This is a genomic window from Streptomyces sp. MS19 (assembly GCF_047200595.1).
GTDB lineage: Bacteria > Actinomycetota > Actinomycetes > Streptomycetales > Streptomycetaceae > Streptomyces.
In genome coordinates this window covers 57,672-103,640 of the sequence record NZ_JBJZOH010000021.1, presented here as the reverse complement: position 1 = coordinate 103,640, position 45,969 = coordinate 57,672, and the positions used below count along the sequence as shown (strand labels likewise).

The following is a 45,969-nucleotide window of genomic DNA, read 5'->3' as shown; positions in this document are numbered from 1 at the left end:
GACGACCGTCAGCTCCACGCCGTTCCCGCCGCTCATGCCCCTCATGCGGCATCCTCCCCGGCGAGCCGGACGAACTCCGCCGCCCGCTCCCGCAGCGCCCCGAGCGGGCCGCCCGCCAGCGCGTCCCCCAGCAGCGGCGAGCCGACGCCGACCGCGACGGCGCCCGCCGCCCGGTACGCCGCGACGTCCGCCGTCGTCACCCCGCCGGTCGGCACCAGCGGCACGTCCGGCAGCGGCGCCCGCACCTCCGCCACGTACGAGGGCCCGAGCCGTGTCGCCGGGAACAGCTTCACCGCCGTCGCCCCCGCCCGCCAGGCCGCCAGGATCTCCGTCGGCGTCATCGCGCCGGGGAACGCCCCGAGGCCCGCCTCGCGCGCCGCGCCGATCACCTCCGGGTCGGTGTGCGGCGAGACGACGAACCGCCCGCCCGCCTCCGCCGTCGCCCGCACCTCGTCCACCGTCGTGACCGTCCCGGTGCCGATCCACAGCCGGTCGCCGAACTCCCCGGCCAGCGCGCGGACCGCCGCCAGGCTGCCCGGCGTCGGCACGGTGATCTCGACCAGGCGCACGCCGCCCTCCGCCAGCGCCCGTACGGCATCGACGAGCGGAGCGTCCGCGCGGGCGCGCAGGATGGCTATCAGTCCGTGGCGGCGCAGCGCCTCGCCGAGTGACTGTCCGTCATAAGTGGTGCTCACGGGGTCTTCCTTCCCAGTGGTGCGTTCGCGCGGGGCAGGACACGGGGGAAACGGGGGAAAACCGCGATCCGTTCCCCGCCGCACCACGCTTATCGACAACGAGATGCGTTTTCGCTCCATCGGGTGATGTTCACGACCGGGTCTCGTACGGTCCGCCGACCCGGCACACCCTGAAGGGACAAGGCACGCCCGCGCTCCCCCACGGAAGGGCACCACCGCCATGTCCGAGCAGAACGAACCCCTCTCCTTCCCGTTCGAGGAGACCGGCGGCATCGCCATCCACCCGCGCTACGCCGAGCTGTACGACAAGCCCCTCGTCCGCGTCCGCATGCCGTACGGCGACGACGCCTGGCTCGCGACCCGGCACGCCGACATCCGGCAGGTGCTCTCCGACCCGCGCTTCGGCATCGTGGCGACGCGCGGCCAGGACCAGCCGCGCGCCCGCCCGGGGGCGCGCGTCGGCGACGGCCTGTTCTCCATGGACCCGCCGGACCACACCCGCGTACGCCACGCCGCCGCCCGGCACTTCACCGCCCGCCGCATCCACCTCCTGCGCGAACGCGTCCGCGAGATGGCCGAGGGGCTCCTCGACGCCATGGCCGCCGCGGGACCGCCCGCCGACTTCATGACGGCCTACACGATCCCCCTGCCCACCATGGTGATCTGCGACCTGCTCGGCATGCCGCCCGAGGACCACGAACGGGTCTGGGCCTGGGGCCACAGCATCATGTCCAACACCGCGACGGCCGAGGAGGTCGGCGCGCACTTCGCCGCGTTCATGGCCTACATGAAGGACGGCGTCGAACAGCGCAGGCGGTCGCCCGGCGACGACCTGCTCACCACCCTCGTCCAGGCCTGCGACGAGGACGGGCAGATCACCGAGCGCGAACTGCTCGGCCTCACCGCCGACCTGCTCGGCGCCGGGTTCATCACCACGACGAGCGAGCTGACCGACTTCCTCTACGTCCTCCTCACCCACCCCGACCAGCTCGGCCTGCTGCGGGACAAGCCCGAACTCGTCCCCGGCGCCGTCGAGGAGCTGATGCGCTTCGTCCCCGCCCTCACCGCCACCTCCCTGCCGCGCTACGCGACCGAGGACGTCGAACTCGGCGGCGTCACCGTGGCGGCCGGCGACCCGGTGCTGGTCGCCATCTCGGCGGGCAACCACGACCCGCACGCGTACGACGACCCCGGCCGCTTCGACATCCGCCGCGAAGGGCCCGCGCACCTCACGTTCGGCCACGGCGCGCACTACTGCATGGGCTCCCACCTGGCGCGCATGGAGATGCAGGTGACGCTCGAACTGCTCGTCCCCCGCTTCTCCGGCATCCGCCTCGCCGTCCCCGACGAGACCCTGCGCTGGCAGCCCTCCCGGCTCATCAACTGCCCCGAGGAACTGCCCATCGCCTGGTGAACGCCCCGCCCCCTCCGAGAGCCCAGGAGGAACGCCCCCGGTCCCCGCCGCAGCGGCGGGAACCGGGGGCGTCGCCCGTGGCGCGGCCCGTCAGGGCGTCACAGCTTCACCAGCACCTTCCCCCGGTGCGCCGCCGGATTGACGTAGATGTTCCGGTACGCCACCGGCAGGTTGTCGAACCCCTCGTAGACCGTCTCCTCGAAGGCGATCTCCCCGGACCGCACCAGGCCGCCGACCTCCTCGTGCAGCGCCGCGAGGTTCTCGTCCGTGTACCACTCCTCGGCGAACACGCCCCGGATCGTGGTCCGCGGGAACATCACGTACGGCAGCAGCCGCGGCCCGGTCCAGTCGCCGTTGACCGTCGTGGACCACTGCCAGCACACCGCCACCCTGCTGTGCACCCGCAGCATCCGGAACACCGCGTCCGTCACCGCGCCGCCCAGGTTGTCCAGGTAGCGGTCCACCCCGTCGGGCGCGGCCGCCGCCAGCGCGCGGTGCACGTCGTCCACCGCGTCCCCGTGGCGGTAGACCACCACCTCGTCGAAGCCCAGGCGCTTCAGGTACGCCGCCTTGCCCTCCGAACTGGTCGTCCCGATCAGCCGCGCCGCCCCCGCGCGCTTCGCCAGCTGCCCGGCCACGGTGCCGACGATCCCCGTGGCGCCGCTGATGACCACCGTGTCGCCCGGCCGCACGTCGAGGAAGTGCCGCATCGTGCCCCACGCGGTGATCCCCGGGCTGCCCATGATGCCCAGCGCCGTGGACAGCGGCAGCCGGTCGTCGTAGCACGCCGGGTCCAGCTTCCGCAGCGGGGGCAGCCGCAGCGGGAACTCGCCGCCGTCCCACGTCCACGACTTCCCGTCGCTCACCAGGTGCGTACGCCAGCCGCCGAAGCCGCGCACCAGGTCCCCGGGCCGGAACACCGCGTCGGGACCGGCCGTCACGACCTCCATGATCGAGTCGCCCACCGCGTGGGAGCCGATCGGCAGCTCGTGTGAGAGGCCCACCAGGTACGGGTCGATGGACACGTACCGCGTCGCGAGCAGCATCTCGTCCGCCGCGAGGGACGACGTGTCGAGGTCCTCGGTGACCTTCGCGTACAGCCGGTCGACGTCCGGCACGCCCGGGACGCGTTCCCGGATGGCCCACTTCTGGATCTTCATGGTCACGCGCTCCTCGATGTGGTGCCGACGGTGGCAGGGCTCGTGGGGGACGGGCCGTCGGCGGACGGGGCGCCGCCCGGCACCCGGGTGGCGTCCTCGGACGGCGGCTTGGGACCGACGGCGATGATCCGCTGTGTGGGGAGCGGCAGGCTCTCGTCGATCTCCGCCCGGAACTCCTTGCCGTCGTCGCGGCAGACGAACTGCATCACCTGCCGCCCCGCGGCCACGGCCCGGATGAGGCCGCCCACCGTGACCCACACGCCCGACATGTAGAAGTCGGACAGGCCCGGCAGCACCGGCCCGTTCTTCTTGATCTGGACCTCCAGGGTCTCGCCGCCGTCCATGAACGGCTGCCAGCCCGGGAACGCGCCGTTGTACACGCCCGTGTAGCGCACCTGCGTCAGCGGCGTGGACACGTCCCGCACCGCGATCGCGTCGCGCATCCCGGGATAGCGCTCGTCGAGGAACTTCTCGACGGTCATGCGGACCTGCCGCTTCGCCAGCGTGTACCCCTTGCCGTGCCGCACCGGCAGCGTGTGCAGCGTCCCGCCGCGCCGCTGCCGGCTGGCCCGCTCGGGGCCCTCCCGCAGCTCCCGCCACGGCGCGGCCTCCGAGAAGTACGTCGCGTAGACGACCGCGGTCTCCTCCGGCGACAGCTCCGGGTAGTGGATGCTGCGGAACTGCACGTTCATGCTCGGGTGCCGCATCCCGACCATCTTCGCGGCCGTCTCCTCGTCGAGGAGGTGCGTGGTGCACGGATCGCCCTCGGGGAACGGGCGCCGCAGCCCCAGGAAGACGCTGACGTACCCGGGCGACAGCATGCCCGGCTCGTCGATCGTCTCCGTGTACAGGCGGCGGTACGTGTCGTCGAGGTAGCGCCCGTCCAGCATCTCCAGCACGGTGGCGCGCCCGTCCGCCGCCGAGACGACGATGTCGGCCCGCAGTTCGCGCCCGTCGCTCAGCCGCACCCCGACCGCGTGGTCGTCCTCGACGAGGATCTTCTCGACCAGCGCGTTGTACGTGATCTCCCCGCCGAGGTCCCGGTAGCGGCGCTCGATGGACCGCGCCAGACCCATCGACCCGCCCTCGGGCACCCCGGCGGAGCCGCACGCGTGCGACGCCAGCTGGAAGTAGAACGGCAGGACCGGGAAGTCGGCGTGCCGCTCGTACAGCATGTAGTTGAACGCCTCGCGCAGCAGCGGGTGTTCGAACTTCGCCGACCAGTCCGTCATCAGCTCGGTGAGGGACTTGCGGATGGTGTTGAAGTACGGCGCGAACGACGCCATCATCCGCCACCGCTCCCGGCGCCCCATCAGCCCCACCGGCTTCAGGAACGGGTAGACGGCCAGCGCCCGTTTGAAGGTCCGCAGACCGTCGCAGAACTGCTTGATCCGCCGCCCGTCGCGGGGCGAGATCTCCCGCAGGTGGGCCTCCAGACGGTCCGGGTCGGAGTAGAAGTACACCGACTCCCCGCTCCGCGACCGGACGACGTTGAACACGTCGAACTGCCGCATCTCCTTCCCCTGGAGGGCGCCGAGCTCCAGCCAGATCTGGTGCATCTCGTTGCCTGGGCCGCTGCCGAGCAGCCAGCTCACGCACCAGTCGAACGTGAAGTCGCCCCGGTCCCAGGAGGTGCAGGACCCGCCGGGGATCTCGTGCATCTCCAGCACATGGGTGCGGTAGCCGTTCATCCGGGCGTAGCAGCCCGTGGCGAGGCCGCCCAGGCCGCCACCGATGATCAGCATCGTCTCGCGCGGGCGCCGCGCGGCGCCCCCGGTCTTCTCAGTCGTCATGCGCACCGTCCGTCAGGATGTCCAGGGTCAGCCGGGCGTTGGCCGCGGCGTGGTCGGCGTCGAGCAGTTCGGCGTGGGTGCCCGAGCCGCGCAGCACCGCGGTGCCGCCGGTGGCGCTGCCGTGCCAGCCGCGTTCGAGGCCGGGCGCGTACAGGTCCGCCTTGTCCTCGTCGGCGATCACCGTCAGGGCCGCCGCGACCGTGCCGGTGTTGGGCGTGGCGGCGGCGAACTCCAGGTACTCGCGGGCCTGTTCCATCGTCTCGGCGGCCAGCTCGGCACTGCCGGTGTGCCGCCGAAGGTGGTCCCGCAGCTCCTCCTCGAACGCCGCGACGTGCTCCGGCCCGAGGTCGTACGCCTCCGGGGTGCGGAACGTGTCCAGGATGACCAGGTGCCGCACCTCGCGGCCCCGCCGCTCCAGCTCCCGCGCGACCTCGAACGCCAGGTTGCCGCCGAGCGAGTAGCCGAGCAGGTCGCACGGCCCCTCGGGCTGGAGCGTGCCGACGAGGTCCGCGTACGCCGCGACCTTCCCCGGGCCCGCGACGTAGTTGAACGCCACGACCTGCCGCCCCGCGAGCCCCTGTGCGAAGCGCCGGTAGACCAGCCCGTGCCCGCCCGCCGGCGGGAAGGCGAACAGCAGCCGCTCGCGGTCCTGGTGGAAGCGCAGGAACGGCTCCGCGCCGTCGAGCCGCCCGGTGATGACGTGTTCGAGGGTCCGCGCCATGCCGTGCAGCGTGGTCACCTTGAAGAGCTCGCTCACCGGCACCGAAACGTTGAACTCGCCCCGCAGCCGGTGGATCAGCTCGATCAGCCGGATCGAACTGCCGCCCGCGGCGAAGAAGTCGTGCCGCAGCCCGGCCCGTTCGAGGCCGAGCAGCGCGCACCAGTGCGCGGCCATCCGCTCCTCGTACAGCGTCACCGGCTCCTCGAACTCCGTGCCGCCGCTGTCCGGGTCCGGCTCGGGCAGCGCCGCCACGTCCACCTTGCCGCTCGGCGACAGGGGCAGGCGCGGCAGCGCCACGAAGCGCGCCGGGATCATGAAGGTGGGCAGCTCCTCCTCCAGGTGGTGCCGCAGCGCGCGGCTGTCGAGCGTGGTCCCGGCGGCCGGGACGCAGTACGCGACGAGCGCCCGCTCCCCGCCCGCGTCCTCGCGCACGGTCACCACCGCCTGGTCGAGGCCGGGCCAGCCGGCGAGCCGGGTCTCGATCTCGCCGATCTCGATCCGGTGCCCGCGCACCTTCACCTGGTTGTCCGCCCGGCCGATGAGGTGCACGCAGCCCTCGTCGTCCCAGTGCGCCAGGTCACCGGTGCGGTACAGCCGCACGGGCGCGGCGTCCTCGCCCCGGCCGAGCGTGCGCGTGACGAAGCGCTCGGCGGTCAGCGCGGGGTCGGCCGCGTACCCGAGCGCCACACCCGCGCCGCCGATCCACAGCTCGCCGGTCACACCGGGCGGCACGGGCACGCCGTGCGCGTCCAGCACGTACAGCTCGCTCCCGGGGAACGGCCGCCCGATCGGCACCATGCGGCTCGGCTCCAGGTGCCCGGCCGGGCCCTCGAACCAGGCGCTGTCGATCGCCGCCTCGGTGAGCCCGTAGCTGTTCACCACACGCGTGTCAGGACCGGCCAGGGCGCGCAGCCGCTCGTACTCGGCGACCTTCCACGCGTCCGAGCCGACGACCAGCAGCCGCAGGAAGCCGAGCCCGGTGCCCTCCTGTTCGCAGTGCGCCATCAGGGCCCGCGCCACGGCGGGCACGAACTCGCCGCAGTCCACGCGCTCGTCGCGCAGCGCCGCGTACAGCCCGGCCGTGTCGAAGAGCAGGTCGCGCCCGATCAGCACCAGCCGGCCGCCCGAGCACAGCGCGCGCACCAGGTCGCCGGTGAACACGTCGAACGGGAACGCCGCCAGCTGCGCGTGGCACCGCACCTCGGTGCCGAGCCGGTACTCGCGTCGCCATCCCTCGTACACCGACGCCAGGTTGCGGTGCGCGACCCGCACGCCCTTCGGCCGCCCCGTGGACCCCGACGTGAACACGACGTACGCGGGGGAGTCCATGCCGGGGAAGCCGTCCGGCTCGCCCGGGTCGGCGCCGCGCGGCGTGTCCAGCCTGGCGGGCGGGATCGCCGGGCCCGACAGCCACGCCGGGTAGTCGCCGTCCACGACGGTCAGCACCGCGCCCGCCGTCTCCACCATGTACGCCAGGCGGTCCGCCGGATGGCCCGGGTCGAGCGGCAGGTAGGCGCCGCCCGCCTTGAGGACCGCGAGCAGCGTCACGATCAGCTCGGGCGACTTCTCCAGGCACAGCGCGACGACCGCGCCGTTCCCGATGCCGTGCTCCCGCAGCCGGTGGGCCATCGCGTTGGCCCGCGCGTCCAGTTCGCCGTAGGTGAGGTGTCTGGCCGCGCCGCGTCCTGTCGCCGGGACCGTCACGGCGACCGCGTCCGGCCGCCCGGCGGCGGCCACGGCGATCAGCCGGTGCACCGGCTCGTCCGCCGCCACCGGCCGCCCGGCGCCGCTGAACTCCCTGAGCAGCCGGTCGTACTCGGCCCCGCCCAGCATGTCGAGCGCGGCGACGGGCCGGCTCGCCGCGGACCGCGTCAGCGAGTCGAGCAGCCGCCTGTAGTGCTCCGCCATGCGCCGCATCGTCGCGGCGGCGAACAGGTCGGTGTTGTACTTGAACACGCAGTGGAACCGGCCGTCGGCCGCCTCCTCGTACGCCGACAGCGTCAGGTCGAACTGACCCTCCTCTTCCGGAAGTTCGATGTACTCCAGCCGGTAGCCGTACTTCTCGGTGGCCACCTTGTGGTGCAGCAGGATGAACATCGCCTGGAACACCGCCGACCGGCTCGGGTCGTGCTGGAGCCCCAGCTTCTCCACCAGCAGCGTGAACGGGTACTCCTGGTTGTCGAGACCACCGAGCACCACCGTGCGCACCTGGTCGAGCAGCTCCGCGACCGTCGGCCCGCCGGACAGGTCCACGCGCAGCGGCAGCGGGTTGACGAAGTAGCCGTAGACGGAGGCGAACTCCTCCTGCGTCCGGCCCGTCACCGGGCTGCCGACGACGATGTCGTCCTGCCCCGACCAGCGGTGCAGCAGCAGGTAGTAGGCCGACAGCAGCACCATGAACACCGTCGTGTTGTGCTCGCGCGCCAGCGCGTGCACCCGCGCGCTCAGGTCGCCGTCCAGCGTGAAGAACTCCGACGCGCCGTTGTGCGTCTGCACCGCCGGACGCGGCTTGTCCGTCGGCAGCGTCAGCACCGGCACCTCGTCGGGCAGCCGCCCGCGCCAGTACTCCAGCATGCCCCGCGCCTCGGGACCGGCCAGGAACCTGTTCTGCCAGTTGAGGAAGTCCAGGTACCGCGCGGTGACGGGCGGCAGCTCGGGCGCCTCACCGGCCCGCAACCCCTCGTACAGCGCCAGCAGTTCCTCGATGAACGTGAACGTCGAGATGGCGTCCGAGACGATGTGGTGCACCGCCTTGGTGATCACCCACCGGTCCTCGCCCCGCCGGAACAGCCTGAACCTGACCAGCGGGTCGCGCTCCAGGTCGTACGGCTCGCGGTACTCCCGGATGATCATGGCGTGGATCTCCTCCCACGCCATGCCCTCCACGTCGAACACCTCGAAGTCCGGCACCGCCTCGGCGGAGATCCGCTGGACGGCCTGCCCGTCCTCCAGCGCGAAGTTCGCCCGCAGCACCGGGTGGCGTCCCAGCAGCCGCCGGAACGCCTCGGCCATCAGGTCCGGCCGGAGCGCGGTCCGCACCTCGACGGCGCCGCCGATGTTGTACGCGTACCCGTCCGGATGCAGGTGGCGCAGGAACCACAGTGCCTTCTGGTTCTGCGTCAGCGGAAAACGCGTCTCGTCGGTGTGGACCTCGACGGCCGCCTCGCCGCCGCCGTCCGCCCCGGCCGCCACCAGCGCGGCGAGCCCTTCCCCGAGCCGGTCGACCAGCTCGTCGGCGGGCGCGCCGCTCAGCAGCGTCACCACCGGCAGCGACACCCCCAGGTCACTGTGGACCCGGGCGCGCAGCTCCATCGCCAGCAGCGAGTCGAGCCCCAGCCTGCTCAGGCTGACCGCCGGGTCGAACCGCTCGGCGTCCACCCGCAGCACCGCCGCGACCAGCGCCGTGAACCGCGCGGTCAGCAGCCGCCGCCGCTCGCCCTCCGACGCCGCCCGGTACGTGTCGAGGAAGCTGTCCGCCGCCCCGGCCCCCGGCGCGTCCGCCACCACGGCCAGCTCCGCCGTCAGCGGCGGCGGCTCCGGGTACCAGGCGAGGAACGTCGGCCAGTCCACGATGGACGCCACCAGCAGCTGCGCCCTGTCCTGGCCGATGACGCGCTCCAGCACCGCCATGCCGGCCTCCGGCGTGAGCGAGCCCATGCCGCGCTGCCGCCGGTAGTGCTCGATCAGGCCCAGCTCCTCGATCATGCCGGTGGCCCAGGGCCCCCAGTCGAGGCTGAGCGCGGGCAGCCCCCGGGCGCGCCGGTGGTGCGCGAGCGCGTCGAGGAACGCGTTGCCCGCCGCGTAGTTGGTCTGCCCCGCCGTCGTCAGCACGGCCGCGACCGACGCGAACAGCACGAAGTGCTCCAGCGGTTCGTCCGCCAGCTCCCGGTGCAGCAGCCAGGCGCCGACCGTCTTCGGGTCGTGCACCGCGCCGAACGTCGCCCGGTCCATCTGTGGCACCATCGTGTCCCGCACCTGCCCGGCGAGGTGGAACACCCCGCGGACCGGCGGCCCCGCCTCGGCGCGGTACGCCGCGAGCCAGCCCCGCAGCGCCGCCTCGTCGGTGACGTCCACCGGCGCCACGATCGCCTGCGCGCCCAGCTCCTCCAGCTCGCGCACGAACGCGACCCGCCCGTCGTCCGCGTGCTCGCCGCCCCAGCCGGCGCGGGCGGGCAGCGGCGTGCGGCCCATCAGGACCAGCCGCCGCGCCCCGCGCCGCACGAGGGTGCGGCACAGCAGGCGGCCCAGCGCGCCGAACGCGCCGGTGACCAGGTAGCTGCCGTCCGCGCGCAGCCGCAGCGGAAGCGGCCGCGTCATCCCCTCGGCGGGCACCAGCCGGCTCGTCAGGCGCCGTCCGTCCCGCAGCGCGATCTCCTGCTCGTCCCCCTCCGCCAGGCAGGACATCTCCCGCAGCAGCGCCTCGGCGTCGGCGCGCGGGTCACCGGAGGCCGCCGGGCCGAGGTCCACGAGCTTGCCCCGGTGCGGCGTCAGCTCCTGCTGCCACAGCACCCGGCCGATGCCCCAGGCGCGCGCGCCGAGCGGCGCCACGTCGTCCCCGGGCGCGACCGCCTGCGTGCCACGGGTGACCAGGTGCAGCCGCGCCCCGCCCCCGCCGTCCAGCAGCGCCTGGGCGAGGGCGACGACCGAGTACGCGCCCGTGTCGGTGTGGAACGCGGTGCCGCCCGCGCCCGCCTCCGGCAGGCCGAGCCCCAGGTTCCACAGGTGCGCCACCGCGTCGAACCCGCCGCCGGTGTCCGCCAGGACGGCCCGCAGGTCGCCGGCCGAGCCCGGCACCACGGTGGACTCGCCGGCCGCCGTGTCCGTCCGGTACGCCGCGCCGGGGCGCACCAGGTGGCAGCGGCCGCCGCGTTCCCGCACCAGCGCCGCCAGCGCGTCGCCGACGCCGCCGGGCGGGTCGGCCAGCACGAGCACCGAGCCCGGCGGGTCCTGCGCCGCCTCGCCGGACTCCGGCAGCTCGCGCCACACGGGCTCCGTCAGCCAGCTGTCGACCGTCGCGAGGCCGACCGCCGTGGACGCCTGCTCGACGTCCCCCGCGCGGAAGCCCTCGACCCGGCCGAGCGGCAGGCCGTCGGCGCCGTGCAGGGCGATGTCGCCGGTCAGCGCGTCACCGGTCTCGCGGGTCACCACCGCGTGCGCCCAGATCTCCTGGTCGCCCACCGGCCCGAGCCGCACCTCCCCGATGGACAGCGGCAGCCGGATGCCGTCGCCCGCCCCGCCGTCCTTCAGCAGCGCCGGGGTCAGCAGCGCCTGGAAGCAGGAGTCGAGCAGCACGGGGTGCACGTGGTGCCCCGCCGCGTCCCCGGCCAGCACCTCGGGCGGCCGGATACGCGCCAGCGCCTCGCCGGGACCGATCCACACCTCCTCGATGCCCTGGAACGCGGGCCCGTAGTGGTAGCCGAGCCCGGCCAGCGCCGCGTAGCACTCGGGCCCCGACAGCCGCCGCGCGCACCGCGCCCGTACGGCGTCCGCGTCCAGCGGCGCGCCGCCGCCCCGGCGCTGGCCGGTGCGGACCACGCCCGTCGCGTGCACCGCGGGCTCCGGCAGCGCCGCGCCCGCCTCCCGCACGGTCGCCACGCGGAACGCGGCCGTCCCCGTCGAGAACGACAGCTGCACCGCCTTCGGCGCGTCCTCCGGCAGGAACAGGCCCTTGCGCAGCTCGACGTCGGCGAGCGCCGCCGAGGCCGCGTCGCCGGTCAGCGCGCGGACCGCCTGCGCCGCCATCTCCAGGTAACCGGCCGCGGGGAACAGCACGCTGCCCTGCATCCGGTGGTCCGTGAGGTACGGCAGCCGCTCCGGGTCGAGCGCCACCTCCCAGGCGGGCTCGGCCCCGTCGAGGCGTCTGCCCAGCAGGGGGTGGTCCACCCGGCCGAGCCGCACGCGCTCCACCGGCGCGGGCGCCGTCCAGTAGCGGTCGCGCCGCCAGGGGTAGCGCGGCAGCGCCACCGGGCGGCCCTGCGGCTGGAGCTTGTGCCAGTCCGGCTCGACGCCCAGCGAGGCCAGCGCCGCGAGCGACAGCGCGAACCGCTCCCGCTCGCCCTCCTTGCGCCGCAGCGACGGCAGCACGACGCCCTCCGCCTCCCGGCTCTCCAGGCACTCGCGCACGGAGTGGCCCAGCACCGGGTGCGGGCCGATCTCCAGGAACAGCTCGAACCCGTCGTCGGCCAGCCGGTCCACGGCCGCGCGGAACCAGACGGTCTCCCGGACGTTCTCCCACCAGTAGTCGGCGTCCAGCTCCGGCCCCAGCGCCACCGCGCCCCGCCGCGCCGTCAGGTACAGCGGCACACGCGGCTCCTGCGGCTTGAGGCCCTTCAGCGAGCTCAGCAGCTCCTCGCGGATCGGGTCCATCGCCGCGCTGTGGTAGGGCACCTCGACGGCCAGCTGCCGCGCGAACAGGCCCTCCGCCTCCAGCTCGGCCGCCAGCGCGGCGAGGTCGTCCGGGTCCCCGGCGAGGGTCAGCGAACGCGGGCCGTTCACCGCCGCGAGCGACACCCGCCCGTCGAACTCACGGACGCGCTGCGCCGCCTCGGCCTCGCTCAGGTCGACGGCGAGCATCGTGCCCGTGCCCGCCAGCCGGTGCTGGAGGCGGCTGCGGTGGACGGCGATCCGCACTGCGTCCTCGAAGCTGTACACGCCCGCCTCGTGGAACGCCGCGATCTCTCCGGTGCTGTGGCCCACGATCGCGTCGGGGACGACGCCCCGGCTGCGCCACAGGGCCGCCAGGCCGATCTGGAGCGCGAAGTTCGCGGGCTGCGCGAGCCATGTCTCGCCCATCCGGGACGCGGACTCGTCCGCCGCCAGTTCGGCGGCCAGGGACCAGCCGGTCAGCGCGGCGATCTCGCGGTCGCACCGGTCCACGACGTCGCGGTACACCGGCTCGGTCGCGTACAGCTCGCGGCCCATGCCCCACCACTGGGGGCCCATGCCGGTGAAGACCCACACGAGACGGCCGCGCAGCCCGTCGCGCCGCGTGCCCGCCAGGACGCGCGGGTGCGGCGCGCCGCGCTCGGCGGCGGCGAGTGCCTCGTCCAGCGACGCGCGGTCCGTGTAGACCACGGACAGGCGGGACTCCAGGTGCTGGCGGCGGTGCGCCAGGGTGTGGCCGAGGTCCTCCAGCGTGACGTCCGGCAGTTCGCGGCGCACCCCGGCGGCGATCTCGGGCAGCGCCTCGGGGGCGCGGGCGGTCAGCGGCAGGACGCTGTACGCGGGCCGGTCGGGCGCGTTGCCGTCCGGGGCCTCGCGGGCGGGCGGCTCCTCCAGCAGGACGTGCGCGTTGGTGCCGCCGAAGCCGAAGGAGTTGACGCCCGCGCGGGCCGGTCCCTCGTGCGCGGGCCACGGGGTCGCCTCGCGCGGGACGGCGTAGCCGAGTTCGGCGGGGTCGAGTGCCGGGTTGAGCGTCTCCAGGTTGATGTGCGGCGGGATCACGCCGTGCCGCAGGCTCAGCGCCGTCTTGATGAGGCCGGCGATCCCGGCGGCGGACTCGGTGTGCCCGATGTTCGACTTGACCGAGCCGACGTACGGCGTGCTGCCCGGTTTGCGCCCGATGGCCAGCGCGCGGCCGAGCGCCCCGGCCTCGATGGGGTCGCCGACCGGGGTGGAGGTGCTGTGCGCCTCCACGTACTGGAGCCCGCCGGGTTCGATGCCCGCCTCTGCGCAGACCTGCTCGATCAGCCGGACCTGGGCGTCCGCGCTCGGCACGGTGATGCCGTTGGTGCGGCCGTCCTGGTTGACGCCGCTGCCGATCACGACCGCGTGGATCGGGTCGCCGTCGCGCAGCGCGTCCTCCAGGCGCTTGAGGGCGACCATGCCGACGCCCTCGGCGCGCACGTACCCGTTGGCCGAGGCGTCGAGCGGGCGCGAGCGCCCGTCGGGGGAGAGGAAGCCGCCCTTGGTCTCGGCGATGGTGTACTGCGGCGTCATGTGCAGGAGCGTGCCGCCCGCGAGCGCGAGGTCCGTCTCGCCGTCGCGCAGGCTGCGGCACGCGAGGTGCACCGCCACGAGGGACGAGCTGCACGCCGTGTCCAGGGAGACGCTGGGGCCGCGGAAGTCGTAGCAGTACGAGATGCGGTTCGACACCATCGTCATCATGGTGCCGGTCGCGGTGTGCGCGGCGAGCGTCTCGAAGCTCAGGTCGGAGAACTGGAGGATCTTCCAGTCGAGGGTGAACGCGCCGACGAAGACGCCGACATCGGTCCCGGCCAGCGCGGCGGGCCGCTGCCCGCCGTCCTCCAGCGCCTCCCAGGCGACCTCAAGCAGTTTCCGCTGCTGGGGGTCCATGTGCTCGGCCTCGCGGGGGCTGATGCCGAAGAACGCGGGGTCGAACTCGTCGAACCCGTCGATGTAGCCGCCGCGTCCGCCCACCAGCCTGCCCGGCTTGGCCTTGTCACGGCTGCCGAGGGTGGCGACGTCGTAGCGGTCGGGCGGGGTCGGGGTCAGGCAGTCCCTGCCCTCGATCAGATTGCGCCAGAAGGAGCGGTGGTCGTTGGCGCCGCCGGGGAAACGGCAGCCGATACCGACGATGGCGAACTTGCCGGGTATGGGCTGGGGGACACGTGAACGGTCCGTCATCAATTACCTCGCGTGAAGGCGCTGGGAAATGCTGGGGAGAGCGGTCCCCTTCTCCGGCGTTCTCCGGTACCGGGCGGACGGCCCGGGGTGACGATGCCGGAACGGGGTACTCAGTAATTCCGATTGCCTTACCCATGCATGTCCGACGGCCGCACCGCCCCGGTTCCGCGGGGGACGGGGTGACGGGCGGCATGAATCATGCATATGTGCGACCGAATCGCCGTTGATCGGTCGTTGGGATTGTGTGCTCCCCCCGCACTTTCCATGCGCACTGGGAATGACTTTGCCCGTTGATTGACTCATGTGAGGGGCGCGTGTGCGGCTCTTCGTCTCACTGTCATACCAACGGGCGATGGTTCAGATGGCTGTGCGATTTTCTTAAGGGTGAAAAGTGAAAGGGGATGGACGGCAACTGTCGCGCCGGAAAAGGGAGAGGCCACGCCGGAAGAAAGGCGCGGCGGCGCGGTCCGGTGTGGCGCCGGACGCGCGGAGAAAGCCGGGAGACGGCCGGGGGAGGGCCGGGAAAAGGCGCGATGACGGCGCGGGTGCCACCCTGGCGGCGCTCGTTGCGCGGGCAGGGAGGAGGGCGCACGGCGTGCGCGCCATGCCGCGCGAGCGGTACGCGGACGATGCGCAGCCGCTCACACCAGGGCGCCCCGGAGTGCGCCTGCGGAAGCCTCGGCGTCCCGGGGTGTGACGGAGGGCGGGGAAGGGTGGGGGAGGAGCGCGGGCGCGGCCCCGTGGGCCGCGCCTGGCGCCCTGGTCAGCGCGTCTGGGCGCTCTGCGGCGTGATCCCGACCTCGGACATGTAGGCCGACAGCACCAGCCTGCCGATCGCCGGATAGGCGCCCAGCGGCTGCGCGGTGGGGCAGCCGGCCTCCTCGGCGGCGGCCTCCAGCAGCCCCTCGGGGATCTCGGGGCCGATCAGGCAGGGCGCGAGCGCCAGCTGCTGCGACCCGGCCTCGGTGAGCTTGCGCGCGGTCTCCGTGACCGCGCCCTCCTGGTCGAGCGCGGCGGCGAGCACCGGCACCGCCAGTCGCGCCGACAGCAGCATGCCGGTGATCCCGGCCGCCTGCACCGCCTCGTCACCGCCCGCCGTCGCGAGCACGATGCCGTCCGCCGCCGTCGCGACGGTGAACAGCCGCGCCCGGTCGGCGCGCGCGAGCCCCGCCTCGGACAGCCGCACGTGCACGGCCTCGGCCAGCAGCGGATGCGGCCCCAGCACGTCGGTCAGCACCGCTCCCGAGCCGCTGCCGAGCACCTCCTGCCGCAGCACGCGAAGCCGGGCGCCGTCCGGCCCGGCGAGCAGCGGCACGACGACCGCCGACGGCTGCTGCTCGGCGGACTCGCCGCGCTCCGCCGCCACCCGCGAGAGGACCCCGGCGAGCGTGGGGAACTCCCCCTCGCCGCCGTCCTCGCCGTCCTCGCCGTCCTCACCGCCCTGGGCGGTGGCCCCGCCCTCGGTGAAACCGAGCCTGGCGTCCAGGCCCGGCAGTTCCGACCGCGCGATGCTCAGCACCTCGTCCGCGAGGGAACGGGCCTCCGCCGACGGCCCGCCGGGCACGGCGAGCACCAGCGCGGGCGCGTCCTCGGGCGCGGACACGGGCTCCGGCCGGCGGTGGCGTCCGGACTGGCGGGGACGCGGCATGCGTACGGGAAGGCCGTGGGACGGCGCAGAGGGGGAGCTCATGCCGCCGCATGTTAATGCCTTGATGTGCTTGGCTGTTCTTCCGGGGGGACACGGGAGAGTTCTGTCCTGATATATCCCGCGCGTCGGTGTGGGCGTCCCGGCGGCGTGTTTACGCGCTCCCTGGTCACGGGCCCGCGCCGGTGACGCGGAGCAGCGCCGGGTCGCGGGGCAGCCGCAGCCGTCCCGCGGCGAGCCGCGCGGCGATCAGCAGGGCGCCCGCCAGCGGCTGCCCGGCCGCCTCCTCCACCGCCGCCTCCGGCAGGCGGCGCGCCAACTCCTCGCGCAGCGGCCCGAGAAGCGGCTCGCCGAGGCCCAGCAGCCCGCCCGTCAGGGCGACTGCACGCCCGCCACCGCCGCCGTTCACCGGCGGGCAGACGGCTGCCGCCGTACCGGCGATCTCCCGTGCGGACGCCCGCAGGATGCCGCGCGCGACGGGATCGGGCGCCGCGCCGGCGGCGCAGCGCGCCACCTCCGGCGCGAAGGAGGCGAGCACGGCGGGCCGGTCGCTCCTCGGGTACAGCCTCCCCGGCATGCCCGCCGCCGGGCCGAACACGGCCTCGGCCCGCGCCAGCAGCGGCGCCGAGCCGCCGTCCCTGCCGTCGTGCGCCCGCAGCGCCGCCTCAAGACCCGCCCGGCCGATCCACGCGCCGCCGCCGCAGTCGCCGAGGAGGTGCCCCCAGCCGTCCGCGCGCCGCCAGGCCGTGAGGTCCGTGCCCAGGGCGATGAGTCCGGTGCCCGCCGCGACGACCGCGCCGGGCCGTTCGCCGACCGCGCCCGCGTAGCCCGTCACGGCGTCGGCCGCCAGCGCGACCGCCGCCGCGCCCACGGCGTCCCGCAGCGCGCCCGGCAGGCGTTCCCGCAGCTCGCCGCCCAGCGTGGCCATCCCCGCCGCGCCCACGCACACCGCCGCCACCCGGGGCCCGGCACCGGCGGCGGCGCGCAGCGCGCCGAGCGCGGGCAGCAGCAGATCGAGCAGGTGCCCGGCGTCGATCCCCGCCTCACCGGTGCGCACCGGCGGCGCGGTCACCGGCTCACCGGCCGGGACGGGCGCGCCGTCCGGGCCGACGCGGGCGAGCGCCACCCGGAGCCCGGAGCCGCCGGAGTCCACCCCGGCGACCCAGGTGCCCGCCCCGGGCGGCGCGGCGGTCACGGCAGTTTCCAGTCCACGGCGGCCGCGCCCTGCTCCTCCAGCAGCGCGTTCGCCCGGCTGAAGGGGCGCGAGCCGAAGAAGCCGCGGTCGGCGGACATGGGGGAGGGGTGCGCGGATTCCACGCTCGGTACGGCGCCCAGCATGGGACGCAGGTTACGGGCGTCGCGCCCCCACAGGATCGCGACCAGCGGCCCGCCGCGCGCGACGAGCGCCCGGATGGCCTGCTCGGTGACCTCCTCCCAGCCCTTGCCGCGGTGCGCGCCCGGCCGCCTCGGGGCGGTGGTGAGGGCGCGGTTGAGGAGGAGGACGCCCTGCTCGGTCCAGGGCGTCAGGTCGCCCGTCGAGGGGCGGGGAAGGCCGAGGTCGCGGTGCAGTTCGAGGAAGATGTTCTCCAGGGAGCCGGGCAGGGGCCTGGTGTCGGGCGCCACCGAGAAGCTCAGCCCCACCGCGTGCCCCGGCGTGGGATACGGGTCCTGACCGACAATCAGGACCCGTACCCGTTCGAAGGGTTGCTGGAAGGCGCGCAGGACGTTCGCCCCGGCCGGGAGGTATGTGCGCCCGGCCGCGATCTCCGCGCGCAGGAAGTCCCCCATGGCGGCGATGCGGTCGGCCACCGGGGTCAGAGCCGTGGCCCAGCCAGGCTCAAGGATCTCGTTCAAGGGTCGTGCTGCCACGGTCGGTCACCCTACTGGCGCAGCACGTGCCCCGTCGTCCCGGCCGCCCGTCAGGCCGCCCTGCGATACTGGAGCGGCAGCACCTCGCCCGTGTGCCCCAGCTCGCGGGCGGCGCGCAGCGGCCAGTACGGGTCGCGCAGCAGCTGGCGGCCGAGCAGCACCGCGTCTGCCTCGCCCGCGGCGAGGATCTTCGCGGCCTGCCCCGGTTCGGTGATGAGCCCGACGGCCGCCACGGGCATGTCGGTCTCGGCCCGCACACGTGCCGCGAACGGCACCTGGTAGCCCGGGTCCGACGGGATGGCGACGCCGGGCACGTTGCCGCCCGTCGAGACGTCGAGCAGGTCCACGCCGTGCGCGAGCAGGTCGGCCGCGAACCGCACGGTGTCGTCCGGCGTCCAGCCGCCCTCCGCCAGCCACTCGGTCGCGGAGATCCGGAAGAACAGCGGCAGTTCGTCCGGCCACACCGCGCGCACGGCGTCCACGACCTCCAGCGGGAAACGGGTGCGGCCCGCGTGGTCGCCGCCGTACGCGTCGGTGCGGCGGTTGCTCACGGGGGAGAGGAACTGCGCCAGCAGGTACCCGTGCGCGCCGTGCACCTCCGCGACGCGGAAGCCCGCTTCCAGCGCGCGGCGCGCGGCGTCCGCGAACTCCTGCGCGATCTCGCCCATGCGGCCGGTGGACAGCTCCGCGGGCAGGAGGTGCCCCTCGGCGAACGGCACGGGGCTCGGCCCGACGACCGGCCAGCCGCCCTCGTCCTGCCGCAGCGGCCCGCCGCCGTCCCAGGGGCGTCCCGTGGACGCCTTTCGCCCGGCATGAGCCAGTTGGACTCCGGGAACCGCGCCGTGCTCCGCGATCGCGCGGGTGACGCGGCGCAGGGCCTCCGTCTGCCGCCCGTTCCACAGCCCCAGGTCGTACGGGCTGATCCGGCCCTCGGCGCTGACCGCCGTCGCCTCCGTCAGGACGAGGCCGCTGCCGCCGACCGCCCGGGTCGCGTAGTGGGTGTGGTGCCAGTCGGTCGCCACCCCCGCGTCCTCGCCCGACGCGGGTGACGAGTACTGGCACATGGGGGCCATCCACACGCGGTTGGGAAGGGTCAGCGAGCGCAGGGTGAGGGGCTCGAACAGCGTGGTCATGCGGCGTTCCTCCGGAAGAGGGAGCGGGAGCGCGAGCTTGTACGATATCTATCGTACTACTTGGCGGGAAGCCGCCCCGGCCCTCGTACACTTGGCCGCATGACGACCTCCCCCGGCGCCGGCACCGCGACGACCGGACGGGACCTCCCCCATCCGCCGGACGACGCCATCCGGCTCGACCAGGTGCTCCACGCCCTCGCCGACCCGGTGCGGCTCGCCATCGTCGCCGCGCTGGCGGCGGACCCCGGCGAGGCCCTGCCGTGCTCCGCGCTGCCCGTGCCGGTGACCAAGTCCACCGCCACGCACCACTTCCGCGTGCTGCGCGAGAGCGGCGTGATCCGCCAGTGCTACCGGGGCACGGCCAAGCTCAACGAGCTGCGCCGCGCCGAGCTGGCCGGCCTCTTCCCCGGCCTGCTCGACGCGGTCCTCACCGCAGCCGCCCGCGAGGGGGAACGCGGACGGCAGGGCGCCGCGACCGGCTGACCCCCGCCGCCCCGCTCAGCCGAGGCCGCGCATCCGGTCGATCTCCACCGACTGGTCGGCGACCATGTCCGTGGCCAGCTGGGCGACCTCCACGTCGTTGCCCGCCGACAGCAGGTCCGTCGCCATCACCACCGCGCCCTCGTGGTGCGCGACCATCAGGTCCAGGAAGAGCGCGTCGAACTCCGCGCCGCGCGCCGCCGCCAGCTCCGCCAGCTCCTCCTCGCCCGCCATCCCCGGCATCGCGTGGTCCGCGTGCGCCTCGTCCCCGCCGCTGCCGTCGTCCGCGCCGGTGCCCGCGTTCCGCGTCACCCAGGCGTTCATCACGTCGATCTCCGGGCCCTGCGCCGCCTCGACGCGCGCCGCGATCCGCCGCACCGCCTCGTCCTGCGCGTACTCCGCCGCGAGCGCCGCCATGTCGAGGGCCTGCCGGTGGTGGACGGGCATCATGCGCATGAACGCGAAGTCCGCCGCGTTCGGCTCGGTGCCCTCCTCGGCCTCCGACCGCGCCTCCTCGGGCGAGAGCGTCCGCGCCGGGTCGCCCGGTCCGTCCGGCGCGATGACGTCCGGGGTGCCCCCCTCGCCCGAGCCCCCGGCGGAGCCGCCGCCGTCCGGCGAGCCGCCGGAGCAGGCGGCGGTGACCGCGAGTGCCAGCGCGGCGGCGGACAGGGCGGCGATGCGGGTCCAGGTGGTGCGGCGCTGCGTCAACGGTCCTCCTGTGAACGGGGTGTTGCCGGTTCCGGCGAGCCTTTTGATATGTACATGCGATGGGCAGGTATCGGAGGATCTCTTTCTTTCCAGATCTGTTCCGATCAATTCCGCCCGGCCACCGGGCGGATGACAGGGAGGACGCGTGACCACGTTGCGCAGGCACCCCGTGCCCCGCGGACGACTCGGCGTGACGGCGGCCCTGGCCGGCCTGCTCGCCGCCCTCTGCCTCGCCGGCCCGGCCGCCGCCGTCCCCGGCCCCGGGGACACCCCGGAGCGGGCCGCGACCGAGGCCGCCGCCGGGAGCGCCGAGATCCCCGGCGTCGGCGAGATCGCGCACAGCGACAACATCACGCCGCTGGCCAACATCCCCCGGAGCGCCGCCCTCACCGGCACCAACTCCGACATCGCGTTCCAGGACGACTACGCCTTCGCCGGAAACTACGACGGCTTCGTCGTCTACGACATCCGCCGCCCCTCGACGCCGCGCATCGTCAGCCAGGTCCTGTGCCCGGGAGCCCAGAACGACATCTCCGTCTCGGGCGACCTGCTGTTCCTGTCGGTCGACTCCTCGCGCAGCGACGACTCGTGCTCCAGCACGGCCCTCCCCGCGACCGAGAAGGCCGCCTGGGAGGGCATCCGCGTCTTCGACATCAGCGACGTGCGCCACCCGGAGTACGTCGCCTCCGTCGAGACCTCCTGCGGCTCCCACACCCACACCATCGTCCCGGAGCGCCGTGACGTGTGGGTGTACGTCTCCTCCTACTCGCCCAACGCGGCGTTCCCCGACTGCCAGCCCCCGCACGACGGCATCTCCGTCGTCCGGGTCCCGCGCAGCCACCCGGAGCGCGCGGCGCTGACCAGCTTCGAGGTCGTCTTCCCCGACGGCGGCTTCCCCGGCGACTCCAACAGCTCAGCCACCACCGGCTGCCACGACATCACGGCCTACCCGGCGCTCGACCTCGCCGCCGGCGCCTGCATGGGCGACGGCGTCCTGTTCGACATCTCCGACCGGGCGCGCCCCGAGGTCCTCGACCAGGTCGAGGACGCCGAGCACTTCGCGTTCTGGCACTCCGCCACGTTCAGCCAGGACGGCCGCAAGGTCGTCTTCACCGACGAACTCGGCGGCGGTGGCGGCGCGATGTGCAACGAGGCGACGGGCGACGAGTTCGGCGCCGACGGCATCTACCACGTCACCGGGCGCGGCGACCACCGGCGCCTGGAGTTCCAGAGCTACTTCAAGATCCCCCGCAACCAGGCCGACACCGAGAACTGCGTGGCGCACAACGGGTCCCTGATCCCCGCCCGCGGGCGCGACATCATGGTCCAGGCGTGGTACCAGGGCGGCGTCTCCGTCTGGGACTTCACCAACTCGCGCCGCCCCGTGGAGATCGGCTGGTTCGAACGCGGCCCGATCACCGACGACGTCCTGTCCTTCGGCGGCTCCTGGTCCGCCTACTACTACAACGGCTACATCTACTCCAACGACCAGGCGGGCCTCGACGTCCTCCGCATCGACGACCGGCGCACCGACAGCGCCGCCCGCGTGCGGATCGACGAGCTGAACGCGCAGTCCCAGCCGCGGTACCGCTGACCCCTACCGCTGCGGCAGCAGGTACGGCTCCTGCGCCCCGCCGGACGGCTTGCCGCCCGGCGGGGCGCCCATCTCCCAGTCGAGCCCGTACCGCGTGAACAGTTCGGCCCGCAGCTGCGCCAGCGGCATCGGCGCCCCCGGCAGCAGCTGGGCGACCACCGCGCCCATCAGCAGCGCGCGCAGCAGCCGGTAGTCGGTCTCCGCGTCCGCCGACCCGTAGCGCTCCACGGTGTCCCGCAGCAGGAACGCGAGCCGCTGCTGCTCCACGCACTGGATGAAGCCCGTCTGTTGCAGCAGCCCCGCCATGTGCGCCCGCATCAGCACCGGGCGGCTCTGCGCCAGCCCCAGGATCGCGTCGACGGCGCGCGCCAGCAGTTCGCGCCCCGCGGCGGGGCCGGACGGCTCGGGCTCCCGGCCGAGCGCCTCGTCGAGCGTCAGATGCATCATCCGGTGGACGGCGGCCTGGAGCAGCTGGTGTTTACCGGAGAAGTAGTACGAGATCAGGCCGCGCGCCGAACCGGCGCGTTCGGCGATGTCACCCAAGGTCGTGGCCTCGTAGCCGCGTTCGGAGACCAGGTCGACCGTCGCCTGGAGCAGCCGCTCCCGCGAACGCCGACGCATTTCTTCATTGACCGATGCGCGTCGAGGCGACATGCTGGACTCCCGTTGACTGGCTCACAGTCAATATACTCAGCGGGCAACCGGACCTCCGCTCGACCGGCGGGGGTGTTCCGGTGTGCGGTATCGGGCGGCGCGGGGGACCGCCCGATACCGCCGTCTCCGTCCGGCCGCCGCACGGCCCGCGTCCTCACCGGCCGCCGCGCGCCGGCGACAGCACCGGCCGCAGCCCGTCCGGCCGCCGTTCCACCGGCAGATGCTCCACGAAGTGCACGGCGCACCCGAGCGCCGCGGCCCCGCCGTCGGCCTGCCTGTCGTCGCCCACCATCAGCGTCCGCACCGGCGGCACCCCCAGCGCGTCGCACGCCAACCTGAAAATCTCCGGTGCCGGTTTCTGCACGCCGTGCTCGAAGGACAGCACGTAGGCGTCCACCAGACCGTCCAGCCCATGGGAACGGAACACAGGCCGTACGTCCCACCCGATGTTGCTGACGACCGCGACCGGCACGCCCCGTTCCCGCAGCCCGCGCAGCACGTCCGCCGCATCTGGGTACGGCTGCCACGCCGCCGGTTCCATGTGCCGGTCGTACAGCACGTCGTACACGTCGGGACCGGCCTCCGGCTGCGGGAGGGGCACGCGCCGTGCGAGCGCCGTGTACAGCGCCCGGTGACTGTCCGCGTCGCGGTCCCGCACCGCCCACAGCCCGGCCAGTCCGGGCGGCACCACGTCCGGCGCCCGCCCGCCGGGCAGCGCGCCCGCCGCCTCCAGCTCCGCCGCCAGCCGCCCGGTCTCCCCGGCAGGCAGGCGGACGCCGACCCGTTCGAGCCCCGCGCGCAGCCACGAGCCGGCCGGCTCGATCCGCATCAGCGTCCCGGAGAAGTCGAAGAGGACGGCCTCCGCCGCCGCGTCACCCACCCAGCGCCCGCAGTCCCGGGAAGAAGGCGACCACCAGCGGCACGAGCGGCAGCAGCGTCGCCACCGCCGTCAGCCGCGCCCTGCGCGACACGGACAGCCGCCCCGCCGGGCTCAGCAGCCGGTGCACCCGGTGCGGCACGTGCGCGTGGTGCGAGGTCGGCGCGAAGGCGCCCCGGTCCTCGTTCAGCCCGACGAGCGCGAGCGCCGTCGTCAGCCGCCCGAAGCGGCGCGACGCCACGTCGTCGGCGGCCAGCTCCACCAGCCGGTGCACCTGCTGCTCGAACGCGGCGAAGACCGGCACCTTGGGGAAGCCGTTCGCCAGCGCCCCCGCGCAGTTCAGCAGCCAGTGGTGCCTGGCCCGCACGTGGCCCTGCTCGTGCGCGACGACGGCGTCGAGCTGCCGCCCCTTCAGCCGCCGCAACGCCCCCGAGGTGATGACCAGCCGCAGCGGTGTCCCCGGCAGCAGCCAGGCGTCGGGTCTGTCGTCCTCCAGCACCACCAGCCGGTCGCCGGGCTCCGCCTCCTCGCCCGGCAGGGTGGGGGACCGCTCCAGCAGTTCAGCCCGCGCCCGGCGGCGGCGCAGCCGCGCCAGCCGCACCTCGCGGGTCAGCATGACGGCGGTCCACGCGCCCCCGGCCGCCAGCAGCACGGCCGTCACAGCGGCCCACCAGCGGTCCTCCGAGTGCAGCGCGTACGCGTCGATGACGCCTGCCGGGGCCGGCGCGAACACCTGCCCGCGCACGGCATGCCACGCGGCCGCCGCCGACAGCGCCATGGCCAGCACGCAGCACATCAGGACGGCCGCGACGACGCACTGCCACACCCACAGTGCGAGCACCGGTTCCCGGTCGGGCCACGACCAGCGGGCCAGCAGGCGCGGCGCCGTCGCCGCGGTGAGCGCGCCCAGCACCAACAGCGCGATGGCGATCCCCATGCCACCAGCCTAGTGCCACGCCGACCGGGGCGTGGCCCCTCGCGACGGTCGGCACGGAGCCCCGCCGCGTCGCCGAAGTGCCCGCCTGCGCGCGGCGCGCGGGCGATCCGCCGCCTCAGCCCGCACGGGCCGTTCACAGGGACAGCAGCATGACGAACATCCCCGCCGCCAGGGCGCCCCGGCAGGCCGCCGACAGCTCGGGTTCCGCCACCGCCGGCCCGTGCCCGCCGCCACCCGCCCGCACCGGTACCAGCAGCGGCCCGCAGCGCAGCGCGTGCAGGCCGAAGTAGAGCAGCAGCCCGCCCGTCAGCGCGGGCACCCCCGAGGGGCCGTGCGCCCCGCCGTGCCCGCCGCCCGCGGCCATGGCGACCGCCATGTACGCCATCGCCGCGCCCTCCGCCACGTGATGCGCCCGGTGGGGCGGGGCCGACGGCCCCGGCACGCCCGCCCACAGCGCGACGCCGCCCGAGACCGCCCCCAGGGCGAGCGCCACGGCGGCGGACGCGGGCAGGCCAGGCAGGGCCATCACCGCCATCACGACACCCATCGCCCCCTCCACGCCCGCCGAGCGCCGCGCCGCCCCGGCCGTCCCGCGCAGCCGCAGCAGGCAGTACGCGCCCGTGCCGCCGCACAGCGCCACCAGCAGCCAGCCGACCAGCACCGGTCCATGCACCGCCGCACCTCCCGCGTCGCCGAGCCCTGTCGCCGCCCGGTACCTCCCCCGTGCGGGAGCACGGCCCGCACAGCGCACGGGGGCGCGGGGGAGCACGGCCGTTACCATCCGGGACATGACGACACGCCCACTGACCTTCCGCGACGCCACCGAGTCCGACGTCCCCGCGCTCGTGGCCCTCGTCGAGTCCGCCTACCGGGGCGACGCGAGCCGCGCCGGCTGGACCACGGAGGCGGACATCCTCGAAGGGCAGCGCACCGACCCCGACGGCGTGCGGGAGATCCTGCGCGACCCGGACAGCCTCGTGCTGGCCGTGGAGGACGGCGGCGCGCTCACCGCCTGCTGCCACATCCAGCGCCGCGCGGCGGACGGCCCGGGGGAGGCGGCCGCCGCGTACTTCGGCATGTTCGCCGTCAGGCCGGGCCTCCAGGGCGCCGGGCTCGGCAGGGCCGTGCTCGCCGAGGCGGAGCGCAGGGCGGCGGCCGGCTGGGGCGTGGCGCGCATGGAGATGCAGGTGATCTCCGTCCGTGACGACCTCATCGCGTGGTACGAGCGCCGGGGCTACGTCCGCACCGGCCGCACCAGCCCGTTCCCGTACGGCGACGAGCGCTTCGGCCTGCCGCTGCGCGCCGACCTGGAGTTCGAGCTGCTGGTCAAGCCGCTGGACTGACGGCCCGCACGATCTCCGGCGTGTCCGTCACCACGCCGTCGAGCCCCAGTTCCCGCACGCGCGCCAGGTCGGCGGGGGTGTTCACCGTCCAGCTGATGACGCGCAGCCCCGCCGCGTGCGCGCGCGCCACCACGCCGGTGTCCAGGTGGGCCAGCTCGCAGGAGATCATCGAGGCGCCGATCTCCACCGCCCGCTCGGGCGCGCTCGGCGTGGACCGCCCCGTCACCAGGGCCAGCGGTACGTCCGGCAGCAGCGCGCGCGTCTCGCGCAGCGCCGCGTCGTGGAACGAGATGACGGTGATCCTGCCGCGCAGCCGCAGCCGCTCGATCTCGCCCGCCAGCACCCGCGCCGCCGCCGCGTCCTTGATCTCCGCCTGGACCGGCCCCGCCACCGCGCCCGCCGCCTCGGCGAACACGGGGACCCGCTCGCCGCCGCCCGCGTCCAGGGCCCGCAGCTCCGCGAGCGTCAGGTCGGCGATCAGCCCCGTGCCGTCCGTGGTGCGGTCCACTGCGGCGTCGTGCATGACCACCAGGGCGCCGTCCTTGCTCAGGTGCACGTCCAGCTCGACCTCGTCCACGCCCGCCTCCTCGGCGCGGCGGAAGGAACGCAGCGTGTTCTCCGGCTCGACGGCCATCAGGCCCCGGTGTCCGACGGTCAGCAGCGGCATGCGGCCAGCGTAGACCGGCGCCCGCGCACGCCCGGCCGCCGGGGGAACGCCGCGACACACCGGTTGAACGGGCGATCTCCTCCGGATACCGTGAGGTCATACCGGAAAATCTTCTGTGGAGGGTGGGTCATGGCGGAAAACTTGGCGTCGATTGCCTCGGACGGCGACAGGACGGCGGTCCCCCGGGCCGCCGACGAGGCGTCCGGCCGTGTGGTGGACCACCCCGCCTGGACCGTCCTGAAGCGCGCGGTCGAGGAGCTGCGCCCCGCCCAGGCGAAGGACGGCTCCATCGACTTCTCCGCCGACGGCGCCCCCACCCGCGCCGAGGCTGCCGCGCTCGTCGGCCGGATCGTCGCGGCGCTCGACGAGCTGTCCCCCCTGCTGCCGCACGACGCGGCCTACCACCGCGCCCTCGCCGCCGACCTGCGGCGCTGGGCCGGCGACGGCTTCGGCGTCCCGGACTTCCTCGACTCCCTGCTCGCCTTCCATCCGGCGGCCGACCGCACGGACGGGCGCCGGCACCTCGTCGTCTTCCCCATGTACACGCAGAACGGCAACCCGGACCGCAACCTGGAGGCGCTCGTCCTGCGCGTCGTCTGGCCCGGCTGGCTGGCCGAGCTGGAGCGCACCCGCTACGACAACCCGCTCTTCCTCGGCATCACCTTCGAGGACTTCACGGCCGGGTACGACACCAACTCCGCCGTCCTCTTCCCCGAGACCATCGCCGTGCGCGAGGCGCCGGAACGCTTCACCTGGGGCGGCATCTTCTGCGACCGCGAGGCCGCCCGCTTCCGCCGTGTCGCCGGGGCGGCCCGCGACGTCACCGGCCTGCGGCTGCCGGAGGAGGCCGAGGGCCTGCTCACCGACCAGCAGCGGTGCCAGGAGACCTTCATCCTGTGGGACATGGTCCACGACCGCACGCACAGCCACGGCGACCTGCCGTTCGACCCGTTCATGATCAAACAGCGCCAGCCGTTCTGGATGTACGGCCTGGAGGAGCTGCGCTGCGACCTCACCGCCTTCCACGAGGCCGGCCGGCTCGCCGCCGAGGGCCGCCCCCAGGGCCGCGACGTCCAGTACGCCGTCATCCTCGACCGCATCTTCCGCTTCCCGGTCACCGGCGCCCGCGTCCGCAACTACGACGGGCTCGGCGGCCAGCTGCTGTTCGCCTACCTCCACCGGCACGACGCGCTGCGCTGGACGGACAACCGCCTGTCCATCGACTGGGACCGCGCCCGCGAGGTCACCGCTCGGCTGCGCGAGGAGATCGAGACGCTCTACCGCCTCGGCATCGACCGCCCCAAGCTCGTCCACTGGCTGAAGGCGTACGAGCTGGTGTCCACCTACCTCGCGCCGCACCCGGGCTCGACCTGGGCCAAGGGCCCCGACGCGCTCGACCTCACCCTGCCGCCGCGCAAGCTGGTGGACGCCGTGCTGCCCGACGAGTTCCCCCTCAGCCTGTTCTACGAGGCCCTGGCCAAGAAGCTGCGCGGCGTCGTCGAGTCCACCCGCGGCATCACCGCGCAGGCCGAGGAGGCGCAGGCGGCGTGACGCCCTCGGACACGCACGGCATCATGGACGCGGACGGGAAGGCGGCGATCATGGACGCGACCGGGCAGGACAGCCAGGAGCGGACGGGACCCCTCGGCGGGACCGTCGTCGCCGTGGCGGGCGCCGGCGGCCCCGCCGGAGCCGCGGTGCTGCGCGCGCTGACCGCCGCCGGGGCGGCCGTCGCCGCCGCCGACGCGGACGCCGTACGCCTCGCCGACGCGGTGCACGGCGCGCGCGAGGCACGGCCCGGCGCCCGCGTCACCCACACGGTCGTCGACCTCCTCGACCCCGCCGCGACCCGCGACTGGGCGGAGCGCGCCGAACGCGAGCACGGCCGGATCGACGGCCTGGTCCACCTCGTCGGCGGCTGGCGCGGCTCCCGGACGTTCGGGCAGACCGACCTCGCCGACTGGGACCTCCTGCACGGCCTGCTGATCCGCACCGTCCAGCACACCTCCCTCGCCTTCGAGGAGCCCCTCGTCCGCTCGGGCGACGGCCGCTTCGTCCTCGTCAGCGCCGCGGGCGCCACCCACCCCACCGCGGGCAACGCCGCCTACGCCGCAGCCAAGGCCGCCGCCGAGGCGTGGACCCTCGCCCTCGCCGACAGCTTCCGCCGGGCGGCGCCGCAGGACGGCCCGCCCCCGGCGGCGGCGACCGTCCTCGTCGTCAAGGCCCTGCTGACGGACGCGATGCGCGCCGAGCGCCCGGACCGCGCGTTCCCCGGCCACACGCATGTCACCGACCTCGCCGACGCCATCACCGCGCAGTGGTCGAAGCCCGCCCCCGACGTGAACGGAACCCGCCAGTGGCTCACCCCCCGACCGTGACGACCGACGCCCGCCGCCACCACGACCCGGAGCGGCGCGGCTTCGCCAGCGACAACTACGCGGGCGTCCACCCCGAGGTCCTCGCCGCGCTGGCCCTCGCCAACGGCGGTCACCAGCCCGCGTACGGCGCCGACGACTACACCGCCCACCTCCAGGACGTCTTCCGCCGCCACTTCGGGCCGCACGCCGAGGTGTTCCCGGTGTTCAACGGGACGGGCGCCAACGTCGTCGCGCTCCAGGCGATGACCGACCGCTGGGGCGCCGTGATCACGCCCGCCGGGGCCCACATCAACACGGACGAGTGCGGCGCCCCCGAACGCGTCGGCGGCCTCAAGCTCCTCACCGTCCCCGCGCCCGACGGCAAGCTCACACCGGACCTGGTCGCCCGCGAGGCGTGGGGCTTCGACGACGAGCACCGCGCGATGCCGCAGGTCGTCTCGCTCACCCAGTCCACCGAACTGGGCACGGTCTACACGCCGGACGAGATCCGCGCCGTCGCCGACGCCGCCCACGAACGCGGCCTCACCGTCCACATGGACGGCGCGCGCATCGCCAACGCCGCCGCATCCCTCGGCGTCCCGCTCGCCGCCCTCACCACCGACGCGGGCGTGGACGTCCTCTCCTTCGGCGGCACCAAGAACGGCCTCCTGTTCGGCGAGGCCGTCGTCGTCCTCACCGCGGACGCCGTGCGCGCCATGCCGCACCTGCGCAAGCTGTCGATGCAGCTCGCGTCCAAGATGCGTTTCGTCTCGGTGCAGTTCGAGGCGCTGCTCGCGGGCGACCTGTGGCTGCGCTCCGCGGCCCGCGCCAACGCCATGGCCGCCCGGCTCGCCGAGGGCGCCCGCGCGGTGGACGGCGTGGAGGTCCTCCAGGCGGCCGAGGCCAACGCCGTGTTCGCGCGGATGCCCCACGACGCGGCCGAGCGGCTCATGAAGCGGTACCGCTTCTACTTCTGGGACGAACCGGCGGGCCACGTCCGCTGGGTCTGCTCCTTCGACACCACGGAGGAGGATGTCGACGGCTTCCTCGCCGCCCTCGGGGAGGAGCTGGCCCGCTGAGGGGCCGCCCCCGTCCCCGGCCCCGCCGTCACCCGGCGGTGCGCGCCGGGGGCGGCGCGCTCCCGCCCAGGTGCGCCGGGAGCCACCAGGTGTCCTCCGGCCCCCTCGGCCTGGCGGGATACGCGCGCTGCGCCGCGTCGAGCAGCTCCTCCATGCGCGCCCGCAGCCGCCGCGTGAGGCGCATCGCGTACTCCTCGGAGCTCGCCTCGATCGGCTCGCCGACGCGGATCGTCACCGGGAAGTGGTTCCGCCCGAAGTCCCGCTTGCGGCCCTTGGTCCACAGCCGCTGCGTCCCCCACAGCGCCATCGGCAGCAGCGGCACACCGGCCTCCTGCGCCATGCGCGCCGCGCCCGACTTGAACTTCTGTAGCGTGAACGACGGCGAGATGGTCGCCTCGGGGAAGACCCCCACGATCTGCCCGTCTCGCAGCGCCTTCACCGCCTGGTCGAACGCCCCCTCGCCCTGCGCCCGGTCCACGGGTATGTGCTTCATGCCGCGCATCAGCGGCCCGGAGACGCGGTGGCGGAACACCGACTCCTTGGCCATGAAGCGTACGAGCCGCTTCGCCGGCCGGGCCGCGAAACCGGCGAAGACGAAGTCGAGATAGCCGATGTGGTTGCTCACCAGCACGGCGCCGCCCCGGCGCGGTACGTGGTCGCTGCCGTCCACGTCGAGGCGCAGGTCCAGTGCCTTGAACATGGTCCGCGCGACGGCGATGACCGGCGGGTACACGAACTCTGCCATGCGGGGGGTGCCCTTCTTCCATGCGGTGGACCTACGCAACCGTAACTTGCGGCACCGCAGGATCGTGCCCGAAAGCCGCCCGGATCACCAGCCCTCCCGCCGGGACAGGGCCCGCCGCCGCCCCGGAACCGGGAATGGACGCCCGGCGGGCGCGCTTGACCAGGGGAGGAACGCGCCCGCCCCGCCGCCCGTTCCCCGTATGACCCCGGCGCCGCGCGGGCAGGACAGCGACGACGGCACGACCACGGCGGCGGCACGGCGGCACGGCGACAGGAGGACGGCCATGGACGGACAGCGGCTCACCGCGGCGGACCTCGGCCTCGACGGCCTCGGCCGCCGCGCGACCCTCGTCCAGTTCTCCTCCGCCTTCTGCCGCCCCTGCCACGCCACCCGCCGGGTGCTCGGCGAGGTGGCCGCCATGGTGGACGGAGTCGTCCACGCCGAGATCGACGCCGAGTCCCACCTCGCGCTCGTCCGCGGCCTCGGGGTGACCGCCACCCCCACCGTCCTCGTTCTCGACGCCGGGGGCCGCGTCGTGCGCCGCGCCGCGGGGCAGCCGCGCAGGGCGGACGTCATCGCCGCCCTCGGCGCGGCGATACCCGGCTGACGCGGCCGGGCCCCGGGGCGTGCCCGGAGAGCCACGTCACAGTGCGGCATGCTTGCGCGCGGGGCGTACCCTTGTATGTACTGGCGAGTAACAATCCGGGCCGATCCTCGCGGCGCCCCGATCGCGGGCCGGGTGGGCGGACCGGATGTGCGGATCGAAAGCAGGAGGAGCCGGCGTGAGTCTGAGGATCGTTGTCTGTGTGAAGTACGTGCCCGACGCCACCGGTGACCGGTCCTTCGCCGAGGACCTGACCACCGACCGGGAGTCCGTGGACGGACTGCTCTCGGAGCTGGACGAGTACGCCGTCGAGCAGGCGCTCCGGATCGCGGAGGAGGCGGACGACGCGGAGGTCACCGTCGTCACCGCGGGCCCCGAGGACGCCGGCGACGCGCTGCGCAAGGCCCTGTCGATGGGTGCCGACAAGGCCGTCCACATCGAGGACGACGACCTGCACGGCACCGACGTGATCGGCACCTCGCTCGTCCTCGCCAAGGCCGCCGAGCACATCGGGTACGACCTGGTGCTCTGCGGCATGGCCTCGACGGACGGCGGCATGGGCGTCCTGCCCGCGCTCCTCGCCGAGCGCCTCCGGGTCCCGCAGGTGACGCTGCTGTCCGAACTCTCCGTCGCCGACGGCAAGGTCACCGGCCGCCGCGACGGCGACGCGGCCACCGAGCGCCTCCAGGCGCCGCTGCCCGCCGTCGTCTCCGTCACCGACCAGTCGGGCGAGGTCCGCTACCCGTCCTTCAAGGGGATCATGGCGGCCAAGAAGAAGCCGGTCGAGACGCTCGACCTGGAGGACCTGGACATCGAGGCGGAGCAGGTCGGCCTGGGCGGCGCGTGGACGACCGTGCTGTCGGCCACCGAGCGCCCGGCGCGCACGGCGGGCGAGATCGTCACCGACGAGGGCGAGGGCGGCAAGAAGCTCGCCGCCTTCCTCGCCGAGCGCAAGTTCGTCTGAGCGCGCGCCCGCCCCGCCCACCGGCCCGCACGACCCGGGCCCCCTCGACTCAGGGCCCCTCTCGCTTCAAGGCCCCCCTCGATTCAGGGCCCCCCTCGCTTCAAGGAAGTGACCGATACCCATGACCGAAGTCCTCGTCCTCGTCGACCACCAGGACGGCACCGTCCGCAAGCCCACGCTGGAACTCCTCACCCTCGCCCGCCGCCTCGGCGACCCGGTCGCCGTCCACCTCGGCCCCGGCGCCGACACCGCCGCACCCGTCCTCGCCGAGCACGGCGCGACGCGCGTACTCGCCGCCGACGCGCCCGAGTTCGCCGACTACCACCTCGTGCCGAAGGTGGACGCGCTCCAGGCCGCGTACGACGCCGTGTCCCCGGCCGCCGTGCTCGTCGCCTCGTCCGCCGAGGGCAAGGAGATCGCCGCCCGGCTCGCCCTGCGCACCGGCTCCGGACTCATCACCGACGCCGTGGACGTCGAGCCGGGCGACGACGGTCCCGTCACCACGCAGTCCGCGTTCGCCGCCGCCTACAGCACGGCCTCCCGCGTCACGAAGGGCACGCCGGTCATCACCGTCAAGCCCAACTCCGCGGCCCCCGAGCCCGCCCCGGCCGCCGGGACCGTCGAGGAACTCGCCGTCACGTTCGGCCCGCTCGCCACCGGCACCTCCGTCGTCTCCCGCACCCCGCGCGAGGCCAGCGGCCGCCCCGAGCTGTCCGAGGCCGCCATCGTCGTCTCCGGCGGCCGCGGCGTGGGCGGCAAGGAGAACTTCGCCGTGGTCGAGGCGCTCGCCGACGCGCTCGGCGCCGCCGTCGGCGCCTCCCGCGCCGCCGTGGACGCCGGCTGGTACCCGCACTCGCACCAGGTCGGCCAGACCGGCAAGACGGTCTCCCCGCAGCTGTACGTCGCCGCGGGCATCTCCGGCGCGATCCAGCACCGGGCCGGCATGCAGACCTCGAAGACCATCGTCGCCGTGAACAAGGACGCCGAGGCGCCGATCTTCGAGCTGGTGGACTACGGCGTGGTGGGCGACCTGTTCGAGGTCGTCCCCGCGCTGACCGAGGAGGTCAAGGCCCGCAAGGGCTGACCGAGGCCACCGGACGGGCCCGTCAGCGTCGACGGGCCCGTCCGGCGCACCCCTGCCCGCCGAACGGGAGCGAAGCCGCATGCCGCAGCCCGAACGAGTCGCGACCACCCTGCCGCCGTCCGTGCCCGCCGCCCTCGCGGCCGAACTCGCCGCGGTCGACGCCGACCTCGCCCGCCGCTACCCGGGCGACCCCGGCACCCGCCAGCCGGTGCACACCGTCTACGTCCCCGCCGACCGGTACGCCCCCGACACCCCACGCGCCTGGGGCGACGAGGCACTCGCCCTGCTCGACCGGCACGCCCCCGACGCCGCCGCGTTCGCCGCCGTCCTCGGCCTGCCGGACCACCTCGCCGCGCCCGTGCACGAACGGGTCCGCGCCAAGCTCGTCCGCGAGCCGGTCGAGGACCTGCGCATCGACTTCGAGGACGGCTACGGCCACCGGCCCGACGCCGAGGAGGACGCCGACGCCGCCCGCGCCGCCCGGCTGCTGGCCCGCGCCGTCGCCGACGGCAGCGCCCCGCCGTACGCCGGTATCCGCCTCAAGAGCATGGAGGCGCCGGTCCGCGACCGCGGCGTCCGCACCCTCGACATCTTCCTCACCACACTTCTCGAAGCGGGACCGCTGCCCGCCGGCTTGTGCCTGACGCTGCCCAAGACCTCGTACGCCGAGCAGGCCGCCGCCATGGCCGGGCTGTGCGCACGCTTCGAGGAGGCGGCCGGACTGCCCCCGGGCCGCCTGCGCTTCGAGATCCAGATCGAGACCACCCAGGCCGTGCTCGGCGCCGACGGCCGCGCCACGGTCGCCCGCATGATCGACGCCGCGGGGGGCCGCGTCACCGGCCTGCACTACGGCACGTTCGACTACAGCGCCGCCTGCCAGGTCAGCGCCGCCCACCAGTCCGCCGACCACCCCGCCGCCGACCACGCCAAGGCCGTCATGCAGGCCGCCGCGGCGGGCACCGGCGTACGGCTCAGCGACGGCTCCACCAACGTCCTCCCGGTCGGCCCCACCGACCGCGTGCACCATGCCTGGCGCCTGCACCACGACCTCGTACGCCGCGCCCTCGCCCGCGCCTACCACCAGGGCTGGGACATGCACCCGGGCCACCTCCCCACCCGCTACGCCGCCGTCTACGCCTTCCACCGCGACGGCCTGCCCGACGCCGCCGCCCGCCTGGCGGCCTGGGCCGGGGGCGCGGACGGCTCCGGCGGTGTCCTCGACGAACCCGCGACCGCCCGCGCGCTCAGCGGCTTCCTCCTGCGCGGCCTCGACTGCGGCGCCCTCGACACCGCCGAGGTGACGGCCGCCTCCGGGCTCGACCGCACCCACCTGCACGCCCTCGCGGGCCGCGCGTCGCGCACCTCACCACCACCGGACTGGACAACTCAGGGCACGACGGACCAGGCTTCCTGGTCATGACCACTGATCTTGTCGCCGCCGTGGACATCGGCGGTACGAAAATCGCTGGCGCGCTCGTGGACGGGACCGGGGATCTGCTCCACCGCGTCCAGCGCCCGACCAGGGCCGGGGAGTCGGCCGGGAGCGTCCAGGGCTCCCTCACCGAGGTGGTCACCGCGCTGACCGCGCACGAACTGTGGCCGCGCGTCGCCGCGGTCGGCGTGGGCAGCGCCGGGCCCGTGGACGCCCGCACCGGCACCGTCAGCCCGGTGAACATCCCCGGCTGGCGCGACTTCCCCCTCGTCGACAGCATCACCGCGGTCGCGGGGCCGCTGCCCGTGACCCTCGTCGGCGACGGCGTCGCCATCGGCGCGGGCGAGCACTGGCGCGGCGCCGCGCGCGGCCGGAGCAACGTGCTGTGCATGGTCGTCTCGACCGGCGTCGGCGGCGGCCTCATCCTCGACGGCAGGCTCCGCCCCGGCCCGAGCGGCAACGCCGGGCACATCGGCCACATCAGCGTCGACTTCGACGGCGAGCTGTGCCCCTGCGGCGGGCGCGGCTGCGTCGAACGCATCGCCAGCGGCACCAACATCGCCCGCTACGCCTACGCCTCCGGCTGGCGCCCCGACGACCCGGACGGCGACGTCACGGCGGCGGGCGTCGCGGCAGCGGCGGCCAGGGGCGACGTGATCGCCCTGGAGGCGTACGAGCGGGCGGCGCGCGCGCTCGCCGCCGGCATCGCCGCGACCGCCACGCTGATCGAGATCGAGACCGTGGTCATCGGCGGCGGCGTCAGCCAGGCCGGGGACGTCCTGTTCGCCCCGCTGCGCCGGGCCCTGTCCGCGTACGCGACCCTCCCGTTCGTCCGGAACCTGGAGGTCGTGCCCGCTCAGCTCGGCACGGACGCGGGTCTGGTCGGCGCCGCCGCGGCCTGCTGGCACTCGGACACGTTTTCGGAGCGGGCCCAAGTGGGCAACTGATTGCAGGGGCACGAAGGAGGGGGCCACGTGATCATCTGGCTGAACGGCGCCTCCGGCGCGGGCAAGACCGCGGCGGCGGCGGAGCTGGTCCACCTGCTGCCGGGGAGCACGCTGTTCGACCCCGCCGTGGTCGGCGAGGGGCTGCGCGCCCTGCTGCCCAAGCAGCGGCTCGCCGAGGTGGACGACGTGCAGGACCTCCCGGCGTGGCGCCGCCTCGTGGTGGACACGGCGGTGGCCCTGCTCGCGGAACTGCCCGGCCCCCTCGTCACTCCGATGACGCTCCTGCGCCAGGAGCACCGCGACGAGATCTTCGGCGGCCTCGCCACCCGCAGGATCGCCGTGCAGCACTTCCTGCTCGACGCGGAGGAAACGTTCCTGCGCGCCCGGATCGACCAGTGCACCGTTGTGGACGGCGAGGCGGCGCGCAGCCGTCGTCTCGGCCTGCTGTCCGGCTACACGGCGGCCCTCTCCTGGCTGGCGGGGGACACCTACCGCCTCGACACCTCAGGACTCACGCCCAGGGAGACCGCGGAACGCCTCGCCGAGGCAGTCGGCCGCGGCGACGGCATGTGCCCCATCGTGCAGACGCCGCCGCCCCGCGCCGAGACCCTGGCGGCCGGGGTGCTCTTCTTCGACGACCAGGACCGTGTCCTGCTGGTCGACCCGACCTACAAGCCCGGCTGGGAGTTCCCCGGCGGCGTCGTGGAGCCGGGGGAGCCCCCGGCCCGCGCAGCCGTCCGCGAGGTCGCCGAGGAGCTGGGGCTGCACCTCGCCCAGGAACCGCCGCTGCTCGTCGTCGACTGGGAGCCGCCCCGCCCGCCCCGGTTCGGCGGGCTGCGACTGCTGTTCGACGGCGGCAGGCTCGACGCCGACCGGGTGGGCGACCTGCTGCTGCCGGGCGAGGAGCTGCGCGGCTGGCGGTTCGCGGCGGAGGACGAGGCCGAACGGATGCTGTCGCCGGGCCGGTTCGCCCGGCTGCGCTGGGCGCTGCGCGCCCGCGCCGAGGGCCGCGCGCTCAACCTCCAGGCGGGCGTGCCGGTCGGCGTCTGATCGCGCCGCCGGATCGCGGAGCGCCGGGACCCGATCTAGCGTTACCGGTGATAACCCCGGACCGGGGAAGGCCCCCTTCCGTGAGCGGTGACCGCGATGCGCATACCGGAGTACGTACCGGACCCCGCCGACGAACGGCGCGGCTGGACCGTCCACGCCGTCCTCGGCACCACGGGCGCCGCGCTCGTCCTCGGCGTCTCCCTCGTACTGGCCCCCGGCGGCGGCGGGGGAGCGGCGGCCGGTCCGCCGCCCCAGCCGTCCGGCGCCGCCGGGCGCGGCGCCGACGCACCCGGCGCGGTGCTGGAACCGCTGCCGCCCGCCGTGCCGACCTGGGTGTCCGTCCCGGCGATCGGCGTCGACGCGCCCCTGACGCCCGTGGGGCTCGAACCGGACGGCTGGATCGAGTCGCCGCCCGAGGACGTCCCCGGCCTCGCCGGCTGGTACCGGGACGGCGCGGCGCCCGGCGCGGACGGGACGGCGGTCGTCGTCGGCCACGTGGACAACGCGGCGGGCCCCGCCGTCTTCTACGGGCTCGGCGCGCTGAACCCGGGCGACCGCGTCGAGGTCGTCCGCGAGGACGGCCGCGCCGTGGGCTTCACGGTCTACGACATCGCCGTCTACGACAAGGCCGACCTCCCCGCGCACGTCTTCCGCGCCACCGGCCAGGCCGAACTCCGCCTGCTCACCTGCGGTGGCGGCTTCGACGAGGACAGCGGCTACGCGGGGAACGTCGTCGTCTTCGCACGCATGTCGGACGCCACCTGACCCGAATGGCCCCGCGAAACAACCCGTTTGTCACACTCCGGCGGGTACGGGTGCTTCTGTCGGCCTAGGGTCGCGGTGCGGGGCGGCCTCACCTCCACAGGCCCCGGCAGACCCGACAGAGCCCGACAGAGGGAGCCATCCGATGAGCACACTGCGTACCGCGCTGGCCGGCGCCGGTCTTGGAGCGATCCTGCTGGGCGCCGCCGCGCCCGCGACCGCGGCGGCGATACCCGCGCAGGCCACCGCGTTCGGCTTCAGCGTCTCCCCGGCGAGCGTCCGGCCCGGCGGCACGGTCACCCTGACCGTCACCGGCTGCACCGGTTCCGGCGCCTACGCCGAGTCGGCCGTCTTCGACCGCGTCAGCCTCGGCGCGGCGGGCCAGACCCAGACGGCCCGCACGGCGGTCGACTCCGACGCCCGCGTCGGCGCGCAGTACGACGTGGTGTTCACCTGCGGCACGGAGACGGGCACCGCCACCCTGACCATCGCCTCGGCGTCGGCGTCACCGACCCCCACCGCGAGCGCGTCCGCCACGCCCACCCCGACCGCCACCCCCACGGCGACCACCAGCGCCACGACCCTGCCGACGCGCGGCGCGCAGGCCGGTGTCGGCGGCACGCAGCCGGGCGGCGGCGACGGGAGCGGCACCCTCATCCTGCTGGCGGGCGCGGGCGTGACCGCGCTGGCGGCGGCCGGCGCCGCGTTCGCCTTCCGGGGCAGGACCGGCCGGGGCCACTAAGACCTGCCCGGCGGGCCCTGTCGCGGCTCACGGCTTCCCCGGATGCGGCACATCGCAAGGCGCCGGATCGCAGCTCATACCCGGTCGTATGCGCGCGATGCGGCAACGCAGCGAGGTTCCCCCAGGCCCGGAGGCCTGGGAGGTACCCCCACGCCGGGCGTCGTGAGACGGGCAAGAGCCGCCGGGCGGACCCCCGCCTCGTCCCCGGCGGAGGCCGCCCCGCGCACGCCGCTCCCGGCCCGGCGGCCGGACATCCCCCTGAGAACGTGCCCTGGCCGTCGGTCCCGCATCCCGCGTCAGACGGCGGAGCTCACCGCGTACCGCTGGAGGAACAGCGCCTCCGCCACCGCCATCCGCTCCAGTTCCGCCGGGGACACGCTCTCGTCCACCGCGTGGATCTGCGCGGCGGGCTCGCTCAGCCCGATCAGCAGGATCTCCGCGTCCGGGTAGAGGCCGCGCAGCGTGCTCGTCAGCGGGATCGAGCCGCCCTGCCCCACCACCGCCATCTCCGCCCCGTCGTACGCCTCGCGCATCGCGGCGGCCATCGACGCGTAGGCGGGGCTGGTGGTGTCCGCGCTGAACGCCTCGCCCTCACCGGTCGGCCGCACCTCCACCCGCGCGCCCCACGGCGCGCGGGACGTGAGGTGCGCGGCCAGCAGCTCGCTCGCCGCCCCCGCGGCCACGCCCGGCGGCACCCGCAGGCTCACCAGCGCCTCGGCGCGTGCCTGCACGGACGGCGTCGCGCCGACGACCGGCGGGCAGTCGATGCCCAGCACCGTCACGGCCGGCCGCGCCCACACACGGTCGGCCACCGTGCCCGAGCCGATCAGCCGCACCCCGTCGAGCACCTTGGCGTCCGCCCGGAACGTCTCCTCCGGGTACTGCGTGCCCTCCCACGCCGCGTCGGCGGCCAGCCCGTCCACGGTCGTCGAACCGTCCTCGCCGCGCAGCGAGTCCAGCATCCGGATCAGCGCCGCCAGCGCGTCGGGCGCGGCGCCGCCGAACGCGCCGGAGTGCAGGTTGCCCGCCAGCGTGTCCACGCGGACGCGCACCATGGCCATGCCGCGCAGCATCGCCGTCACGGTGGGGACGCCGACGCGGAAGTTGCCCGTGTCGCCGACCACGATCGCGTCGGCCGCCAGCAGGTCCGGGTGCTCCTCGGCGTACCGTTCCAGGCCGCCGGTCCCCTGCTCCTCCGACCCCTCGACGATTACCTTCACGCCCACCGGTACGCCGCCGTCCGCGCGTAGCGCCCGCAGCGCCAGCAGGTGCATCAGGACACCGCCCTTGCAGTCGGCGGCGCCACGCCCGTACCAGCGCCCGTCGCGCTCGGTGAGCTGGAACGGGGGAGTGGTCCACGCGGCCTCGTCGAGCGGCGGCTGCACGTCGTAGTGCGCGTACAGCAGCACGGTCGGCGCACCCGCGGGGCCGGGCAGGTGACCGTAGACGGACGACGTGCCGTCCGGCGTCTCCAGCAGCGCCACGTCCCCGAACCCCTCGGCCCGCAGCGCGGCGGCGATCCACTCGGCCGCGCCGAGGCACTCGCTCGCCGGGAACTGCGCCGGGTCGGCGACCGACCGGTAGGCCACCAGCTCCGCCAACTCCTCCTTGGCCTGCGGCATCAGCGCGGCGACGGCGGCAGAGATCGCGGCATGCTGGGCACTGTGCTCCATGAGACGCTCCTTGTGCGGGCACGCCGGCGGCCACGGCGATCGGCAGGACAGCGCGTGCCTTCGAACGGGAATGCGTCCGATGATCCCACAGCCGTGTTCCGTGCCCGAGGCTGCGTAGGATGCCCAGCGGTGACCGACGGACGGAACGCAGCGGGGAGCTACAGCGCATCGTGAGCAGTGAAGAGGGAGCCGGGACCGGCGAGGTGTGGGATGTCGTCGTCGTGGGCGCCGGGCCCGCCGGGGCGTCCGCCGCACGGGCCGCCGCCGAGGCGGGGCGGCGGGTCCTGCTGCTGGAGAAGGCGGAACTGCCGCGCTACAAGACGTGCGGTGGCGGCATCATCGGCCCGTCGCGGGACGCGCTGCCGCCCGGCTTCGAACTGCCGCTGCGCGACCGGGTGCACGCGGTCACGTTCTCGCTGAACGGCAAGCTGTCGCGCACCCGCCGCTCCAAGCGGGTGCTCTTCGGCCTGGTGAACCGGCCCGAGTTCGACCAGCGCCTCGTCGAGGCCGCCGTCAAGGCGGGCGCCGAACTGCGCACCGGCGCCGCCGTGTCGCGCGTCGAGCAGCACGGGCCCGCCGTGCCCGACCGGCGCACGGTCGCCGTCGTCCTGTCCGGCGGCGAGATCCTCCTGGCCCGCGCGGTCGTCGGCGCGGACGGCAGCGCCAGCCGCATAGGAGCCCATGTCGGGGTGCGCCTCGGACAGGTGGACCTGGGCCTTGAGTCCGAGATCCCCGTGCCGCCCGAGGTGGCCAGGGACTGGAGCGGCCGGGTCCTCATCGACTGGGGGCCGCTGCCCGGCTCGTACGGCTGGGTCTTCCCCAAGGGCGACACGCTGACCGTCGGCGTCATCTCCGCGCGCGGCGAGGGCGCGGCGACCAAGCGCTACCTGGAGGACCTGACGGCGCGGTGCGGACTGTCCGGCTTCGAGCCGTCGATCTCGTCAGGACACCTCACCCGCTGCCGTACGGACGACTCGCCGCTGTCGCGCGGGCGGGTCCTCGTCTGCGGGGACGCCGCCGGGTTGCTGGAGCCGTGGACGCGGGAGGGCATCTCGTTCGCGCTGCGGTCGGGCAGGCTGGCCGGCCAGTGGGCGGTCAGGATCGCCGAGGCGGGTGACGCGGTGGACGCACGGCGGCAGGCGCTCAACTACACGTTCGCCGTCAAGAGCGGCCTGGGCGTCGAGATGGGCGTGGGGCGGCGCCTGCTCGACGTCTTCTCGCGGCGGCCGAGGCTGCTGCACACGGCCCTCGTCGGCTTCCGCCCGGCGTGGACGGCGTTCGCCCAGATCACGCGGGGCTCGACGACGCTGGCGGGCATCGTACGGACGCACCCGGTGGCGCGGCGGGCGCTCTCGGCACTGGACCGGGCACCGGAGGAGACAGCCGTGCCGGGCGACGACACACCGACGACGGAACCGGGCCGCGCCTGACGGCCACCCCCGCGGCCCGCTGTCCGCCCGGTGGTCGGCACCCTCGGCCCGCCTGCGGCCCGTCGCGCGCCGCCGCCCGACCGGTCCGGCCGGGCCGCCTGTTCGGACCGCCCGGCTCCGGGCGGACGCGGGCGCTGACGGGGGACCGGACGATGGCCGCCGCAGGCCGGTCCGGAGTCCGCCTTGCTCCGAGGCGCGCGGTCATCCCGTCGCCGACGGGTGCTCCCCGCTGCGCGTCACGCGCGCGCCGCTCCGGTCGTCCGCGATGTGCAGGACGCGGATGCCCGCGGACCGGTACGGCGACCACCAGCGCATGAGACGGCGCAGCGTCCGCGGACTGACGGAACGTGCCCTGCCGGCGAAGCCACCACGCCGCATCACCGGCCGGTGACCCGCCCGCCGGGCGCCCTCGTCAGCCGACCGGCCGCACCGCGTCCCGCGTCGCCCAGGCGATGACGGCCGACGCCCCGGCCAGCGCCGCGACCGTCGTCAGCGCCACCGGCATCGAGAACCAGTCGGCCAGGAAGCCGATCGCGACCGGCCCCAGCAGCATCCCGCCGTACCCCAGCGTCGAGGCGGCCGCGACCCCCCGCGGCCCCGCCACCGCCCCGGCCTGGCCGAGCGCTATCGGGAAGATGTTGGCCAGCCCGAGACCGGTGAGCACGAAGCCCGCCAGCGCGAGCCACACCGTCGGCGCCAGCGCCCCGACGAGCATCCCCACCGCCGCCGTCGCCCCGCCGAGGACCAGGCTGGTGCTCTGCCCGAGGCGCCGCAGCATCGCCGACCCCGTCAGCCGGCCCACGGTCATCGCCCCGGCGAACACCGAGTACGCGACGGCCGCCACGCCCGCGCTCGCGTCCAGCGACTCCTTCAGGTGCAGCGCGCTCCAGTCGGCGAGCGCGCCCTCCCCGTACGCCGAGCACAGCGCGATGAAGCCGAGCACCACCACGAGGCGCCGCGCGTGACTCCCGGCCGGCCCCGGCCCGTTCCGCCGCGCCGCCGTCCCGTCCGCCGCCGTCCCGTCCGCCGCCGGCGCGTCCCCGGTGTCCCCGCCCACGACGGGCAGCGTCCCGCCGACCAGGACGCGCCCCGTCGCGAGGGCGACCGCCACCCCGGCCGCGGCCAGCACCCCCAGGTGCGCGGACGCCGTGAGGCTCCCCGCCACCAGCCCGCCGAGACCGGCGCCCACCATGCCCCCCAGCGAGTACGCCGCGTGGAAGCCCGGCATGATCGGCTGCCGCGTCGCCGTCACCAGATCGACCGCCACGCTGTTGGCCGCGACGTTGACCGCCCCGAACGCCGCCCCGAAGAGCAGCAGCACGCCGCCAAGCAGCAGCGCCGAATGCGTGTGCGGCGGCAGCGCGACCGTCAGGGCGAGCAGGACGAGACCCGCCACCGTGACCACCCGGCTCCCGAACCGCTGGCACAGCCGCCCGGTGAGCGTCATCGTCACCACCGCCCCGGCGGACGTGCCGAGCAGCGCCAGGCCGAGCGCGCTGGCCGACGCCCCCGTCTGCTCCTTCACATCGGGGATGCGGACCACCCACCCGGCGAAGAGGAAGCCGTCGAGCGCGAAGAAGACGGTGAGGGCGATCCGCAGACGGCGCAGCGCGGCCTCCGCCGGCCCGGACGGCGCGCCGGCACGCCAGGCCGGTCCGGTCAGCGCCGACCGGCGTTTGTTCATCGGAGGCACAAAGCCACAATAGGCACGTGACCTCCCCTCGCACCAGGCTCGACAGAGGCCGGAACGCCCTTGGGCCGGCACTCGAACTCGTCCACACCGGCCGGGCGCCCACGCGCTCGGTCCTCACCACCGAGCTGGGCGTCACCCGCGCCACGGCCGGTGCCGTCGCCGCCGAACTACAGACGCTCGGCCTCATCACCGTGGACGCCGGCCCCGGCGCCGCCACCGGCGGACAGGGACGCCCCTCCCACCGCCTGTCCATCGCGGACGACGGGCCCGTGGCCCTCGCCGCCCAGGTGCACGCCGACGGGTACCGCGCCGCCCTCGTCGGCCTCGGCGGCCGCCTCGTCGCGACCGCCCCGCCGTCCCCGACCGTGGACGCCGACCCCGCCGAGGTGCTGCGCGCGGTCGTCGCGACGGGCGCCGCGCTGCTGCGGGACAGCGGCAGGACGTGCATCGGCGCCGCCCTCGCCGTGCCCTCCGCCGTCGCCGAGCCGGACGGCACCGCCCTCAACCCGCTGCACCTCGCCTGGCCCGTCGGCGCCCCCGTCCGCCGGATCTTCACCGAGTGCCTCGCCGAGGCGGGCATCACCGCGCCCGGCTACTGCGGCAACGACATGAACCTCACCGCCCTCGCCGAACACCGCCACGGCGCCGGGCAGGGCGCCCGCCACCTGCTGTGCGTCGCCACCGGCCACCACGGCGTCGGCGGCGCGCTCGTCGTGGACGGCAGGCTGCACAGCGGCAGCGCCGGACTCGCCCTGGAGGTGGGCCACCTGACGGTCGATCCGGACGGCAGGCCCTGCCACTGCGGAAGCCGCGGCTGCCTCGACATCGAGACCGACCCCCGCGCCCTCCTCGCCGCCGCCGGGCGCGAGCCCGGTCCCGAGGGCATCCTCCTCGACCAGGCGGGGGACCTCGTACGCGCCGGCTACCCGGCCGACCCCACCGTCCGCGACGCCACCAGGACCGTCATCGACCGCCTCGGCCTCGGCCTGGCCGGTCTTGTCAACATCCTGAACCCCGACCGCATCCTCCTCGGCGGCCTGCACCGCGTCCTGCTGGAGGCGGACGCGGAACGGCTGCGCGCCGTCGTCGAGGAACGCAGCCTGTGGGGCCGCAGCGGCAGCGTCCCCGTCCTGCCGACGAGCCTGCACCACGGCGGCCTCGTCGGCGCGGGCGAACTCGCCTGGCAGCACGTCCTCGACGACCCGCTGACCGCCCTCACTTCCACCGCCTGACCCCCGCGCCCGTACGGCCGTCCCCCCGGCGCGTCAGATCCCCCCGGCCGCCGGCGGGCCCTCCACCGCCGGGGACGGGCCGTACGCCGCCCCCCGCCGCTCCGGCAGCAGCGCCAGAACGGCCCGGCGCGCCGACTCGTCCGCCGCCTCGTCGTACGGGTCGGGCGTCGCCGGGACCTGGAGGCGGTACACCGGCCCGGCGCCCAGCCGCGCCAGCCCCCGCCCCGGCGCCATCGGCGGCGCGGCCCGCCCCGGCGCCGCCACACCCAGCACGGCCCCCGCCTGCGCCCCGTTCACCGTGCCCAGCACCACTCTGGCCCGCGCGCAGCCGGGCACCAGCGGCCCCAGCCGCTCCACCGACTCCGCCTGCTCGCCCACCACGACCGTCACCCGCCCCGCCCGCCCGTAGCGCAGCGGGACTTCGAGCAGCGCCAGCGGATCACCGGCCCCGCGCACCCGGGCCAGGTGCCCGATGAGCGCGGGCCGGTCGACGACGAGCCAGAGCGAACGCTCCGTCCGCCCCGCCGCGAGCAGCCGCCGCTCCGTCTCCCGCATCGCCCACTCCAGCGCCGTCACCGCGCCGTTCGCCGTCGACTCGACGCCCACGACCCCCGACCGTCCCGCGAAGCACGCGAACTCCCCGCCGCCGGCGCCGTCCACGAGCAGCACCTCGTCGCCCTGTTCGAGCGCCTGGAGCGCCACCGACCGCAGCAGCGACGACGCCCCCGCCCCCGGCGCCGACACCACCAGCAGGTGCGGTTCGGCCGCGCGCGGGCCCGTACGCCACACCACCGGCGCCGCGTCCAGCCGCTCGCCGTAGTCCACCCCGCCGTGTACCGGCACCGTACGGTCCACGGCCCACTCGTCCGTGAAACCGAGCACGATCTCGCCAGGCCCCGTCACGAACCGCTGCGCCCCGATCCCGGACGGCAGCGGCTGGAGCACGACGGTCTCCAGCTCGTTGCGCTCCTCCGCCCACCGGAAGCGGACCTCCCGGTCCCGCCCCGCCTTGCCCGCCAGCACGCGCTCCACCCGCGCGCGGGCCTCCGGGTCCCCGTCGGGGAAGAACGCCGGGTAGACGAGCCGCAGTCTCGCCAGCCGCCCGTCACCGCCGAACTCGTAGGCGGGGAAACACCGCTCCCAGCCGCCGCCCGGCGTGTACAGCGGCTCGGGGGAGGGGTCGGCGGGCACCGAGAAGTACGGCACCAGCGCCTCGTACAGCAGCGTCAGCCGCGCGTCGGCCGCCGCGGCGGACGCCCGCGCCGCCGAGTCGGCCCGCCGCCCGGCCACCAGTGCCGCCGCCAGCAGCAGCCCGGCCGCCAGCCACCCGCCGTACGGCACGAGCACCACCGCCGTCACCAGCGCGAACGCGCCCAGCGCCAGCGGCACGCGCCGCTCCCTGGGCGTACGGGCCCACCGCGCGCGGGCCACCAGCACGAGACGCATGAGGCCGCGCCCCACGACTTCCCATCCGTACACGATTAGAACGAGATCCCGCCCAGCAGCTCGGCCAGGCTCTGCCCGCCCGCCGCGATGCTCGGCGCCACCGCCGTGCTCGACAGGTAGAAGCCGAACAGCCCGCACACCACCGCGTGCGAGACCTTCAGCCCGTCCTTGCGGAAGAAGAGGACCACGATGACGCCCAGCAGGACGACTCCCGAGACGGACAGAACCATGTGCACTCCCGATGTACCGGCGGCGACGGCCTTCACTGTGAGCACTGTAAAGCTCACAATCGGTGACAGGCCGCTCGCCGGTGCATAAGGGTGAAAGTGTCGGCACGGCGCCCGCCGCGGCCAACGGGCGCCGTACGAGGGGCGATGCGGTGCGGTGTCCGCCGTGGATCTGGATAGGGTGGCCACGGTCGAGGGACAGGTGCAGGAAAGCCCTGGGCGACAA

Annotated in this window: 36 protein-coding genes; 17 read left to right on the top strand and 19 right to left on the bottom strand. The window is 75.0% G+C overall.

Annotated features, from left to right (window positions below; genetic code table 11):
• Positions 1-41: 41 nt before the first annotated feature.
• Positions 42-695 (bottom strand): bifunctional 4-hydroxy-2-oxoglutarate aldolase/2-dehydro-3-deoxy-phosphogluconate aldolase, encoded by a 654-nt coding sequence (locus ACL02R_RS20040; protein WP_412798329.1) that lies wholly within the window; start codon positions 693-695, stop codon positions 42-44.
• A gap of 220 nt (positions 696-915) precedes the next feature.
• Between ACL02R_RS20040 and ACL02R_RS20035 the strand changes: the two genes are divergently transcribed.
• On the top strand, positions 916-2,109 hold the full coding sequence (locus ACL02R_RS20035; RefSeq protein WP_412798328.1) for a cytochrome P450: 1,194 nt from the start codon (positions 916-918) through the stop codon (positions 2,107-2,109).
• 98 nt (positions 2,110-2,207) lie between these two features.
• Here the strand turns inward: ACL02R_RS20035 and ACL02R_RS20030 are convergent, their stop codons facing one another.
• From ACL02R_RS20030 to ACL02R_RS20000, 7 genes are all read right to left on the bottom strand, one after another.
• The gene (locus ACL02R_RS20030) at positions 2,208-3,269 is read right to left on the bottom strand and encodes an MDR family NADP-dependent oxidoreductase (protein ID WP_412798327.1); all 1,062 of its coding nucleotides are present in this window, start codon (positions 3,267-3,269) and stop codon (positions 2,208-2,210) included.
• Positions 3,270-3,271: 2 nt separating this feature from the next.
• Complete coding sequence (locus ACL02R_RS20025) at positions 3,272-5,062, bottom strand: phytoene desaturase family protein (protein ID WP_412798326.1); 1,791 nt, start codon at positions 5,060-5,062, stop codon at positions 3,272-3,274.
• On the bottom strand, positions 5,052-14,369 hold the full coding sequence (locus tag ACL02R_RS20020) for an amino acid adenylation domain-containing protein (protein ID WP_412798325.1): 9,318 nt from the start codon (positions 14,367-14,369) through the stop codon (positions 5,052-5,054). Before ACL02R_RS20020 ends, ACL02R_RS20025 begins: the two co-directional genes overlap by 11 nt.
• Positions 14,370-15,132: 763 nt before the next feature.
• Positions 15,133-16,059 (bottom strand): hypothetical protein, encoded by a 927-nt coding sequence (locus ACL02R_RS20015; protein ID WP_412798324.1) that lies wholly within the window; start codon positions 16,057-16,059, stop codon positions 15,133-15,135.
• Between the two features lie 124 nt (positions 16,060-16,183).
• Positions 16,184-17,209: a BadF/BadG/BcrA/BcrD ATPase family protein gene (locus tag ACL02R_RS20010; RefSeq protein WP_412798323.1), complete on the bottom strand. Its 1,026-nt coding sequence runs from the start codon at positions 17,207-17,209 to the stop codon at positions 16,184-16,186.
• The gene (locus ACL02R_RS20005; RefSeq protein WP_412798322.1) at positions 17,206-17,883 is read right to left on the bottom strand and encodes a uracil-DNA glycosylase; all 678 of its coding nucleotides are present in this window, start codon (positions 17,881-17,883) and stop codon (positions 17,206-17,208) included. The genes ACL02R_RS20010 and ACL02R_RS20005 overlap by 4 nt, the downstream gene beginning before the upstream one ends.
• Before the next feature lie 50 nt (positions 17,884-17,933).
• Complete coding sequence (locus tag ACL02R_RS20000; protein WP_412798321.1) at positions 17,934-19,016, bottom strand: NADH:flavin oxidoreductase/NADH oxidase; 1,083 nt, start codon at positions 19,014-19,016, stop codon at positions 17,934-17,936.
• Positions 19,017-19,115: 99 nt separating this feature from the next.
• Here ACL02R_RS20000 and ACL02R_RS19995 point away from each other — a divergent pair, with 99 nt between their 5' ends.
• Positions 19,116-19,499, top strand: coding sequence for an ArsR/SmtB family transcription factor (locus ACL02R_RS19995; RefSeq protein ID WP_412798320.1), 384 nt, complete (start codon positions 19,116-19,118; stop codon positions 19,497-19,499).
• 15 nt (positions 19,500-19,514) lie between these two features.
• Here the strand turns inward: ACL02R_RS19995 and ACL02R_RS19990 are convergent, their stop codons facing one another.
• Entirely contained in the window at positions 19,515-20,204 is a 690-nt protein-coding gene (locus ACL02R_RS19990; protein WP_412798319.1) for a DUF305 domain-containing protein, read from the bottom strand.
• A 145-nt stretch (positions 20,205-20,349) separates the two neighbouring features.
• On the opposite strand from ACL02R_RS19990, the gene ACL02R_RS19985 reads away from it, so the two are divergent.
• Entirely contained in the window at positions 20,350-21,798 is a 1,449-nt protein-coding gene (locus ACL02R_RS19985; protein ID WP_412798318.1) for an LVIVD repeat-containing protein, read from the top strand.
• Between the two features lie 3 nt (positions 21,799-21,801).
• Here ACL02R_RS19985 and ACL02R_RS19980 read toward each other — a convergent pair whose 3' ends face one another.
• The 4 genes from ACL02R_RS19980 to ACL02R_RS19965 form a co-directional block, all read right to left on the bottom strand.
• Positions 21,802-22,452, bottom strand: coding sequence for a TetR/AcrR family transcriptional regulator (locus ACL02R_RS19980; protein ID WP_412798317.1), 651 nt, complete (start codon positions 22,450-22,452; stop codon positions 21,802-21,804).
• Between the two features lie 154 nt (positions 22,453-22,606).
• Positions 22,607-23,281, bottom strand: a complete 675-nt coding sequence (locus ACL02R_RS19975; RefSeq protein ID WP_412798335.1) for an HAD family hydrolase — start codon at positions 23,279-23,281, stop codon at positions 22,607-22,609.
• A gap of 43 nt (positions 23,282-23,324) precedes the next feature.
• Complete coding sequence (locus ACL02R_RS19970; protein WP_412798316.1) at positions 23,325-24,266, bottom strand: M56 family metallopeptidase; 942 nt, start codon at positions 24,264-24,266, stop codon at positions 23,325-23,327.
• Positions 24,267-24,399: 133 nt separating this feature from the next.
• Complete coding sequence (locus ACL02R_RS19965) at positions 24,400-24,939, bottom strand: DUF5134 domain-containing protein (protein WP_412798315.1); 540 nt, start codon at positions 24,937-24,939, stop codon at positions 24,400-24,402.
• A 115-nt stretch (positions 24,940-25,054) separates the two neighbouring features.
• Between ACL02R_RS19965 and ACL02R_RS19960 the strand changes: the two genes are divergently transcribed.
• On the top strand, positions 25,055-25,609 hold the full coding sequence (locus ACL02R_RS19960) for a GNAT family N-acetyltransferase (protein ID WP_412798314.1): 555 nt from the start codon (positions 25,055-25,057) through the stop codon (positions 25,607-25,609).
• On the opposite strand, the gene ACL02R_RS19955 is transcribed toward ACL02R_RS19960, so the two are convergent.
• Positions 25,593-26,276: a glycerophosphodiester phosphodiesterase gene (locus tag ACL02R_RS19955; protein WP_412798313.1), complete on the bottom strand. Its 684-nt coding sequence runs from the start codon at positions 26,274-26,276 to the stop codon at positions 25,593-25,595. The genes ACL02R_RS19960 and ACL02R_RS19955 overlap by 17 nt on opposite strands.
• Positions 26,277-26,405: 129 nt before the next feature.
• On the opposite strand from ACL02R_RS19955, the gene ACL02R_RS19950 reads away from it, so the two are divergent.
• The 3 genes from ACL02R_RS19950 to ACL02R_RS19940 are packed head-to-tail and all read left to right on the top strand — an operon-like array spanning position 26,406 to position 29,712.
• Entirely contained in the window at positions 26,406-27,827 is a 1,422-nt protein-coding gene (locus tag ACL02R_RS19950) for a DUF6421 family protein (RefSeq protein WP_412798312.1), read from the top strand.
• A 50-nt stretch (positions 27,828-27,877) separates the two neighbouring features.
• Complete coding sequence (locus ACL02R_RS19945; RefSeq protein ID WP_412798334.1) at positions 27,878-28,654, top strand: SDR family NAD(P)-dependent oxidoreductase; 777 nt, start codon at positions 27,878-27,880, stop codon at positions 28,652-28,654.
• The gene (locus ACL02R_RS19940; RefSeq protein WP_412798311.1) at positions 28,633-29,712 is read left to right on the top strand and encodes a threonine aldolase family protein; all 1,080 of its coding nucleotides are present in this window, start codon (positions 28,633-28,635) and stop codon (positions 29,710-29,712) included. Before ACL02R_RS19945 ends, ACL02R_RS19940 begins: the two co-directional genes overlap by 22 nt.
• 28 nt (positions 29,713-29,740) lie before the next feature.
• Here the strand turns inward: ACL02R_RS19940 and ACL02R_RS19935 are convergent, their stop codons facing one another.
• Positions 29,741-30,457, bottom strand: a complete 717-nt coding sequence (locus tag ACL02R_RS19935; protein ID WP_412798310.1) for a lysophospholipid acyltransferase family protein — start codon at positions 30,455-30,457, stop codon at positions 29,741-29,743.
• A gap of 283 nt (positions 30,458-30,740) precedes the next feature.
• Between ACL02R_RS19935 and ACL02R_RS19930 the strand changes: the two genes are divergently transcribed.
• The 8 genes from ACL02R_RS19930 (at position 30,741) to ACL02R_RS19895 (ending at position 38,042) form a co-directional block, all read left to right on the top strand.
• A complete protein-coding gene (locus tag ACL02R_RS19930; protein WP_412798333.1) occupies positions 30,741-31,064 on the top strand; it encodes a TlpA family protein disulfide reductase in 324 nt (107 codons plus the stop codon).
• 175 nt (positions 31,065-31,239) lie between these two features.
• Positions 31,240-32,025 carry an electron transfer flavoprotein subunit beta/FixA family protein gene (locus tag ACL02R_RS19925; RefSeq protein WP_412798309.1) on the top strand — a complete coding sequence of 262 codons (786 nt, stop codon included), beginning with the start codon at positions 31,240-31,242 and terminating at the stop codon, positions 32,023-32,025.
• 121 nt (positions 32,026-32,146) lie between these two features.
• A complete protein-coding gene (locus ACL02R_RS19920) occupies positions 32,147-33,109 on the top strand; it encodes an electron transfer flavoprotein subunit alpha/FixB family protein (protein ID WP_412798308.1) in 963 nt (320 codons plus the stop codon).
• A gap of 79 nt (positions 33,110-33,188) precedes the next feature.
• Positions 33,189-34,529 (top strand): DUF6986 family protein, encoded by a 1,341-nt coding sequence (locus ACL02R_RS19915; protein WP_412798307.1) that lies wholly within the window; start codon positions 33,189-33,191, stop codon positions 34,527-34,529.
• The gene (locus ACL02R_RS19910; RefSeq protein ID WP_412798306.1) at positions 34,526-35,488 is read left to right on the top strand and encodes an ROK family protein; all 963 of its coding nucleotides are present in this window, start codon (positions 34,526-34,528) and stop codon (positions 35,486-35,488) included. The genes ACL02R_RS19915 and ACL02R_RS19910 overlap by 4 nt, the downstream gene beginning before the upstream one ends.
• Before the next feature lie 27 nt (positions 35,489-35,515).
• The gene (locus ACL02R_RS19905) at positions 35,516-36,538 is read left to right on the top strand and encodes an NUDIX domain-containing protein (protein ID WP_412798305.1); all 1,023 of its coding nucleotides are present in this window, start codon (positions 35,516-35,518) and stop codon (positions 36,536-36,538) included.
• A 96-nt stretch (positions 36,539-36,634) separates the two neighbouring features.
• Positions 36,635-37,303: a class F sortase gene (locus ACL02R_RS19900; RefSeq protein ID WP_412798304.1), complete on the top strand. Its 669-nt coding sequence runs from the start codon at positions 36,635-36,637 to the stop codon at positions 37,301-37,303.
• A gap of 142 nt (positions 37,304-37,445) precedes the next feature.
• Positions 37,446-38,042 (top strand): hypothetical protein, encoded by a 597-nt coding sequence (locus ACL02R_RS19895; protein ID WP_412798303.1) that lies wholly within the window; start codon positions 37,446-37,448, stop codon positions 38,040-38,042.
• A 296-nt stretch (positions 38,043-38,338) separates the two neighbouring features.
• Here ACL02R_RS19895 and ACL02R_RS19890 read toward each other — a convergent pair whose 3' ends face one another.
• Positions 38,339-39,715 carry a dipeptidase gene (locus tag ACL02R_RS19890; protein ID WP_412798302.1) on the bottom strand — a complete coding sequence of 459 codons (1,377 nt, stop codon included), beginning with the start codon at positions 39,713-39,715 and terminating at the stop codon, positions 38,339-38,341.
• A gap of 119 nt (positions 39,716-39,834) precedes the next feature.
• Between ACL02R_RS19890 and ACL02R_RS19885 the strand changes: the two genes are divergently transcribed.
• The gene (locus ACL02R_RS19885) at positions 39,835-41,145 is read left to right on the top strand and encodes a geranylgeranyl reductase family protein (RefSeq protein ID WP_412798301.1); all 1,311 of its coding nucleotides are present in this window, start codon (positions 39,835-39,837) and stop codon (positions 41,143-41,145) included.
• 412 nt (positions 41,146-41,557) lie between these two features.
• Here ACL02R_RS19885 and ACL02R_RS19880 read toward each other — a convergent pair whose 3' ends face one another.
• Positions 41,558-42,838 carry an MFS transporter gene (locus ACL02R_RS19880; protein ID WP_412798300.1) on the bottom strand — a complete coding sequence of 427 codons (1,281 nt, stop codon included), beginning with the start codon at positions 42,836-42,838 and terminating at the stop codon, positions 41,558-41,560.
• Positions 42,839-42,855: 17 nt separating this feature from the next.
• Here ACL02R_RS19880 and ACL02R_RS19875 point away from each other — a divergent pair, with 17 nt between their 5' ends.
• Entirely contained in the window at positions 42,856-44,070 is a 1,215-nt protein-coding gene (locus ACL02R_RS19875) for an ROK family protein (RefSeq protein ID WP_412798299.1), read from the top strand.
• A gap of 33 nt (positions 44,071-44,103) precedes the next feature.
• Here ACL02R_RS19875 and ACL02R_RS19870 read toward each other — a convergent pair whose 3' ends face one another.
• The gene (locus ACL02R_RS19870) at positions 44,104-45,549 is read right to left on the bottom strand and encodes a hypothetical protein (protein ID WP_412798298.1); all 1,446 of its coding nucleotides are present in this window, start codon (positions 45,547-45,549) and stop codon (positions 44,104-44,106) included.
• A gap of 2 nt (positions 45,550-45,551) precedes the next feature.
• A complete protein-coding gene (locus tag ACL02R_RS19865) occupies positions 45,552-45,746 on the bottom strand; it encodes a hypothetical protein (RefSeq protein WP_412798297.1) in 195 nt (64 codons plus the stop codon).
• Positions 45,747-45,969 lie beyond the last annotated feature (223 nt).

Coding starts and splice junctions, on each gene's coding strand:
- ACL02R_RS20035 (WP_412798328.1), top strand. CDS start 916: ATGTCCGAGCAGAACGAACCCCTCTCCTTCCCGTTCGAGGAGACCGGC.
- ACL02R_RS20030 (WP_412798327.1), bottom strand. CDS start 3,269: ATGAAGATCCAGAAGTGGGCCATCCGGGAACGCGTCCCGGGCGTGCCG.
- ACL02R_RS20025 (WP_412798326.1), bottom strand. CDS start 5,062: ATGACGACTGAGAAGACCGGGGGCGCCGCGCGGCGCCCGCGCGAGACG.
- ACL02R_RS20020 (WP_412798325.1), bottom strand. CDS start 14,369: ATGACGGACCGTTCACGTGTCCCCCAGCCCATACCCGGCAAGTTCGCC.
- ACL02R_RS20015 (WP_412798324.1), bottom strand. CDS start 16,059: ATGAGCTCCCCCTCTGCGCCGTCCCACGGCCTTCCCGTACGCATGCCG.
- ACL02R_RS20000 (WP_412798321.1), bottom strand. CDS start 19,016: ATGACCACGCTGTTCGAGCCCCTCACCCTGCGCTCGCTGACCCTTCCC.
- ACL02R_RS19995 (WP_412798320.1), top strand. CDS start 19,116: ATGACGACCTCCCCCGGCGCCGGCACCGCGACGACCGGACGGGACCTC.
- ACL02R_RS19980 (WP_412798317.1), bottom strand. CDS start 22,452: ATGTCGCCTCGACGCGCATCGGTCAATGAAGAAATGCGTCGGCGTTCG.
- ACL02R_RS19975 (WP_412798335.1), bottom strand. CDS start 23,281: ATGCGGATCGAGCCGGCCGGCTCGTGGCTGCGCGCGGGGCTCGAACGG.
- ACL02R_RS19970 (WP_412798316.1), bottom strand. CDS start 24,266: ATGGGGATCGCCATCGCGCTGTTGGTGCTGGGCGCGCTCACCGCGGCG.
- ACL02R_RS19960 (WP_412798314.1), top strand. CDS start 25,055: ATGACGACACGCCCACTGACCTTCCGCGACGCCACCGAGTCCGACGTC.
- ACL02R_RS19955 (WP_412798313.1), bottom strand. CDS start 26,276: ATGCCGCTGCTGACCGTCGGACACCGGGGCCTGATGGCCGTCGAGCCG.
- ACL02R_RS19950 (WP_412798312.1), top strand. CDS start 26,406: ATGGCGGAAAACTTGGCGTCGATTGCCTCGGACGGCGACAGGACGGCG.
- ACL02R_RS19945 (WP_412798334.1), top strand. CDS start 27,878: ATGGACGCGACCGGGCAGGACAGCCAGGAGCGGACGGGACCCCTCGGC.
- ACL02R_RS19935 (WP_412798310.1), bottom strand. CDS start 30,457: ATGGCAGAGTTCGTGTACCCGCCGGTCATCGCCGTCGCGCGGACCATG.
- ACL02R_RS19930 (WP_412798333.1), top strand. CDS start 30,741: ATGGACGGACAGCGGCTCACCGCGGCGGACCTCGGCCTCGACGGCCTC.
- ACL02R_RS19920 (WP_412798308.1), top strand. CDS start 32,147: ATGACCGAAGTCCTCGTCCTCGTCGACCACCAGGACGGCACCGTCCGC.
- ACL02R_RS19915 (WP_412798307.1), top strand. CDS start 33,189: ATGCCGCAGCCCGAACGAGTCGCGACCACCCTGCCGCCGTCCGTGCCC.
- ACL02R_RS19910 (WP_412798306.1), top strand. CDS start 34,526: ATGACCACTGATCTTGTCGCCGCCGTGGACATCGGCGGTACGAAAATC.
- ACL02R_RS19900 (WP_412798304.1), top strand. CDS start 36,635: ATGCGCATACCGGAGTACGTACCGGACCCCGCCGACGAACGGCGCGGC.
- ACL02R_RS19895 (WP_412798303.1), top strand. CDS start 37,446: ATGAGCACACTGCGTACCGCGCTGGCCGGCGCCGGTCTTGGAGCGATC.
- ACL02R_RS19890 (WP_412798302.1), bottom strand. CDS start 39,715: ATGGAGCACAGTGCCCAGCATGCCGCGATCTCTGCCGCCGTCGCCGCG.
- ACL02R_RS19885 (WP_412798301.1), top strand. CDS start 39,835: ATGCCCAGCGGTGACCGACGGACGGAACGCAGCGGGGAGCTACAGCGC.
- ACL02R_RS19865 (WP_412798297.1), bottom strand. CDS start 45,746: ATGGTTCTGTCCGTCTCGGGAGTCGTCCTGCTGGGCGTCATCGTGGTC.